This is a genomic window from Dietzia massiliensis, from assembly GCF_018390595.1.
In the GTDB taxonomy this organism is placed as follows: Bacteria; Actinomycetota; Actinomycetes; order Mycobacteriales; family Mycobacteriaceae; genus Dietzia; species Dietzia massiliensis.
This window is the reverse complement of sequence record NZ_JAHBAV010000009.1, coordinates 1-56,357: the sequence shown is the minus strand read 5'-3', so window position 1 is coordinate 56,357 and position 56,357 is coordinate 1. Positions and strand designations below refer to the sequence as shown.

Genomic DNA, 56,357 nt, shown 5'->3' with positions numbered 1-56,357 from the left:
CAGCGGACCCGCTCGTCGGCCGGGACGCCGGCTCGGGCGAGCAGACGTGGTCCTATTCCCACGCCGGGCCGCTCTGCGCGGCGACGTTCTACGCCGACATCCTCGCCGCCGCCTTCGACGGCGCGGCCGGGTGCAGCGACGTCACCGCGCTCGACCCGACCACCCAGCAGTACAGCAGCACCCGCCAGAGCGCCTTCCCCGACACCATGCAGCTCACGTCCACCTGGCGGCACGCCCTCGCGTCCAGCCCCGAACGGCTCGAGATCTGGCGCGACGACCTCGTCCGCACCGTCGAGTACGGGGCCGTCGAGGCCCCCCAGGAGGCGGACATGCAGCCGCGCACCGGCTGCACCCTCGGGACCGCCGACCTCACCGACGAGCGCTTCGCCGTGGCCGAACGCTGCCCCGGCGACGACTCCGCCAGACTGACCCTGTCCGAGACGGTGCCGGAGGACAGCCGCAAGCCCGAGGAGATCGCCTCCGACACCACGGGCGCCGACGGGCTGTGGATCATCGACGTCAGCGACGACGGTGTCCTCGCCCTGACGGATCGGGGCGGCGCCTGGGCGGTCGAGTGGTTCCCCGCCCCCCGCGACTACGCCCCGGTCCTGCCGCTGCCCGCCGAGCCCGCCGTCAAGCCCGACCCGCGGACCGTGGCCGGCGACGACACGCAGGCGCGCTGGTTCGACGGCACCGCCACGCACGCCTTCTCCGCCGTCACCGGCGCGCACTCCTGGACGGCCCCGGCGACCACCGGGCCCGGCCTGACCGGGGGCTGGTCTCCCGACCCCGACGTCGCCACCTCCCGCGACTGGGTGCTGGTGCCCGTCGCAGGTGGCTTCCGCGTCCTCGAGCGCGACACGGGGGCCGGGAACCGACAGGTGCCCATCACGCCCGGTGAGGGCGCGGGCGAGGAGTCCTCCACCGGGGGCGGCCCCACTAGCGGGGGCGGGCCTTCTGTCGGCGGCGGGGAGGGCGTGACCGGCCTGTCCCAGATCGGCGACATCCTCTACGAGCGCCGGGACGGCGCGGTCCACGCCTACAAGATGCTGGCCTGACGCCGGGCGGGTCGCGCCGGGAGGGTCAGACGGCGTACCACTCGACAGCCTCGCGCCGGAAGAGCGACACCAGCGCCGTCGCGCACACCACCGCCAGGACGATGCCGGCGAGGTACTGACCCGACCCCACCCCGACGTACCAGGCGACGAACAGCAGCAGGAGCTCGGCGATCACGACGAGCCCGCGGCCCCATCGCCGGCCGCGGAGCAACCCGACCCCCGCGGCCAACAACCCGCCGCCGAGGATCGCGAACCACACCGCGGTCCCGTAGCCGCTGATGACGACGGTCTCCTCGCGGTGCCCGCCCAACGCCCGGACGAACAGCATCACGGCCACGCCGACACCGATCAGTCCCTGGGCCGATGAGATCCACCCGGCGAGGCGGACCGGCGCGGGGATCGCCGCGCGGGGATCGGCGGGAACACCACGGTCATCTGGTCGTCTCACGTTCACCTCCCCAGACTAAGCGCGCCTCGCCATGCCACCGAAACCACCAGTCGGACCGTGGTCCAGTTAGGCCATTACCGCCTCTGGTGTGCGGTTTTCCGACGATTTGACAAGCCGCGTGACGTTTACCACATAGACGCTCAAACGTATTGACTTGTCATGAAATCGTGGGACGATCATTTGTAACAGCGCAGACACACCGTGTTTGCCTCGCCTTAACCGGGAGCCCCTCCGACAGGAGCGAGCCCGCGGAAAGGGTACAGATCCCCCACCACCCGCCGGGTGCCATCGATCACGCACGTCCGCCAGTGAACTCTACATGTCCACGGGTCGGCGGCGGCTGTTCGTGCTGCCCGGCGCACCCGATCACGGTCTCACATCAAAGGAGTTCCCATGGACTGGCGCCACAAGGCCATCTGCCGCGACGAGGATCCCGAGCTGTTCTTCCCCGTCGGCAATTCCGGACCCGCCCTCGCGCAGATCGCCGAGGCGAAGATCGTCTGCAACCGCTGCCCCGTCACCGCCGAGTGCCTGTCCTGGGCCCTCGAGTCCGGCCAGGACGCCGGCGTCTGGGGCGGCATGAGCGAGGACGAGCGTCGCGCCCTCAAGCGTCGCCGCGCCCGCACCCGCACCGCCGTCTGACACGGACCACATACGCCGAAGGCCGGCCCCCTCCCCCACGGGAACGGGCCGGCCTTCGGCGTGAGGGCATCCGACCCGTCAGTCGATGACCGCGATGAGGTCACCGGCCTGGATGACGTCCCCCGGCTTCACCGCCACCTCGGTCACGGTGCCGGAGGTCTCACACAGCACCGGGATCTCCATCTTCATCGACTCGAGGAGCACGATCGTGTCGCCCTCGGCGACCTCGGTGCCGACCGCCGCGACGACCTCCATGACGTTCGCGACCATCTCGGCACGGACCTGTTCAGCCATACGGATTGTTCCTCTGCTTCCTCGAAGGCGGCCCCCGGACACCTCCAATGCAACCACACGGGCCCGCGCATGGAAGACTTGTACACCGACGAAAGGAGGCGACCATGGGCAAGCGTGGCCGCAAGAGGCGGGATCGCCGCAAGAAGAACGCCAACCACGGCAAGCGTCCGAACAGCTGAGTTCGGGAACGCACGAACGACGAAGGGGCGGGCACCGAACAGGTGCCCGCCCCTTCGTCCGTGTCCGGCGCGGCCGTGACGTCGACCGCCCGGCCGGTCAGGTGAGGTCGCGCCGCTCCACCGTCGTGCGCTGGTGCACGACGGTCGTGCCGTCGACGTCCGTCGTGGTCACCGTCGTACGCCGGATCTCCACCATGAGACGCTCTCGCAGGCCCGACGGCGCCTTCTCGCAACACGAGCTCGAGAGCTTGGCCTTGAGACGACGCTCCGACAGGAACATCTCCCGGCAGTCCGGGCAGCCGGCGAGATGATGCTCGAGGCGCGAACGGCAGGCGTCATCGCACTCGAGGTCCACGAGCAGTGAGAGGTCGCGCATCGCGTCGCGACAGTCGATCTCGTCGAGGCGCGGATCGTGCTCCTTCATCACTTCGCCCCCTCCTCACGGTCACGGCCGAAGCCGCGCTCGGCGGCCACGTCGCGCAGAAGCTCCCGCAACTGCTTGCGGCCGCGGTGCAGACGCGACATCACGGTCCCCAGGGGGGTGTCCATGATCTCGGCGATCTCCTTGTACGGCAGATCCTGCACGTCGGCGTAGTAGACGGCCATCCGGAACTCCTCGGGGAGCTCGGCCAGAGCCGCACGGATCTCGTCGTCCGGCAACAGCTCCATGGCCTCGACCTCGGCCGACCGCAGCCCCGTCGAGGTGTGCTCGGCCGCCGCGGCGAGCTGCCAGTCGGTGATCTCGTCGGTCGGGTACTGCGCGGGCTGCCGCTGCCGCTTGCGGTAGTGGTTGATGTAGGCGTTGGTGAGGATGCGGTGCATCCAGGCCCGGAAGTTCGTCCCCGGCTTGAACGAGTGGAAGCCGGCGAACGCCTTGGCGTAGGCCTCCTGCACCAGGTCCTCGGCATCGGCGGGATTCCTGGTCATCCGCAAGGCGGCGCCGTACAGCTGGTCGAGCAGTGGCATGGCCAGCTCCTCGAACTGCTCGGCGCGCTGGTCGGCCTCGTCGGGCTGCAACTCGGTCGGCAACCGGAACTCCTCACCTGTCGATGTCCCGGAGTCTAACCGCACATCCGGGGCGTCGAGGACCGCGGTCCGCATCGCACCCTCCTTCCCGTCCCCGGACCATCCCGGGGCACTCGCCCAGGAACAACGCGGACCGCCGCACCCGTATTCCAAAGCGTCAGGGCACTACGCTGGTCCACCGTGGGCAGGAAGAGCGGTCGCGGTGCCGCGGCGGGTGGACGCGGCGGTGCCGCGGCGACCCCCGCGATCGCCGCGCTGCGGGCCGCCGGGGTCGCCCACGAGGTCCACACCTACGACGCGAGCGGTGAGACCGCATACGGCGACGAGGCCGCCCGCGTGATGGGCGAGCGCCTGGGGGTGGACGCCGACCGGGTGTTCAAGACCCTCGTCCTGGCGACCGGGCGGCCGCCGGCGGGTTCCCGCCTCGCGCTGGCGGTGGCGGTGCTGCCGGTGACCTCCTCGCTCGACCTCAAGGCCGCGGCCGCCGCCCTCGGGTGCGGTAGAGCCACGCTCGCGCCGGTCGACGTCGCCGAGAAGACCACGGGCTACGTGGTGGGTGGCGTCTCCCCCGTCGGCCAGAAGCGCCCCCTGGCCACGGTGGTCGACGCCTCCGCGCTCGGTCACCGCACGGTCCTGTGCAGCGCCGGACGGCGCGGTTGGGAGATCGAACTCGACCCCGCGGAGCTGGTCCGGGTGACCGCCGCGGTGACCGCCCCGGTCACGACGTCCCGCTAGAACAGCATCCCCTCGGTGGGATCGACGGGCCTGACGAGCTCCGGCCCCTCGTTCCGGACGTTCGACACCGCCCGGGAGACCGGGCGGATCTCCACCGACTCGGCCCACTCCCCGAGATCCCCGCCCGCGCCGTCGACCAGCGCACGCGGGTCACCGATAACGGCGGGATCGAGCCAGTCCGCCACCAGGTCCGGGTGGACGGCCAGCGGCATCCGGTCGTGGACCCGCCGCAGCGGGCCCAGCGCCTCGGTGGTGAGGATCGTGCACGACAACTGGGTGACGGACGGGTCGACCGGGTCGCGCCGCGCCTCCCACAGCCCGGCCATCAGCAGACCGCGGTCGCCCGGCAGGCTCATGAAGTACGGCTGCTTGGGCCCCGCCTTGGCGCCCGGGGCGGCGGGTTCACCGGGTACCCACTCGTACCAGCCGTCCATCGGGACCACGCAGTGCCGGCGGGCGACGGCGGCGCGGAACGCCGGCTTGGACGCCGCGGTCTCCACGCGGGCGTTGAACAGCGTGGGCAGGCGCTGGGACTCCTTGGTCCACGACGGGACCAGCCCCCACCGCATGGCCCGCAGCACCCGCCGCGGGGCGGTGGGGCCGACGGCCTCGTCGAGGCTCTCGCGCGGCGCGTCCAGCGTGAGCACCGGGACGGTGGTGGTGGGCGCGATGTTGAACCGCGGCGTCGGCGGCGCGGTGTCCGGGTGGAGGCCGACGGGCGGCGCGGACGCCTCGTCCACCGCGTCCAGTTCCAGCGCGAGCTGCGCCGGGTCCGAAGAGAGCGAGAAGCGTCCACACATGCCGACATCCTCGCACCCGGATCCGCCGGGAGCGCCCGCGATGGGCGACAATGGCCGGGTGAGCCATTGGAGCGCCCCCGTCGCCGCAGCCCCCGTGGACGCCGACGTCATAGTCCCCGGGTCCAAGTCGCTGACCAACCGCGCCCTCCCCCTCGCCGCCCTGGCCGACGGCCCCTCCCGCCTGACCGGCACCCTGCGCAGCCGGGACACCGACCTCATGATCGGCGCCCTACTGTCCCTGGGCGCTCGCATCGAGGGCCCGTCGGGGGCCCTCGGGCCCGACGACACCGACCTGCTCATCACTCCGGGGCCGCTTCGCGGTGGCGACGTCCAGTGCGGGCTGGCCGGGACGGTCATGCGCTTCGTCCCGCCGATCGCCGCGCTCGCCACCGGCCCCTCGACCTTCGACGGCGACCCCGCCGCCCGGGTGCGCCCGCAGTCCACGGTGCTCGACGCGCTGCGGGCCCTCGGAGCCGAGATCGACGGCGAGCGCCTGCCCTTCACCGTCTCGGGCACGGGGTCCCTGCGCGGCGGCCGCGTCGAGATGGACGCCTCGGCCTCCTCGCAGTTCGTCTCCGGCCTACTGCTCTCGGCCGCCCGCTTCGACGAGGGCGTCGACCTCGTCCACGTGGGGGCCTCGCCCGTCCCGTCCGGACCGCACATCGAGATGACGCTGGCGATGCTCCGCGAGTCCGGCGTCACCGTCGAACAGCCGACCCCGTCGTCATGGCGGGTCGCCCCCGGCCCGATCGCGGCCGTCGACCGTGTCGTCGAGCCCGACCTGTCCAACGCCACCCCGTTCCTGGCCGCCGCGGCGGTCACCGGCGGAACCGTCCGCGTCCCGCACTGGCCCGCCACCACGACCCAGCCCGGCGACGCCATCCGCGACATCCTGCGGGCCATGGGCGCGTCCGTGACCCTCGAGATCGCCGACGGTGCGGACCACGGCACCCTCGTCGTCGTCGGCCCCTCCCGCCTCTCCCCCGTCGACCGGGACCTGTCCGCCGTCGGCGAGCTCACCCCCACCGTCGCCGCGCTGTGCGCCCTGGCCGACGGCCCGTCGCGCCTCACGGGGATCGCGCACCTGCGCGGCCACGAGACCGACCGCCTCGCCGCGCTGGCCGCCGAGCTGGGCGCCGTCGGTTGCGGCGTCACCGAGCTCGACGACGGCCTCGAGATCTCCCCCTCGCCCCTGCGCGGTGCCCCGTGGCGCGCCTACGCCGACCACCGCATGGCCACCGCCGGCGCCATCGTCGGACTGGTCGTGCCGGGTGTCGAGGTCGACGACATCGGGTGCACCTCCAAGACTCTGCCCGGCTTCACCACCCTGTGGGCCGACATGCTCGCCGGACGGGGCTGACGGACCGCCATGCCGAGCGGACGGGGCGCGGGCGGCGCACGCGGGTGGGACGAATCCGACGTCCGGATCAGGCCCGGCAAGGGGTCGCGCCCGCGCACCAAGCGCCGGCCCAGCCACGACGACGCGGCCGCCGCGATGGTCGTCGCCGTCGACCGCGGCCGGTGGGGGTGCGTGCTGCTCGACGACGGACCCGGGCACAGCGCCGGCACCCGCGTCGTCGCCATGCGGGCGCGCGAACTGGGCCGCACGCCCGTGGTGGTGGGTGACCGTGTGGGCGTGGTCGGTGACCTGTCCGGCGCGCGCGACACCCTCACCCGCATCGTGCGCGTCGAGGACCGCTCCACCGTGTTGCGTCGCACCGCCGACGACTCCGACCCCTACGAGCGCGTCGTTGTGGCCAACGCCGAACTGCTGCTCATCGTGGTCGCCGTGGCCGACCCGCCGCCCCGCGCCGGATTCGTCGCCCGCGCGCTCGTGGCCGCCTACACCGGCGGGCTGGAACCGGTCCTGTGCCTGACCAAGGGCGACCTCGACGACCCGTCCGCGTTCGCCGCCGAGTTCGCCGCCCTCGACGTGCCGGTCCTGCGGGTGGGGGTCGACGACGAGCTGGACGATCTCCACGCCGTGATCGACGGCCGGATCTCCGCGATGATCGGGCACTCCGGGGTCGGCAAATCGACGTTGGTCAACCGCCTGGTCCCCGACGCGGACAGGGCGACGGGCGTGGTCTCCGGCGTCGGGAAGGGCCGGCACACGTCCACCCAGTCGGTCGCGCTCGAACTGGCCGCCGGCGGCTGGGTGGTGGACACGCCCGGCATCCGCAGTTTCGGACTGGCACATGTCTCGCCCGACGACGTGGTGGCCGCGTTCTCCGACCTCGACGAGATCGCGGCGGACTGCCCACGCGGGTGCACCCACCAGGGACCGCCGGCCGACCCCGAGTGCGCGTTCGACGCCATCGACGATCCGGCCGTGCACCGACGGGCGATGGCCGTGCGCGAGCTGCTCGGGGCGCTGCAGTCCAACGACCCCTGGGCGCTGGGACTGGACCAGGACTGACGCGCCGCCACGGGCACGCGGGCGCCGGGCGGCGCGGGCCCGCGGCGGGCGCCGGGCGGCGTCAGAGCTTGAGCTCGACGTCCCCCAGCGCGACCGACACGCACGTCTGGATCCGCTCGCCCGGGCCGTGATCGGTGCCGTTGCGCAGGTCCCGCACGTGCCCCTCGTCCAGGCCCACGACGCAGGTCTGGCAGATGCCCATGCGACACCCGAACGGCATCTGCACGCCGACGCTCTCCCCGCCCTCGAGGATCGTCGTGGCCCCGTCGAGTTCGACGGTCTTGCCGGTGGAGCCGTACTTGACCGTCCCGCCCGAGGCGCCCGCGTTGCGGTCCACGGTGAACCTCTCGACGTGCAGGTCGTCGCGCCCCGAGGCCTCGAAGTGCTCGGTCAGTTCGTCGAGCATCGCCGACGGACCGCAGGCCCACGTGGGCCGCTCGGACCAGTCCGGCACCAGCGCCGCCATCTGCTCGGCGTTGATACGGCCCTCCTCGCTGGTCACCCGCAGGTGGAGGGTGTACCCGGGCTGGGTGCGCTCCAACGCGAGCAGCTCGTCGTGGAACAGCGCGTCCTCACGGTCGCGGATGGAGTGGACGTGGACCACGTCGGGGAACCGCTCGTCGGCCGAGCGCCGGTCCAGCGACCGCAGCATGCCCATCACGGGCGTGATGCCCGACCCGGCGGTGACGAACATCAGCTTGTCCGGAGTCGGGGAGGGCAGGTGGAAGTCACCGGCCGGGGCCTGCAACCGGACGATGGTGCCCGGCTCGACGGTGCCGACGATGTGATTGCTCAGCAGGCCCTCCGGCATCGCCTTGACGGTCACCGAGTACTCGCCACGACCGCTCGTGGGCGCCGAGGTCAGCGAGTACGACCGCCACGTCCAACGGCCGTTGAGCAGCACACCGATCCCCAGATACTGGCCCGGGCGGTACTCCGGGGTGGCGCCCCACCCCGGCTTGATGACGAGCGTCACCGCGTCGTCGGCCTCGCGACGCACGGAGACGATCTCGCCGCGCAGCTCCCGCGCGGACCACAGTGGGTAGATGAGCGACGAGTAGTCGTCCATGCGCAGTGGGTGCGTCAGACGGTTGAGGAACCGACGCGCGCCCCGGGGCTCGGGGACCCGCGCGGCCGCCGCCCGCATGATGCGACTGAGCCCGCTCTTCGACTCGGACATTGGTGCCTCCTCGCGTCCGGCCACCCGCGGCCCGGGGATCGGACCGACGCTGCCAGAAGATGAACCTACGGTAGCGTAGGTAAGCCGTCGACGCCCATACCGTCGCCCTCAGAGCAGGGTGAGCAGGAACGGCAGTTCCACGGCGTCGTACCACGCCAGATCCACGTCGAGGGCGTCCCCCACGGTGAGCTCCGCGTCCTCGTCCCCGAGATCGGCCCGATCGACCGCCTCGACGGCGTCTCGCACCAGGTCGACCGCTCCCGCGAGGTCCACGTGCACGGCCGCGATGTCGGCCATCGCGACCGTCCCACCGGTCAGGCGCACGACGGCGGTGTCGAGATCCGGGCGCGGCGTGACCTGCTCATCCGGCACGTCCGCGCTCACCACGACACGCCGGTACGGGTGGGCCTCGTGCGCCGTCCCCGAGTCGAGCTCGCCGCCGAGCAGGCGGAGGGAGGCGCGGGCGGCCTCGAGGAACGCCACGTGCTCGATCTCCTCCATGTCGCCCTCCGCGTACGACTCGATCAGGGCGGGGGTCGCCGCGAACGCGGTCCCGCTCCGCACGGGCATCTCGCCCGCATCCAGCAGGGTCTCGAGCATCGTCAGCGTGGCGGGGATGAACAGTCGCATCGGTGGGCCTTCCTGGGGCGGGTGACGGTTACTGGGGGGCGCCGGTGGATCGGCCGGTTCCGGTCAGCCAGCGGAACCGGCGAGCTCGTCCAGGGCCGACGCGATCAGCTCGCCGATCTCCTCGACGTCCGGGACGGCCTGGCGGTCGGAGGTGAAGCCGCAGTACACGGTGCCGGAGTAACTGCTCATGGACACGGCCAGCGCCTGGCCCTCGAGAAGCGCCGGGACGGGGTAGACCTCGACCAGCTCGCCGTCGCCCCAGAACACCTTGTGCTGCGGACCGGGGGCGTTGGTCACCACCAGGTCGTAGCTCTCCGACGGCAGCATGATCGCCGCCCGGGACGCCAGCGCGTGCAAGGTGGGCGGGGCGAACCCGGAGAGCCGGGCCAGGGACTTGGCGCCGACCGCCTCCCGCGGGTACCGCTGGGTCGCGGCCTCGCGGGCGATCTGCGCCAACCGCATCCGGGGATTCGGCTCCCCCACCGGCATACCGATGAGCGCCGAGGCGATCTCCGCGGACGTGACGTCACCCGGCGCCTCGGCGCCGTCGGCCTCGGCGGTCACGGCCATCGGGACGATCGCGCGCAGGCTGTCCGACGTCGACAGTGGATGACCGCAGGACAGGATCCACGACCGCAGCGCCCCGCACAGGACAGCGAGCACCACGTCGTTGACCTTGCAGGAGTGCGCCCGGGCGATCTCCCTCGCCTCGGACAACGGGAACGACGCGAGCCCGACCCTGCTGCCCCGGGGGCGCGCGGTGCGGAACATCTCCGACAGACCCCCGCCGGGACGCAACACGGAGAGCGTGGCAGCCCCCACGAGACCACGAGTCGCGCGCTCCAGCGCGTTCGCCAGGCGTCCCGAACGCCGGACCAACTCCAGGGGGTCGGTCGCGATGGTCATGAGCGCGTCCAGCACCAGCACCCCGTCTCCGGGTGACGGCACGGGCGTCCAGGTGGCGACCTCGTCGACATCCGCGGAGACGCGCTCGTCGGTCATGAGCACCTGCGCCAGATCGACGGCGTTGGGCCCGCCCAGCAGGACGTGGTGGGTCTTGGTGAGGATCGCCAACCGGCCGTCGGGCAGGCCCTCGATGAGGTACAGCTCCCACAGCGGACGATCCGCCTCGAGGGGCCTGTCGACCAATCTGGCCACCAGGTCGGCCAGCTGCCGCATCCCGCCCGGCGCCGGCAGCGCCGACCGGCGGACGTGGAAGCTCAGGTCGAAGTCGGGGTCGTCGACCCAGACCGCCCTGGCCAGGCCGAACGGGACCTGGCGGATCCGCTGCCGGTAGCGGGGCGCGTCGGCCAGCCGCGTGTCGACGAATTCCATGACACGGTCGATGTCCCACGGCTCGTCGCGGGCGACCAGGGCCAACGAACACGAGTGCCGGCTCCGGGAACGCGCGGGGTCCCCGAGGAGCAGGTCCGCGTCCGCGGTGGCCAGCCTGGTCGCCACGGCGTCAGACCGCCTCGTCCAACCCGAGCAGACCGCGGATCTCCACGGCCGCCCGATCGAACACCTGGTAGAACACGCCGATCATGCCGGTCTGCACCGCGCCGAGGATGTTCTCGATCGCGTCGTCGACCATCACGCACTCCCTCGGCTCGAGCTCGAGGCGGCGGGCGGCCTCGAGGAAGGCCTCCGGCTCGGGCTTCTCGACGCCGATCGCGCCGCTGAGCACCACGTGGTCGATCCCGTACTCACGGGCGTCCTCGCGGACGCGGTCGGCGCCCGACCCCTCGGGTTCGTTGCTCAGCACGGCGAGGCGCACATCGTTGGCCCTCGCACCGGTCAGGATCGACCGCCAGTTCTCACGGTCCTCGTCCGTGCCGTCCAGCACGCCGAAGTAGTCGACTATCAGTCCACGCATGGGGACAGCCTAGGCAACACCCGTCCGGTGTGCAGTAGGCGAGGTGGAACCACGGCCGCGATCCGCGGCGTCAAGAAGGTAGAGGACGCGAGACCACCGAGGGTCGAGCGCGAGAGGAGCCCAGCCAGATGACACCGACACCCGTATCCGCACCGACGTCCGGCCGGCCGCCGCCGGCCGCCGTGATCGCCGCCGGAGGCGCCGCGGAGACGCACACGCCGGACGGCCGGATCCGGCCCCTGCCGCCGACGGAACCCGAACCGGGTTCGCGGGGACGTGAGCGCGAGCGCGTCGTCCAACGCACCCCGGGACCCGCGCCCGCCCCGGACGAGGAGGTACCCGTGCCTGCACGACGGGCCGCCCACGCGCTCGTCGTCATGGCGCTGGAGGTCGTGGATCGTCGGCGCGCGCCGCAGAACACCCGTGGGGCGTTCCCGCCGCATCTCGTGGAGATGCTGCGCTCCCTCGCGCGCACCGGTGTACCCGGACAGCACCTGGGGCCCGCCAGACTCCACCGCCTCCACATCCATGCCGCCGGCGCCGTGGCGACGGACGCGGGGCCGGACGGGAACCCCGGGTCCCGGGACTACGAGGTCTGCGCCACGTACGCGCGCGGGCCGCGACTGTTCGCCGTCGCGGCCCGCATCCGGGTGACACCCACGGGGGCCGGCTGCACGGCCCTGCGGTTGGTGTGAGCGCCCCGGCGCGGTGGCCGGGCGGGACCGATCAGTCCCGGCGACCGCGCGAGGCGGTCCGGGCGGCCCGCTCCCGGCGCTCGGCCCGCTGCTGACGCTCCTGCGAGCGGCGCTCGGCCCGGTTGGCGCTGGCGCCCTCGTCGACCAACTGGGCGTCGCCGCTCTCCGACGGGCCGGAGAACTGCATCTGCTCCTCGCTCACGTCCCGGCCGGTGCCGGCCGCCTGGAAGATGGGATTGCCACCCGCCAGCGCCGCGGCCTGCGCGGCCGACGGGCCGGCCATCGCCGCCTGCTGCTGGTTGGCCTGGACCTTGACGTTGAACAGGAACGCCACGGTCTCCTCGCGCACGCCGTCCATCATCGCCGAGAACATGTCGTAGCCCTCGCGCTGGTACTCGACCAACGGGTCGCGCTGGGCCATCGCCCGCAGACCGATGCCCTCCTTGAGGTAGTCCATCTCGTAGAGGTGCTCGCGCCACTTGCGGTCGAGGACCTGCAACATGACCGACCGCTCGAGCTGGCGCATCGCGCCCTCGCCGCCGATCCCCTCGATCTCGGCCTCGCGCTCGTCGTACCGGGCGAAGACGTCGTCGAGGACGGCGTCCTTGAGGTTTTTGGCGGACAGATCGCCGGGAGAGCCGTACTCGTCCCCGTCGATGATCTCCTGCGCGGTGATCGACACGGGGTACAGCTGCCGCAGCGCGTCCCACAGCTTCTCCAGGTCCCAGTCCTCGACGTACCCCTCGGCGGTGGCGCCGTCGACGTAGGCGCTGACCACCTGGTAGATCATCGACTCGACCTGGTCGGTGATGTCCTCGCCCTCGAGGATGCGCTTGCGCTCGCGGTAGATGACCGTGCGCTGCTGGTTCATCACCTCGTCGTACTTGAGCACGTCCTTGCGGATCTCGAAGTTCTGCGACTCGACCTGCGTCTGGGCGTTCTTCACGGCGCGCGAGACCATGCCGGCCTCGATGGGCACGTCGTCGGGCAGGCTCAGCCTGTTCATGATCGCCTCGACGGCGGCGCCGTTGAAGCGCCTCATGAGCTCGTCACCCAGCGACAGGTAGAAGCGGGACTCCCCCGGGTCGCCCTGGCGGCCGGAACGACCGCGCAGCTGGTTGTCGATGCGGCGCGAGTCGTGGCGCTCGGTGCCCAGGACGTAGAGGCCACCGGCCTCGCGGACCCGCTCGCCCTCCTCCTTGGTGAGCTTGCGCATCCGCTCGATCTCGGCGTCCCACGCGGCCTCGTACTCCTCCGGGGTGGTCACCGGGTCGAGACCGCGCTCGCGGAGGTTGAGGTCTGCGATGATGTCGGGGTTACCGCCCAGCACGATGTCGGTACCGCGGCCGGCCATGTTGGTGGCGACCGTGACCGCGCCGGGCCGGCCGGCCTGGGCGATGATCTGGGCCTCCTGGGCGTGGAACTTCGCGTTGAGCACGTGGTGCTTGATGCCCTTACGGGTGAGCAGCCGGGACAGGTGCTCACTGCGCTCGACGGAAGCGGTGCCCACGAGCACCGGCTGCTTCTTCTCGACCCGCTCGGCGATGTCCTCCACCACGGCGGCGAACTTGGCCTCCTCGGTCTTGTAGATGAGGTCGGGCTGGTCCGCGCGGGCCATGGGGCGGTTGGTCGGGATGGGCATGACCTCGAGCTTGTAGATCTGGTACAGCTCGGCCGCCTCGGTCTCGGCGGTGCCGGTCATGCCGGCCAGCTTCTCGTAGAGCCGGAAGTAGTTCTGGAGCGTGATGGTGGCCAGGGTCTGGTTCTCGGCCTTGATCTCCACGCGCTCCTTGGCCTCGATGGCCTGGTGCATGCCCTCGTTGTAGCGGCGGCCGTCGAGGACTCGCCCGGTGAACTCGTCGACGATGATGACGTCGCCGTCGCGGACGATGTAGTCCTTGTCCTTGATGAACAGCTCCTTGGCTTTGATGGAGTTGTTCAGGTAGCTGACCAGCGGCGAGTTGGCGGCCTCGTAGAGGTTGTCGATGCCCAGCTGGTCCTCGACGAATTCCACGCCCTGCTCGGTGACGCCGATGGTCCGCTTCTTGCGGTCCACCTCGTAGTGGGTGCCCTCCTCCAACAGCGGGGCGATGCGCGCGAACTCGGCGTACCACTTGCTGGAACCGTCGGCGGGGCCGGAGATGATGAGCGGGGTCCGCGCCTCGTCGATGAGGATGGAGTCGACCTCGTCGACGATCGCGTAGTTGTGTCCGCGCTGGACGAGCTGGGCGGTGTCGTGCGCCATGTTGTCACGCAGGTAGTCGAACCCGAACTCGTTGTTCGTGCCGTAGGTGATGTCGGCGTGGTAGGCCTCGCGCCGCTGGTCGGGCGTCATGCCGCTGAGGATGGCGCCCACGGACAGGCCCAGGAAGCGGTGGACGCGGCCCATCCACTCGGCGTCGCGCTTCGCGAGGTAGTCGTTGACCGTCACCACGTGCACACCGTTGTCGGACAGGGCGTTGAGGTAAGCGGGCAGCACACAGGTCAGGGTCTTGCCCTCGCCGGTCTTCATCTCGGCGACGGACCCGGTGTGCAGCACGATGGCGCCGATGATCTGCACCTTGTACGGCTTCTGCCCGAGGACGCGGTACGCGGCCTCGCGCGCCACGGCGAACGCCTCGGGCAGCAGGTCGTCCAGCGTCTCCCCCTCGGCCACCCGACGCTTGAACTCCCCGGTCTTCGCCCGGAGCTCGTCGTCGGTCAACTTCTCCGTGTCGGCGGAGAGCGAGTCCACGTAGTCGGCGAGAGCGGTGTACTTCTTGAGCTTTCGCCCCTCGCCGGCCCGGAGCAGCTTGGAAAGAATGGACACAGTCTCGAACGTCCTCGTGGTCGGGGAAGTGGTCGTGGTATCGGCGACCTGCGTGGTGGCACGCGGGCCCGGGTTCATCCTAGGTGCTTCGGGCCGTCCTGACACGCCGAGGGCGGTCCGGTCGAGTGGGACCGGACCGCCCTCGGCGGGTGCGGGTGGAGGCCGTCAGCCCTCGTCGCTCAGGGTGATGAGCCCGTAGTCGAACGCGTGCCGGCGGTAGACGACGGTGGCGCGTCCGGTCTCCGCGTCGCGGAACAGGTAGAAGTCGTGACCCACGAGTTCCATCTTCTCGAGCGCCTCGTCGACCGACATCGGCGTGCCGTCGTGCTCCTTGCGACGCACGATCTGCCCGGGCATCGAGGCGTCGACCCCGTCGTCGTATTCCACGCCGTCGAGCTGCTGGTCAAGCGCGTCGACCGGGGCGGCGTCGGCGGCGAGCTCGGCGGTCGCCTCGGCGACCGACTGCGGGCGCCGGTGCCCGGAGTGGCTGATCTTGCGACGGGTGCGGGCCTTGCGCATCTGCCGCTCGAGCTTGGCCACGGCCGACTCGAGAGCCGCGTAGAAGGTGTCCTCGGCCGCCTCGGCCCGGGCCACTCCCGGCTTGCCCTTGACGGTGATCTCCACGCGCTGGCTCACCTTGGCCAGCCTCGGGTTGTTCTCGTGCAACAGGATCACGTCGAACCGCTGGATCAACGGCGCCATCTTCTCGACCTTCGCCAGCTTGGAGTTGATCCGGCTCGCGAAATGGTCGGGGACCTCGACGTTCCGGCCGCGGATGGTGACCTGGGCTTCGGGGGTGCCGGGATCGTCGGTCTCGGGACCGTCGAAGGTGGCGGGGTCGAGCAGGACTGCGGGGGTCTTCGCCATCGAAGCTCCTCCTCATCGGGCCTGCGGCGGACCGCTGCGACCGGTCCGGTAACCGCCCGGAATCCCGGCCGAAGGGTCCACCCACATGGCTGAGTGGACACTCTGCGGACACGGCCCACCGGAGCCGACAGGCGGCGAATGTGCTGGTGAACCCGTCCGAAGCCCACCCTACCCGCTCCCGCTGACGCCGCACCCGAGACGGCGAAGCTCACCTCGGTCCGCACGCGACGGCGCTCGTTCAGGCGGCGGTGACGGCCAGGACAGCGGTCACAGGCAGGCCTCCCGCCGCGAGGACCGCCACGCACTCGGCGGCCGTGGCGCCGGTGGTCACCACGTCGTCGACGAACAGGACCGTGGCCGGGGTCGCCAGCAGGGCGGCCACCGTGTCCGGCGCCCCGGTGGAGGCGCGCAGCACCGTCCCGGCGGGGCGTCGGCGGATGCGCCCGGAGAGGTTGTCCGCGCGGGCCCGCGCACCGAGGCCGGAGGCGTCACGCACTCGTCCGCGGACCTCGAGCAGCGGCGCCACGACCACCGGGCCGGTCGGTAGCGAGCCGGCGAGGTCGGCGGCCAGGACGTCCACGATGTCACGGACGTGGTCGAACCCGCGCCGTCGGCGGGCCCGCGCCGACGCCGGGGCCGGCACGAGGACGGTGGGACGCTCCCCCGCCTCGGCGATCTCCCCCGCCTCGCGCAGGCGGTCGATCGCCGCGGCGAGGGCGGTGCCGAACGGGCGCGCGAGGTCGGATCTGCCGCGGTCCTTGTAGGCGGACACGGCGCGTGCGGGCGGGCCGGCGTGCCGGGCCAGCGCCCAGGCGGGGACGCGGAGGTCGGCGCGGGTCCGTACGACGAGCGGTGGGCCGGCCAGGGTCGCGGCGCACCCGGGGCACCACCGGTGGCGGGCGCGTCCGCAGCCGGCGCACTCGAGCGGCACGACGAGGTCGGCCAGGGCGGCGGCCCAGGTGTCGGTGCCGCGCCGGCGAGGCGTGGCGCGTCCGGAGGGCGGCGCGCCCTCGTCCCCGGCGGTCATCGGGTCAGCCCGCGACCACCGGGTCGGCGCGGATCGCGGCCAGTCCGGGGATCTCCCGCCAGTACCTGTCCCCGGTCTGGGCGCCGGTGTCGAGGCGCAGCAGGGAGCGCCGGTCCACCACGTAGATCTCGCGTCCGGCCGCGGCCACGGCGGTCACCGGTCCGGAGATGTTGCGCTGGGACAGCGGCTCCGCGATGGCCCCGTCGACGGAGACGGTCGCGACGGGCGCCTCGGTGGTGTCGCGCGCCACGACGATCGTCGAGCGGTCACGCCACGCCACGGACGTGGCGGTCTCCCCGAGTGCGCGGCCGACCTGCCGGAAGGTGCCGGCGAGCGGCTGCCCCGTCTCGGCGGACAGTGAGCCGATGAACACCTTGCCGTCGGCGACCACGGCCATCTGGGTGCCGGACTGGTCGATGCGCAGGGCGGTGACCCGGCCGCCGAGGGACCGGATCGGGCCGGCCTCCATCTCCCGGACGTCGGGGCCGCCGCGCCCCATCCCGATGCGGACGAGGCGCGTGTCGTCGACCATCACCCACGCCCGGCCGTCGACCGGGTGGAACGTGGGTCCGGCGACGCTCCGCGCGGTGAGGACCTCGGTGGGCTCGCCGTCGATCGGTCCCACGAGGAGCCGGCTGGTCCCCGCCGCCTCGTCGCCGACCACCATCGCGAGGACGCGCCCGTCGTAGGACACCGCGGCGCTGCTGCCCCCGCGGACCTCGGACCACGGCCCGCCGGCCGGGCGGGCGCCGCCCGGTTCGAGCCGGACCAGGCCGTCCGCTGCGGTGAGGGCGTAGCGCATGGGCTCGGCCGGCGGGTAGGGGTCGAAGTCGCGGACGTCCTCGGTGGTCCATCCGTTCGCGTACCGCTCGTCGAGTGGCGCGCCGTCGCGTTCGAGTCGGTACGGCCCGGGGACGTCGGCGCGCGCGAGGGTCCACACGACCTGCGCGGCGAACTGGGTGGTGGCCTGGCTGCTGAGCACCGGCAGTCCGGCGAAGTCGATGGTGGTGCCGGGGACGTCGGCGTTGTCACCCTCGCCCGGGCGGACGGACACGGAGGCGGGGACGCGGGACAGGACGGAGTCGGTGAGGCCGGGGCGCGGCCCGGTGGCGAGGAGGTTGACGAGGGAGTACTCGAGGTCGGTGCGGTCGGCGGCCGTCCACCGGGGGTCCGGGACGAGGGCGTCGCCGGAGCCGGAGAGGAAGAACAGGTCGCGCTGGGCGTAGGTGGAGAAGAACTCGGCCTTCTCGATCACCACGCCCGGGGGGAGTTCGTCGATCCGCCACTGTCCGTCGGTGCGGGTGAGCCCGATGGTGACCTCGAGCTGGCCGACGTCCTCGCGGAAGATGCCGCCGGGGTCGAGGGAGCCGACCTTCTCCGCGCGCAGCGTGTACTCGGCGCGGTCGGCCGAGCGGCCGCCCTCGGCGCTGAGGTCGGCGCGCAGGACGATGATCGTCTCGGCCAGGTCGTCCCAGGTCTCCGCGGCCTCGGGGGTGAGGAACTGGCGCGCTGCGGCGTGTCGCTGGTCGGCGATGGCCGCCGCCTTGAGGAAGTCCCGGACCAGGAGGTCCGGTTCCTGGTCGGGCACCGGTGTGGGGACCGCCGGCTCGTCGCCCTCCGGCGCGAACGTGTCGATGACCTGGGGCGACGACGACGAGGGCAGCGTGGCGCAACCGGTGGCGGCCAGCCCGGTGGCGCAGGCCAGCGTCACGGCGACCGTCAGGAGCCGGGGCCGGGTCACGGTGTGTCCTCCCCCGTTCCGGGGACCCGCTCGAGTGGGGTCGGCGAGCCGGTGGTCACGAGGCGCGCCTCGTCCTCGGGGGTGAGGGGCAGCGGGCTCGAGGTGAGCGTGCCGCCGCGGCAGCGCGGGATGGTGAGCCGGAAGCACGATCCCTCACCCGGGCTCCCCCAGCAGTCCAGGCGGCCGCCGTGCAGTTTGGCGTCCTCGAGGGCGATCGCCAGTCCGAGGCCGGTGCCGCCGGAGCGGCGCACCCGGGAGGGGTCGGCGCGCCAGAACCGGTTGAACACGCGTGTCTCCTCGCCTGGTTTGAGCCCGACGCCGTGGTCGCGGACGGAGACGGCGAGGGCGGCGTCGGAGCCGCGGAGAGTGACGCGCACCGGCTTGGACTCGCAGTGGTCCAGCGCGTTGGCCACGAGGTTGCGCAGGATCCGCTCGACGCGCCTGGAGTCGACCTCGGCCATGACCGGTTCGTCGGGCATGTCGACCTCGACCTCGACGCCGGCGGCCTCGGCGATGTGGGCGACGGTGCCCACGGCGTCGCGGACGGCGTTGCGCACATCCATCTCGGCCGTCGACAGCTCGGCCATGCCGGCGTCGTGGCGCGAGACCTCGAGCAGGTCGGTGAGCAGGCTCTCGAAGCGGTCGAGTTCGGACTCGAGCAGCTCCACGGCGCGCTTGGTGGGGGCGTCGAGGTCCTCGGCCGAGTCCGAGATGATGTCGGCGGCCATCCGCACCGTGGTGAGCGGGGTGCGCAGTTCGTGCGAGACGTCGGAGGTGAACCGCTTCTGGAGATCGCCGAACTCCTCGAGCTGGGTGATCTGGTCGGACAGGCTCTGGGCCATGTCGTTGAAGGCCATCGCCAGCCGGGCCACGTCGTCCTCGCCGCGGATGACCATGCGTTCCTTGAGGTGGCCGTTGGCGAAGCGCTGGGCGATCGAGGCCGCCTGCCGGACGGGCAGCACCACCTGCCGGGCGACGATCCACGCGATCGCCGCGGACAGCACGATGATCGCCAGGCCGGCGGTGGCGACGATCCCCCGCATGATGCCGAGGGTCTGTTCCTCGGCGATGAGCGGGTACACGAGGTAGAGCTCGAGCCCGGGGATGGACGAGTCGGTCGGGGTGCCCAGCATGAGCGCCTTGGCCTGCTCGCCGCGGAAGTCGACGGTGACGTACTGGTAGGCGATGCGGCCCCGCTGGACGAGGGACTGCAGTTCGGGCGGCACCTCCGCCTCGGCGGGACTGACCACCTGACCGCGGCCGGTCTGGTCGGGGACGACGAGGATGGGGTCGAACGTCCCGGCGTGGACGGAATCTCCACCGGAGGCGACGCCGCGGTCACTGATGGCGCTGCGCGCCTGGTCGAGCCGCGACTGTTCGCTGGTGCCCTCGTCGGTCGCGGCGATCTGCGCCTCGACCGTGAGGCGGAGTCGGCCGGCCTGCTCCATGGCGGCGTCGAGTTTGGTCGACAGCAGCTGGGCGGCCATCTGGCTCTGCAGCATGAACGCGATGGTGAGGATCACGCCCATCGACAGTGCGAGGGTCGACGTGACGACCCGTAGCTGCAGGGAGCGTCGCCACATGCGCGCGATCCGAATGCCCAACGCGGCGGGGTCCAGAGAGGACAGCCGTTCGCGCAGGGTCGGGTTCGCGTCGCCGGCGTCCCGGGTGTCGCGCTCGTCCCCGGTGGACGCCGCCGCGTCGTCGGGACGAGCGGTCGTCACGAGACCGGGCCCGCCTTGTAGCCGACGCCACGGACGGTGAGGACGACCTCGGGGTTCTCCGGGTCCTTCTCGATCTTCGCGCGCAGGCGCTGGACGTGGACGTTGACCAGGCGGGTGTCGGCCGAGTGGCGGTAGCCCCACACGTGCTCGAGGAGGACCTCACGGGTGAACACCTGACGGGGCTTGCGGGCCAGCTCCACGAGGAGATCGAACTCGAGCGGGGTCAGCGGGATCGGCGTGCCGTCGCGGGTGACCGTGTGCGCGGGCACGTCGATGGTGACGTCGCCGATGTGCAGGATCTCGCTCGGCTCGTCCTCGCCCCGGCGCAGGCGCGCGCGGATGCGGGCGACGAGCTCCTTGGGCTTGAACGGCTTCATGATGTAGTCGTCCGCACCGGACTCGAGGCCCAGGACCACGTCGACGGTGTCGGTCTTGGCGGTGAGCATGACGATCGGCACCCGCGACTCGGCGCGGATCTCCCGACATACGTCGATCCCGCTCTTGCCGGGCAGCATGAGATCCAGCAGGACCAGGTCGGGCTGGACGGCCCGGAACGTCTCGATGGCCTGTACACCGTCGCCGACGATCTCGGTCTCGAACCCCTCGCCCCGCAGGACGATGGTGAGCATCTCTGCCAGCGCGGCGTCGTCGTCGACGACGAGGATCTTGGGGGTCATGGTCACCACTTGTGTCGGCGTGTCAGGTCGGCATCGTCAGTCGCACGACCGCCGGTACGCACCGGGGGTCGTGTTCCTGCCGCTTCCGACATTACCCGGCCACCCCGCGCGGTCGCGGGTGCGGCGCGGGGTCCGGGGTGGGGTCGACGACGAGGTCGGCCAACTCCGGCACCGCGGGGTCGGTCCCGAGCACGCGCCAGGGCGAGCGCCACGCGGCCGCGGCGAGTCGGCGGTAGACCTCCCCGGTCGCCGCCTGGAGGTCCGCGTCGCGTTCGTAGCGGTCCCGGGCGCGGCCCGGGTCGGCGGCCTCGCGGGTGCCGGCCCGCTCGGCGGCCACCTCGACAGGGGTGTCGAGGAGGAGCTGCAGATGCGGGGCCGGCAGTCCGAGCCGGTCGAACTCGAGCGCGCCGATCCACTCGATGACCTCGTCCTCACGGTCCGGCCCGAGCCGGGCGGCGGTGTACGCGGCGTTGGAGGCCACGTACCGGTCGAGGAGCACGACGTCGTGGGCGGCGGCGAGACCGGCGAGGGCGTCGAGCGCGGCGTGTCGGTCCAACGCGAACAGCAGCGCCATCGCGTGGGACGAGTCCGCCGCCCCGGCCTGGCCGCCGTGCAGGGCATCGGCGGCCAGGTCGGCGTGGAGGGTGCCGTAGCGCGGGAAGGCCAGCCGGCCGACCGAGAGTCCGCGGGCGTCGAGCTCGGCGACGAGGCGGGTCGTCAGCGTGTTCTTACCCGCGCCGTCGAGCCCCTCGACGACCACGAGCCGTGCACTCATAGGCGCTTCGCTCAGTAGCGGTAGTGGTCGGGCTTGAAGGGGCCCTCGACGTCCACGCCGATGTACTCGGCCTGGTCCTTGGCCAGTCGGGTCAGGGTGCCGCCGAGCGCCTCGACGTGGAGGCGGGCGACCTTCTCGTCGAGGATCTTGGGCAGCAGGTGCACCCCGATCGGGTACTGGTCGGCCTTGGTGAACAGCTCGATCTGCGCGATCACCTGGTCGGAGAAGCTGTTGGACATCACGAACGACGGGTGCCCGGTGGCGTTGCCCAGGTTGAGCAGGCGTCCCTCCGAGAGCACGATGATCGAGCGGCCGTCGTCGTCGAAGACGAACTCGTCGACCTGCGGCTTGATGTTGATGCGGGTGACGCCCTCGGCGGACTCGAGCCCGGCCATGTCGATCTCGTTGTCGAAGTGGCCGATGTTGCCCAGAATGGCCTTGTTCTTCATCCGCTTCATGTGCTCGAAGGTGATGATGTCCTTGTTGCCCGTGGCCGTGATGACGATGTCGGCATCGGCGATCGCCTGGTCCACGGTGACCACGTCGAACCCGTCCATCATCGCCTGCAGCGCGTTGATCGGGTCGATCTCGGTGACCTGCACTCGCGCGCCCTGACCGGCCAGCGCCTCCGCGCAGCCCTTACCGACGTCACCGTAGCCGCACACCAGGGCCTTCTTGCCGCCGATCAGGGCGTCGGTGCCGCGGTTGATGCCGTCCAGCAGCGAGTGACGGGTGCCGTACTTGTTGTCGAACTTGCTCTTGGTGACCGCGTCGTTGACGTTCATCGCCGGGAACGGCAGCACGCCCTCGGCATGGAAGTGGTACAGCCGGTGCACGCCGGTGGTGGTCTCCTCCGTCACGCCCTTCACCGACTCGGCGATCGCCGTGTACTTGCCCGGGTTCGCGGGGACCGACTCGCGCAGCAGCGCGTGGAAGACCTTCTCCTCGGCCGACCAGGACGCGTCGTCGGACGGCACGGCGCCGGCCTGCTCGAACTCCTTGCCCTTGATCACGAGCATCGTGGCGTCACCACCGTCGTCCAGGATCATGTTCGGCTCGGTGCCCGGCCACGTCATGATCTGCTCGGTGCACCACCAGTACTCCTCGAGCGTCTCGCCCTTCCACGCGAACACCGGCACGCCGCGGGGCGCCTCCGGGGTGCCCTCGGGCCCCACCACCACGGCGGCGGCGGCCTCGTCCTGGGTCGAGAAGATGTTGCAGGAGGCCCAGCGGACCTCGGCACCGAGCGCGGTGAGCGTCTCGATCAGCACCGCGGTCTGGACCGTCATGTGGATCGACCCCGCGATCCGCGCACCGGCCAGGGGCTGCTCGGCCGCGTACTCCTCACGCAACGCCATCAGGCCGGGCATCTCGTGCTCGGCCAGACGGATCTGCTTGCGCCCCGCCTCCGCCAGCGACAGATCCGCCACCTTGAACTCGACACCGTTGACGGACTGAACCTGCAGATCAGCGGACATGTTCTTCGACCAGCTCCTCGTTGACTCTCGAAAGATCTCCGCCCCACACTAGCGGCAGGGCCTCTGGGTGCGTCGGTCCCTTCACCGGCCGCCGACGCGGGTGCGGAACACGGTCGCCCCGTCGAGACCGTGCAGACACACACGCCGCGCCGAGGCCGGCACCCACACGGCGCGTCCCGGCCGGAGCACCTCCCCCACACCGTCCTCGTCGACCCGCGCCTCGCCCGAGGTGCACAGCAGGACCTCCGGCCCGTCGGGTCGCCAGGTCACGGGCCGATCGGCCGGAAGGTCGATGCGCGAGAGGGCGAAGTCCGGTTCGGGCGTGGGGTAGTCGACCTCGCCGGGGATGCCGCGGTCGGCGGGGACCGCGTCGACGGTGGGGTCGGCGAGCGGGCCGAACTCCAGCACCCGCATCAACTCGGGTACGTCGACGTGTTTGGGGGTCAGCCCGCCACGCAGCACGTTGTCGGAGTTGGCCATGACCTCCACCCCGACACCGCGCAGATAGGCGTGCAGCTGGCCGGGTCCCAGGTACACGGCCTGGCCCGGCTGGAGGACCACCCGGTTGAGCAGCAGGACGCCCAGGACTCCGGGGTCGGTCGGATAGCGTTCGGCGAGCTCCGCGACCGTCGTGGCGACCGCCGACCACGGTCCGTCGACGCCGTTCACCGCCAGGTAGGACACGGCCCGGGTCACGAGGTCGGACACGACGTCGGCCAGCACGACGTGGGGCATCGTGACGAACGTCGTGAACACCGCACGGAGCCCCTCTGCGTCGGGCTGCCCGGCGAGCATGTCCCGGTAGGGCCGCAGCGAGTCCACGTCGAACGCGTCGAGCAGGGCGATCGTCCGCTCGACCGGGCGGAATCCCACCAGTGCGTGGAACTCGGTCAGGGCGACCAGGATCTCGGGCTTGTGGTTGGCGTCGCGGTAGTTCCGGTCGGCGGCGTCGACGGCGATCCCCCGGGCGTCCTCCGCGGCGTAACCCTCGCGCGCCTTCTCCGGTGACGGGTGTGCCTGCAGGGACAGCGCCTGCTCGGCCGAGAGCAGCTTCACGAGGAACGGCAGCCCGCCGCCGTGCTCGGCCAGGACGCGGGCGCCCAGTTCCCTCTCGGGGTCGTCGGCGATGCGTGCGTCGAGCGCCCGCCCGTCAGCACACAGGGAGGATCCCGAGTCGTGGGCACCGAACCAGTGCTCGGCCACGGGGTGGGGTGACGGCGAAGCCGTCCCGCACAGCTCGGGGAGGGCGGTCCGGGAGCCCCAGGCGTAGGCCTGGACCACCGGTTCTAGTGCGACCACGGACCTACAGACCTCCGACGAGGAGGTAGGCGGCGGAGAGCTCCGTGCGTGCCATGTGCGCGGCCACCTTTCCGCTCAACGGGGCCGGGGCGTCGCCGACCGTGTCCCGACCGCGGTCGGTGACCCACTCGACGTCCGCGAGCGGGCCCGCGGCCAGCCGGACGATGTCCTCGTCCGCGTTCAACACCATACCGAGGTATCGGACGCGTACGTCCTCACGCGGCCCGTCGAGCTCCTCGTCGTGGAAGAGGTCCGCCAGCGGATCCGCCGGCGGGCGCCCCTGCGCGCGCTCGGCGCCGGCGCGCACGGCGTCCCCGACGGACGAGGCGGCGGTGATCCGTCCCGCGTCGCAGAAGGCCGCGACCGCGCGGTCACAGCAGGCCGCGGAGACCGCGTCCGCGTGGATCCACACGAGCGGGTCGCGGCCGGCGACCGACGTAGCGAGCAGCTTGGCGGGGTTGACCGGGGTCGCCAGTTCGGGACCGATCCCCTCGAGCTCGACGTCGACCGCGTCGGCGGCGGCGCCCACGTCCAGTCCCCCCGCCCCGAGGGCCGTGAGGACCGCCATGCCGGCCGCGAGGTGCCGCAGCACGCCGCGGTGCGGGGGCAGGTACGGCAGCGGCTCGATCCAGGCGGCCCGACCTCGGCCCGCCTCGGAGACCGGCCCCTCGCGGGGCACGTCAACGACCACGGCGGCCCCGCGGCCGGCGGCGGCGTCGATCGCCGCGGCCAGGTCGGGATCGCCGGCGTCGTCTCCAGAGACCAGGACGACGTCGAGTGCACCCACCCAGGCGGGCAGTTGGCGGACGTGTACCAGCGGCGGAACCGCGGGCCCACCGGCCGCACCGGCGAGGGCGGCCACGACGTCGGCCGCCTGTCGCGCGCGGTCGGACCGGCCCGACACCCACACCACGGCGCGCGGACGGAAGCCGGCGAGACCGTCGAGAGCCCCGCCGTCGACGGCGGTGGCCACAGCGCGGAGCTGCGCGCCGGCCATCGACGCGTGCAGCAGGGCCCCCGTCGCGTCCGCGGCGCGTAGCGCGTCGGGGTCGTCGAGGTCGACCCGTCCGGCCCCGGTGTCGTTCGACAGGTCAGGCACGGACGATCGCGAGGACCTCGTCGACCACGGCGTCGACGTCCTCCCTGGTCGGCGCCTCTGCGTTGAGGCGCAGCAGCGGCTCGGTGTTGGAGGCGCGCAGGTTGAACCACGCGCCGTCGCCGAGATCGACGGTGACGCCGTCCAGGCGGTCGACCGACACCGCACGGTCGGAGAACGCGGTGACCACGGCCTCCATGCGCTCTGTCTGCGCGTCCGCCGAGTCGAGCGTGGAGTTGATCTCCCCGGAAGCCGCGTACCGGGTGTACTCGCCCATGAGCTCGGACAGCGTGCCGTCCTGACCGCCGAGGGCGGCCAACACGTGCATGGCGGCCAGCATGCCCGAGTCGGCACCCCAGAAGTCGCGGAAGTAGTAGTGCGCGGAGTGCTCGCCGCCGAAGACGGCACCCGTGTCGGCCATCTGCGCCTTGATGAAGCTGTGGCCCACCCGCGTGCGGACGGCGACGCCGCCCTTCTCCTCGACGAGCTCCGGTACGGCCCGGGAGGTGATGAGGTTGTAGATGATCGACGCGCCCGGCTCCTTGGCGAGCTCCCGCTCGGCGACGAGGGCGGTGATGGCCGACGGGGCCACCGGCTCGCCGCGCTCGTCGACCACGAAGCAGCGGTCCGCGTCGCCGTCGAAGGCCAGGCCGATGTCGGCTCCGCTCTCCCGGACCAGCGCCTGCAGGTCGACGATGTTGGCGGGCTCGAGCGGGTTGGCCTCGTGGTTGGGGAAGTTCCCGTCGAGTTCGAAGTACAGGGGCACGATCTCGAGCGGCAGCCCGCCCAGGACCGCGGGCACGGTGTGGCCACCCATGCCGTTGCCGGCGTCCACCGCGACCTTGAGGGTGCGGATCCCCGACAGGTCGACCAGCCCGCGCAGGTACTCGCCGTAGCCCTCGAGTACGTCGCGCTCGGAGACGGTGCCGACCTCCCCGTCGTGCGCGGGGACGCCCTCGATGACCTCCTCGGCGATCGTCCGGAGCCCGGACTCCTGCCCCACCGGCTTGGCGCCTGCACGGCACAGCTTGATGCCGTTGTACTTCGCGGGGTTGTGGCTGGCGGTGAACATGGCGCCGGGGCACTCGAGCAGGCCCGAGGCGAAGTACAGCTGATCGGTGGAGGCCAGGCCGATCATCACCACGTCGAGCCCCTGATTGGTCACCCCGTCGGCGAACGCCGCCGACAGGCCCGGGGACGAGTCGCGCATGTCGTGCCCGATCACCACGGTGTCCGCGCCCTCGGAGCGCATGAGCCGAGCGAAGGACGCACCGACCTCGCGGACGAAGTCCGCGTCGATCTGCTCACCGACGACGCCACGGACGTCGTAGGCCTTGATGACTGCTCGGACGGACTCGGCGCTACGTGCCACGTGCTGCTCCAGGGGTGTGAGACGGGGTCGGTCGATGTCTTCCGAGACACTACCCGCGCCGATCCCGCGGCGGACCACCCTGCGGGCGGTGGGTCAGCGGACGGTGGGTCAGCGGGCTGTGGGGCCGGACCCGCCCGTGCCGCCTGCGTGCCGGTCGGCCTTGTCCTCCCGGGCGGCGGGCATGTCGGGGACCACCCGCAGGTGGGGGCGTCCTGAGCCGGTCGACGGCCCGGGGGTCGGGAGCGGGTCGCTGCCGGCCAACGCGCGGTCGAGCGCGGGCTCGGGATCGGAGACCCCGAGTCGGCGCAGGCGATCGGCATCGACCAGTGCCGCGCCCGTCCGCCGCCCTCCGACAGGGCCGCCGGTCACGGCGTCCAGCAGGGCGGTGAGATCGGAGTCCTCGGCCGAGGTGTCGAGATCCGGATGACGGACCAGGTCCCACCCGCGGGGGGCGGTGATGCGCAGTGCGTGCACGGCGCAGAGGTCCCAGGCGTGCGGCTCCTGGACCGCGGGCAGCGGCCCGATGACGGCCGTGGAGTCCGCGTAGACGTAGGTGAGCGTGGCGACCGCACGATTGGGACATCCCGGGCGGCAGCAACGACGGTTCTCACTCACGAGGCCCCAGCGTAGCCCCGCACGCCGCACGGGTGGGCCGCGACCCGCCCACACCGGTGCGAGCCGGCCGACGCCGGCGGGGTTATCATCGCGCCATGACCCCGACCGCCCCGGTACCCGGACGGCCGCCCACCGGGACCGCGATCCCGGGCGCCGGCCAGTCCGACGTCGCCGCGGGCAGCCGTATCTCCGTCCGCGACTTCCCCGGCGATCCCGGGCGTCGCGGTCCCCGCGTGGTCACGTCCCGTCGCGCGGACCGCCGAGGGCACGGGCCCCGCGGGCCGATCCTGCCGCCCGAGGTGCCCCGCTGGCGCAGCCGATCGGCGGAGTTCGACGCCGCCGCACTGGAGGCGTTCGCCGAGATCGACCAGCACTGGCACACCCGCCTCGAGCACCTCGACCTCGCCGTGGACATGGTGCCGCGGATGCGCCTCCGCCCCGGGGAGACGTGGCCCGAGGAGGTCGTGGCCGACGGCGACGTCCCTCTCGCCCGCCTCGTGCCCGCGGGGGTGGACCGGTCGGGGCAGCCGACCCGCGCGCGGCTGGTGCTGTTCCGGAAACCGCTCACCCGGCGCGCGCCCGAGGGCGACGATCTGCGGGATCTCATCTACTCCGTGCTCGTGGAGCTGGTCTCGCAGCACCTGGAGATCTCGCCGGACGAGGTCGAGGCGGGCCCGGAGGAGGACTGAACGCGGCGCGGCCGCGGATCGGCTGACGCGCGGCGCAGCTGCCGGGGGGATGATCGCGCGGCGACCGCGGATCAGATGACGGCGTCGCGCTTGATGCGTCGCCGCTCGCGCTCGGACAGCCCGCCCCAGATGCCGAACCGCTCGTCGTTGGCCAGCGCGTACTCGAGGCACTCCGCCTTGACCTCGCACCCGGTGCAGATCTTCTTGGCCTCGCGGGTCGAGCCGCCCTTCTCGGGGAAGAACGCCTCGGGATCGGTCTGCGCGCACAGAGCCCGGTCCTGCCAGCTCTCCTGCTCGTCCTCGACGAACAGGCCGGGGACACCGAGGTCGACCAGGGCCAGCTCGGGTCCCGCGACGGTGCGTGACTGTCGATCCACGGTCATCCCTTCGTGTTGCGTTGTTCGTCTGCGAAAGATCCGCGATGGAGTGCCCGTCACCGGCGCGATCGCGAGAGGCCTCGATCGTGAGGGCACCGTCGGCCCGACGCGAGGCCGGTGTCCGTAACGTGGTTTACCGTCACCCACCAGGGAATGACACACCTGTGATTACACACATGCAAGCCGCGTAGGTCAAGCGAAATCGACGGGACCTACCATTTTCCCCTCCGGCTATGACCGGTGACACGCCGCCCCGGATATGGCGTGGGACACGTCGCCGCGCCACCCTCCGCCGCTCACCGCGCGGCGGTCTCCGCAGCCCCTCGCGCGTCCGGCCTCAGCAGCCCCTCGCGCGTCCGGCCTCAGCGGCCCGCCGGGGTCGCGCCCCCGGCCCCCGGGCCCGTCACTACTCTCGTCCCCGTGAAGATCTGTGTTCTGGCCGGCGGCGTCGGTGGCGCCCGTTTCCTCCTCGGCGCCCGCCGACTGCTCGGGCTGGACTCCGGGTCCGCCCGCGCCGACTCCCCCCACCGCATCGACGCGGTGGTCAACGTGGGCGACGACGTCTGGATGCACGGCGTCCGCATCTGTCCCGACCTCGACACGTGCATGTACACCCTCGGCGGGGGCATCGATCCCGAGCGCGGCTGGGGCCACGCCGGCGAGACCTGGAACTGCCGCGACGAGCTCGCCGCGTACGGCGTCCAGCCCGACTGGTTCGGTCTCGGCGACAAGGACCTCGCCACCCACCTCGTGCGTACCCAGATGCTGAACGCCGGCTACCGCCTCACCGACGTCACCGAGGCGCTCTGCACCCGCTGGTCCCCTGGCGTGCGCCTGCTGCCCGTGACCGACGACCGCTGCGAGACGCACGTCGTGGTGACCGACCCGCCGGCCGCGGACGGCGGGGCCGGGGCGGGTGAGGCGGGCGGGTCCGCCACCGGCTCGCGGGCGATCCACTTCCAGGAGTGGTGGGTCCGCCACAGGGCGCAGTTGCCCGCCTCCGGCTTCGTCCAGATCGGCGCGGAGTCCGCCTCCCCGACACCCGAGGTGCTGGAGGCCGTCGAGACGGCCGACCTCGTCGTCGTCGCCCCCTCCAACCCCGTGGTCTCCGTCGGCGCGATCCTCGCGGTGCCCGGGATGCGCGCCGCGCTGCGCTCCACCCCGGCCCCCGTCGTGGGCGTCAGCCCGGTGATCGGCGGCGCGGTGCTGCGCGGCATGGGCGACGCGTGCCTCACCGCGATCGGCGTCGAGACCTCCGCCACCGCGGTCGCGCGCCACTACGGCGCCCGCTCGGGCACGGGCCTCATCGACGGCTGGCTCGTGGCCCCCGGCGACGGCCCCACCGACGGCTCCGGCGCGGTCGACGGCGTGGCCGTGCGCGAGGCGCCGCTGCTCATGACCGATCCCGACGCCACGGCGGACATGCTCGCCGCCGCGATCGAGCTGGCCGGGCTCGAGGTCCCCGCACGGGGCGACCGATGACCGACGGCGCCGTCCCCGAGATCCGCCGCTGGAGCGTCGAGCACGCCGCGCCCTCCGACGTGACGATGTGGGCGCCGGACGGCCTGCCCGAGTTCCGTCCGGGCGACGACCTGGCGCGCATCCTCGCCGACGCGCTCACCGCCGACCCGCACGGCCTGACCGACGGCGACGTGGTGGTGCTCACCTCCAAGGTCCTGTCCAAGACCGAGGGCCGGATCGTGCCCGCCCCCACCGACCCCGAGGAGCGCGACGCCCTGCGGCGGCGGCTCGTCGACGCCGAATCCGTGCGCGTCGTGGCACGGGTCAACCGCACGCTCATCACCGAGAACCGGCTGGGGATCGTGCAGGCCGCCGCGGGCGTCGACGGCTCCAACGTCGACGCCCGCGAGCTCGCGCTGCTGCCCGAGGACCCCGACGCCTCCGCCGCCGCCCTCGCCCGCGAGCTGCGCGAGCGGACCGGCGCGCGCGTGGCCGTGGTCGTCACCGACACGATGGGCCGCGCCTGGCGCACCGGCCAGATCGACATGGCGATCGGCGCCGCCGGCCTGCGAGTGTCGGTGGGCTACGACGGCGCGGTCGACCGCCAGGGCAACGAGCTGCTCGTCACCGACGTCGCGGTGGCCGACGAGATCGCGTCCGCCGCCGACCTGGTCAAGGGCAAGCTCGGGGCCCGGCCCGTCGCCGTGGTGCGCGGGGTGGGCCACCTCCTGGTGGACGACGAGGGGGACGACGACGAGGCGGACGTCCCCCGGCGGGCCCGGGACCTGGTCCGCGGCGGGGAGTTCGATCTCTTCCGCCTGGGCACCGCCGAGGCGCTGGCGCAGGGGCGGCGTGAGGCCGTCCCGTCCCGCCGCTCGGTGCGCAGGTTCTCGGACCTCCCGGTCCCCGCCGACGACCTGGCCGACGCCGTCGCCGACGCCCTGACCGCGCCCGCGCCGCACCACAGCACGCCGATCCGGTTCGTGCGCGTCGCCGGCGACGCGCGGACCCGGCTCCTCGACGCCCTGCGCGCGGACTGGGAGCGCGACCTGCGTGCCGACGGGCACACCGGCGACGTCCTGGCCCGCCGCCTCGCGCGCGGCGACCTGCTGCGCACGTCCCCGGAACTGATCGTGCCGTTCGTCGACGACGCCGCCGGCGCCCACGACTACCCGGACGCCCGGCGCGCGGCCTGCGAGGAGACGATGTTCACCGTCGCCGGAGGCGCGGCCGTGCAGTCACTGCTCGTGGCGCTGGCCGCGCGCGGTCTCGGCTCGTGCTGGGTGGGCTCGACGATCTTCGCCGCCGACACCACACGCCGCGAACTGGGCCTGCCGTCCACGTGGCGGCCGCTGGGCGCGGTCGCGGTCGGATACCCGGCCGAGCCGGTCCCGCCGCGGGAACCGCGCCCGGCCGGGGACGCCTACCTCACGGTGGAGTGACCGCGCCCGCGGCGGGCCTGGTGTCGCCGCGGGCGCTCACATGTCCGTGGAGTAGCGGATCCCGCCGTCGGGGATCTCGACGCCCGGCCACACGCGGGCGCCGCGCAGGAGCTCGCAGCGGGCGCCGACCACGGCGCCGTCGCCGATCACGCCGTCGCGGACGAGCGCCCGGTGGCCGATCCTCGCGCCGAAGCCCACGATCGAGCGCTCGACCGTGGCGCCCGCCTCGATCCGGGCGCCGTCGAAGACGACGGCACCGTCCAGCCGGGCGCCCGCGCCGATCTCCGCACCGCGTCCCACGACCGTGCCGCCGACGAGCACGGCGCCCGCGCCGACCCCGGCGCCCTCGTGGACGAGGGCCTCCCCCGCGTGGCCGTCGAGCGCCGGCGAGGGGGCGATGCCGCGGACGAGGTCCGACGAGCCGCGCACGAAGTCCTCCGGGGTGCCCATGTCGCGCCAGTAGGCCGAGTCGACGAACCCGTAGACCCGCCTGCCCTCCCCGAGCAGCTGCGGGAAGGTCTCCCGCTCGACCGAGACGGGCTGCCCCTCCGGGATCTGCTCGATGAGCTCGCGGCGGAAGACGTAACAGCCCGCGTTGATCTGGTCGGTCGGCGGATCCTGCGTCTTCTCCAGGAACTCCTGCACGCGGCCGTCGTCGTCGGTGGTCACGCAGCCGAACGCGCGCGGGTCGGACACGCGCACCAGGTGCATGGTCAGGTCGGCGTCCTTGGCCCGGTGCAGGGCCAGGATCTCCCGCAGGTCGGTCCCGCCGAGCACGTCGCCGTTGAACACCATGACGGTCGACGCGGTGAGCTCGGGCAGCACGTTGCGGATGCCGCCACCCGTGCCCAGCGGCTCGGTCTCCACCACGTACGAGATGTCGAGGTCGAGGTCCGAGCCGTCGCCGAAGTACTCCTCGAACACCTCGGCCTTGAACGACGTGCCCAGCACGACCCGCCGGATGCCGGCCGCGCGGATGCGCGAGAGCAGGTGCGTGAGGAACGGCAGCCCCGCGGTCGGGAGCATGGGCTTGGGCGCGGAGATCGTCAGGGGCCGCAGCCGCGTGCCCTTACCGCCGACCAGCACCACCGCCTCGGTGTCGGCGATCAGGTCGTCGCCGGTCGCGGCGCTCCCGGTGGTCGTCGAGGTCACGATGAAGCTCCTGGGGTCGTCGGGCCCCGCGGTCGCGCTCGCGAGCCGCCGGGGCGGTGGGTGGATGTCGGTCGTGGGTCGGACCGGGCCCCCGCGGGCTCAGCCGTGGCGGCCGCGGGGTGGGCGCGTGGCACGCCGCGCGGACCGGATCGCGAGACGGCACCGCAGTTCCAGGCCCGCTCTGAGCGCCCAGCGTATCGGGGCCTGCCAGGTCCGTGGGTGCCTGTCCGCCTGGAACAGATAGGCGCTGCGGTGGTGGGCCCGGAGGGTGAACTCGGGCACCGCCTTCGCCGCGTGGCCCTGGTCGTGGTGGATGACGGCGTCCGGGACGTAGACGTTCTGCCACCCGGCGCGCCCGAGTCGGTCGCCCAGGTCCACGTCCTCCAGGTACATGAAGTAGCGCTCGTCGAACCCGCCGAGCGCGTCGAAGGCCTCACGGCGCAGCAGCAGGCACGAACCGGACAGCCAGCCCGCGGTCCGCTCGGTCTCCATGTCCGCGCCGTCGAGGTAGTGGGCGGTCCACGGGTTCCCCCGCCACACCTGCCCGAGCAGGGCGTGACCGATCCCGGCCCCGAGCCGCGGCACCGAGCGGGCCGACGGGTACACCGACCCGTCCGTCTCGGAGATGCGCGGGCCGAACGCGGCCGCGCGCGGCCACCGCCGCGCCGCCTCGAGGAGGGCATCCACCGAGCCGGGTTCGAACGTCACGTCCGGGTTGACCACCAGGACGAACTCCTGGTCGAACTCGTCCGGACGCGCGGCGATCTCGGCCACGGCCCGGTTGATCGCGGTGCCGTAGCCGAGGTTGCCGCCGGTCGGGAAGAACTCGGCGAAGTCGTACCGGGCGGCGACGGCCTCGGGCGCCCCGTCTGTCGACCCGTTGTCCGCCATCACCAGCGCCACCGGCCGGGACGTGGCCGCCGGGAGCGTCTCGACGAAGCTGTGGAGGTGGTCGCCCGGCGAGTACGTCACCGTCACGACGGGTAGTCGGGTCGTCACGCGCAACACCCTACGACGCGGCCCGTCGATTCCGACGCCCGGCGCGCGGCGCGGTACCGTGGGATGATCGTCGGCGGCCTCGAGCGGCCCCTAATCGAGGACAAGGACGGTGGATGAGCGCCGAGCTGCCAGTGACTCCCCGTCGCGCCCACAGCCGGGCGCGGGGTAGGCGGCACGCCACCCCGGCCCACCCGATGGCCTCGCGTATAGGCCGCGTCCTCGCCGCTCTCGTCTCCGCGGTCTGCCTCCTGGTCACTGGCGTCGGCTGGACGCTCGTCAACGGCCTCAGCTCGGACCTGTCCTCCGCCGGCGGCCTGGACGTGGGCGACGGCGGCCTCGACGGCGCGGTGGACATCCTTCTGGTCGGCACCGACAACCGGACCGACGCCCAGGGCAACCCCCTCAGCCAGGAGGAGCTCGCCACCATCCGCACCGGTGAGGAGGACGGCGAGAACACCGACACGATCCTGCTCATCCGCATCCCGGAGGACGGCAGCTCCGCCACCGCGATCTCCATCCCGCGTGACGTGTACGTGGAGACCAGCACCGTCGGCGGCAGCAAGATCAACGGTGTGTACGCGGCCAACAAGGAGGCCCACCTCGAGCGGGTCGTGGCCTCGGACCCCGAGGGCGTCATCACCGAGGAGGACCAGCGCGCGGCCGTCAACGCTGGCCGGAACGGGCTCATCGGCGCCGTCGCGGACCTCACCGGCGTCCAGGCCGACCACTACGCGGAGATCGGGCTGCTGGGCTTCGTACTGCTCACCGACGCGGTCGGCGGTGTCCCCGTCTGCCTCAACGAGCCCGTCGACGAGCCGCTGTCGGGCGCGAACTTCGACGCGGGTGTCCAGACGGTCTCCGGCTCGGACGCCCTGAGCTTCGTCCGCCAGCGCCACGACCTGCCCGCCGGCGACCTCGACCGCATCGTCCGCCAGCAGGTGTTCATGTCCCAGCTGGTCAAGAAGATCCTCTCGGCCGGCACCCTCACCGATCCGGGCAAGCTCGGTGCGCTGGTCGACGCCGCCAAACGCTCGTTCGTGATCGACGAGAACTGGGACTTCGTGGACTTCGCCATGAAGCTCAAGGACATCAGCGGCGGCAGCGTCCGCTTCGAGACCATCCCGGTCACCAGCATCGACTCGTACACCGAGTGGGGCGAGTCCATCGTCACCGCCGACCCCGTCCAGGTGTCGGAGTTCGTCGCGGGCTTCGCCAGCACCGAGGATGACGCGGACGCCGCCGAGGGCGGCGACGGCGAGCCCGCCCCCGGCGAGCCCGGCGTCGACCCCTCGACGGTCGCCGTGTCGGTGGTCAACACCACCGCGATCGACGGGCTGGCCGCCCGCGTCTCCGGTGCGCTCACCGAGCTGGGCTACACCACCGGTGATCTGCTCACCGACCCGGCCGCCGCCTACACCTCGCACGTGGCGGCGGGCTCCGCCGACGACGCCGCCGCGTTCGCCGTCTCCGACGCGCTCGGTGGCCTGCCGGTCCAGGTCGACCCCGCGGTCCCGCCCGGCACCGTGCGTGTGGTCCTCGCGGACGACTACAGCGGCCCCACCGGTGAGGCCGCCACGACCGAGTCCTACTCCCCCGCCACCACCACGTACGCGCCGCTCCCGCCGTCGATCGCGCAGCGTCCGACCTTCGACGCCGGCGGCTCCGACGTACCCTGCGTGAACTGACCCCGGAGGCGGACGCGCCGCCCGCCGCACCGGGGGAACCACCCCACGACGCCAGGAGGCCACCCGAGTGAACACCGCCGCAGACACCGTGCTCCAGCCGCTGCTCGCGCTCGACCCCGGGGCGCCGATGGTCACCCACTACGACCAGGCCGCCCCGTCCCGCGTCGAGCTGTCGGTCACCTCGACCGCCAACTGGGCGGCGAAGATCGCGGGCCTGCTCCGCGACGAACTCGGGGTGACGCCCGGTGACGTGATCGTGTGCGACCTGCCCGCCCACTGGCTCACCGCCGGTGTCCTGCTGGGCGCCTGGTGGGCGGGCGCCGAGGTCCGCACAGGGTCCGCGGACGACGCCGTCGTCGTCGTCACCGTCCCCGACCGCCTCGACCGCCACCCCACCGACGTCGAGACCCTCCTCATGACCACCGACCCGATGGGCCGCCCCCTGGCCGCCGCGGGCGTCGAGGTGCCGCCGGGCGTCACCGACCTCGCCGAGGCGTGCCGCATCCACCCCGACGCGTTCGTCCCCTCCGGCGGCGGTGACCTCGCCCTCGACGGCCTGACGCTCGACCAACTGGCCGACCGCGCCCTCTCCGGTCGGGCGCTGGTCGCCGGCCGCGAACGCGACGACGTCGTGGCCACCCTCGCGCGGGTGTTCGCCTCCGGCGGCACGGCCGTGCTCGTCACGGGCGCCGACGCCGACGACCCCGCCGTGGCGGGGATCGCGGACACCGAGCGCACCACGCTCACCGCCTAGAGCGCCGGACACCGAGCGCCGGCGGAGCGTTCCGGCGCCGGCGGGGCGTTCCGGCGCCGGCGGGGCGGGGCGTTCTCCTCCCGCCCCGACTCCACCCGCCGCCTTCCAGGCGCGATCCGGGCCGCAACGCGATCTGCCCCTCCGATTGCGATCCGCCCCCGGGGTTCCGGGGGTCGATCGCGATCGGAGGGGCAGATCGAGGCGGGGTTCAGCCGACCGGTCAGGCCAGGAGCTGGCGGGCCATGACCATGCGGTTGATCTGGTTGGTGCCCTCGTAGATCTGGGTGATCTTGGCGTCGCGCATCATCCGCTCGACGGGGAAGTCACGCGTGTAGCCGGCGCCGCCGAACAGCTGCACCGCGTTGGTGGTGACCTCCATCGCCACGTCCGAGGCGAAGGTCTTGGAGGCGGCGGCCATGAAGCCGAGCTTCTCGCCACCGGGGGCGGAGCCGCGCTCGGCGTTGGCGGCGGCGGTGTAGACCATCAGACGCGCGGCCTGCACCTTCATGGCCATGTCGGCCAGCATGAACTGCGTGTTCTGGAAATCCGAGATCGCCTTGCCGAACTGGCGGCGCTCCTTGGTGTAGGCGATCGCCGCGTCGAGCGCGCCCTGCGCGATGCCCACGGCCTGCGCACCGATCGTCGGACGGGTGTGGTCCAGCGTCTGCAGCGCGGTCTTGAACCCGGTGCCCGGCTCGCCGATGATCCGGTCGCCCGGGATGCGGACGTTCTCGAAGTACAGCTCCGCGGTGGGCGAGCCCTTGATCCCGAGCTTCTTCTCGGTCTTGGACACGCCGAAACCCTCGTCGTCGGCGTGGACCATGAACGCGGAGATCCCGCCGGCACCCTTATCTGGGTCGGTCACGGCCATGACCGTGTACCAGGTGGACTTGCCGCCGTTGGTGATCCACGCCTTGGAGCCGTTGAGGATCCAGTCGTCACCGTCGGCCTTGGCGCGCGTGCGCATCGACGCGGCGTCCGAGCCGGCCTCGCGCTCGGACAGGGCGTAGGAGGCCATCTTCCCCGCGGCGATCTCGGGCAGCACCTTCTGCTTGAGCTCCTCGCCACCGGCCAGGATCAGGCCCATGGTGCCGAGCTTGTTGACCGCCGGGATCAGCGAGGACGAGGCGTCGACGCGGGCGACCTCCTCGATCACGATGCAGGCCGCGACCGAATCCGCGCCCTGACCCTCGTACTCCTCGGGGATGTGGACCGCGTTGAAGCCCGACGCGTTGAGCGCGTCGAGGGCCTCCTGCGGGAACCGCTCGTTCTCGTCGACATCCGCGGCGTGGGGCTCGATCTCCTTCTCCGACAGCGCGCGGATCGCGGCGCGGAGCTCCTCGTGCTCCTCCGCCGGACGGTACAGATCGAAGTCGGGGTTACCGGACATGTGCGGGCCTCCAAAGGGGAATCGTCAGTGCTGGTCACGCGGCGGGCGCCGGTGTCCGGACATCGGTGTGGGCCGGTCGCGCGACGGCGGCGGCTCGCGAGTGGATCCGGGGTGCACCCGGCCACTCACGTTACCAGCGACTAACTGGATTCCTCCCCCATCGGCGACCCCACTTTCCGCATCGCGGAACGCACCTGCGGGATGCCTCCCGCCCGTCAGCCGAGCAGACGCTGCCGGAGCGCGTCGTCCTTGCGCTCGACCATCGCCTCGAGCTCCGCCTGGAAACCCTCCATCCGCTCACGCAGGGCGGGGTCGGAGGCGGCGAGGATCCGGACCGCCAGCAACCCGGCGTTCCGGGCTCCCCCGATCGACACGGTCGCCACCGGGACCCCCGCCGGCATCTGCACGATCGACAGCAACGAGTCCATCCCGTCGAGATGCTTGAGCGGAACCGGCACTCCGATCACGGGCAGCGCGGTGGCGGAGGCGACCATCCCCGGCAGGTGCGCGGCGCCGCCCGCGCCGGCGATCACGACGCGGATGCCGCGACCGGCGGCCGACCGGGCGTAGTCGAGCATCTTCTGCGGGGTGCGGTGCGCGGAGACGACGCCCACCTCGAACGGGATCCCGAACTCGGCGAGCGCCTCGGCCGCCGCCTCCATGGTGGGCCAGTCGGAGTCACTGCCCATGATGAGGCCGACCTGCGGCCCGTCCTGTCGCGCGGTCATCTCGTCGCCTTTCGTCGAGGTGTGTCAGCGGGGGGGCGGCCGGGGCGCCGGCCGCCCGGGGGGGTTGTCCGATGGACGCGGTGTCCGCACAGCATCGGCCGCGCGGACGCGGCGGTGGGCTCAGCGTTCGAACTCGCCGACGGGCGCGCCCGTGTGGGGGTCCCAGCCGTCGGCCCACCGGGCGTGGGACAGCCAGTGGGCGGCCAGCTCGGCCACCGCGCGCACGGCGGCCACCTGGTCCGCGTCGTCCGGGTCGAGGCCCGGGTCGGCGAGCACGTTGACGTGGCCGATCTTCCGGCCGTGTCGCTCGGACTTGCCGTAGAGGTGCACCTTGGCGTGTGGGAACCGCGCCGCGAGGTGGTGGACACGCTCGTCCATGCTCATCACGGGCGTCTCGGGCGCGCCGAGGACGTTGGCCATCACGGTGAGCGGGGCGGTGGGCACGGTCGAGCCGAGCGGGTAGTCGAGCACGGCCCGCAGGTGCTGCTCGAACTGGCTGGTGGTGGCCCCGTCCATGGTCCAGTGCCCGGAGTTGTGGGGCCGCATCGCCAGCTCGTTGACCAGCACTCCGGGGCGACCGTCCGAGCCGACGACCTCGAACAGCTCGACGGCCATGACGCCGGTGACGTCCAGGTGCTCGGCGAGCTTGAGGGCGGTCGCCTGGACGGCCGAGCGCAGGTCGTCGGGAAGCTCGGGAGCGGGAGCGATCGCCACGGCGCAGATCCCGTCGCGCTGCACGGTCTCGACGACCGGCCACACGGCGCCCTGCCCGAACGGGGACCGCGCGACCATCGCCGACAGCTCCCGGGTCCACGGCACCCGCGCCTCGGCCATCATGGGCACCCCGGCGGCGAGCTGCTCGGAGGCGATTCGCTCGGCCTCCTCGAGCGAGTCCGGCATCCAGACGCCGCGCCCGTCGTAGCCGCCGCGGGCCGACTTGAGGACGATCCGCCCGTCCTGCTCGTCGTGGAAGCGCCGGACGTCCTCGACCGAGTCCACGGCGGTGAACGGCGGGATCGGCGCCCCGATCTCGGCGAGGGCACGCCGCATGACGAGCTTGTCCTGGGCGTGGATGAGCGCGGAGGCACGCGGGCGGACGGCGACGCCCGAGGCCTCGAGGTCGAGCAGGATCTGCGGGGGCACGTGCTCGTGGTCGAACGTCATCACGTCGGCGCCCTCGGCGGCGGCCCGGACGGCGTCGGGGTCGTCGTGGGCGCCGATCACGACGTCGGGCGTGACCTGGGCCGCGGGGTCGAGCGGGTCGGCGGCGAGGACCCGGAGGGTCTGGCCCAGGGCGACGGCGGACTGGTGGGTCATGCGGGCGAGCTGCCCGCCGCCGATCATCGCCACGACGGGCGCTGCGAGTGGATTGCGGCGGATGCGCGAGTCGTCGTTCACGCCGCCCATCGTCTCACGCCGCCCGGGTGTCAGCGCCGCCCCGGCAGGCCCCAGCGCGAGCGCGGCGCCGCCGGTATCGGGGCGGGCGGCGGTGGCGGGGGCAGCCGGAGGAGCTCGTCGTAGACGGCGGCGTGGACGCGGGCCACGTCGGGCACGTGGTCGATCTCGATGGGCGGGAAGTGCCCCAGTTCGAGGATGAGGCAGCCCGTGCCCAGGGCGCGGTCGGCGAGGGTGTGGCGGAAGCGGACGGCGCTGATGCGGCGCAGCGGCACGTCCACGCACCGCCGGTTGGAGCCGGCCGGGCGATAGAGCACGCGCTCGTCGGTGACGACGAGGTCCGTGCGCGCCCAGCGGATCAGCGGCCAGAGGGCGAACCGGAGGACGACGAGCGAGAACAGCACCGCGACCATCGCCCAGGTGGCGGTCCGGTCCCCGGCGTGGACGACCTGGACCTCGATGAAGCCGCCGGCGATACCGGCGAGCCCGGCGCCGACGAGGGTGACGAGCGCGGGTCTGATGAGCGCGCGCCAGTGCGGGTGGGTGTGGACGATGAGCGTCTCCCCCGGCGCGAGGACCGATCGGACGAAACCCACGGCTCAGCCGCCCCACCGACCGCCGACGCCGCGAACGTGGGTGACGTCGCCCGCGGCCACGGGGAACTCGCCGTCGGTGTCGACGACGACGAGGCGGCCGTCTCGGTCGACCCGGTCGGCTCGCCCGGTCCGCACGATGTCCCCGGGCAGCTCGACCCTCACGTCGGCGCCGATGGTGGAGCAGGCCTCGGAGTAGGTCGTCATGAGCGTGTCCGAGATGGTCGATCCGCTCCCGCGTTCACACTCGCGCCACTGGCCGTGGCGAAGGGCCAGCGCCTCCAGCACGGATCGCGCGAGGCGGTCGCGGTCGACCGATCCGCCGGCCAACGCGAGCGAGGTGGCGTGCGGTACGGGCAGTTGCGCCTGCGTGAGGGACACGTTGATCCCGACGCCCACCACGATGGCGGGCAGGCGCACGGAGTAGTCGCCCCCGGCGGGGACCGTGGTCACCTCGGCGAGGATCCCGGCGATCTTCCGGCCGTCGACCAGGACGTCGTTGGGCCACTTCAAGGTGGCGTCCACACCGCCGGCCTCGCGGAGCCCGTCGCGGATCGCCAGGCCGGTGACCAGCGGCAGCCACCCGAAGAGCGTCGGCGAGACCGCACCCGGTCGCAGTAGGACGCTGACGGCGACCTGCGTGCGGGGCGGGGCGGTCCACACGCGGCCGAGCCGGCCACGCCCCGACGTCTGGTGCTCGGCCAGCAGGACACTGCGGTCGGGCGCGCCCGCGGCCGCGCGGGCGAGGAGTTCGGCGTTTGTCGAGCCGATGTCCTCGACCACCTCGAGTGAGGAGTAAGGGGCGTACGGTCCCTCCACCAGGGCGCGACGGAGCGCGTCGGCGTCCAGCGCGGGCGGCGTCTCCGTACCGGTGTCTGAGTGCACGACCCCCAGGGTATGTGCCCGCTCCGACACGGGGCGCGCGCCGTCTGGCGGGGGACGTTGGCCGGGTCACGTCGCCACGGGGCGCGGTGACTAGTTAGAGTCTTGCAACATGACGACTGCCTCAGAACCGGACGTGAGCGCCGACGTCCAGACGGACGCCGCGACCCCCGACATCCACACCACCGCCGGGAAGCTGTCCGAGCTGCGTCGGCGCCTCGACGAGGCCCGGGCCCCCATGGGGCAGGCCGCGGTGGACAAGACCCACGAGAAGGGCCTGATGACGGCCCGCGAGCGGATCGAGAACCTCCTCGACCCGGGCTCGTTCGTGGAGATCGACGCCCTGGCCCGCCACCGCGCCACCACCTTCGGCCTCGCGGAGCGTCGCCCGCTCGGCGACGGCGTCATCACCGGCTACGGCACGATCGACGGCCGCAGCGTCTGCGTGTTCTCCCAGGACGCCACCGTCTTCGGCGGGTCGCTCGGTGAGGTCTACGGCGAGAAGATCGTCAAGGTCATGGACCTGGCCCTGAAGACCGGCCGCCCGATGATCGGCATCAACCACGGTGCCGGCGCCCGCATCCAGGAGGGCGTCGTCTCGCTCGGCCTGTACGGCGAGATCTTCCACCGCAACGTCCTGTCCTCCGGCGTCATCCCGCAGGTGTCCCTCATCATGGGCCCGTCCGCCGGCGGCCACGTGTACTCCCCCGCCCTGACCGACTTCACCGTGATGGTCGACAAGACCTCGCAGATGTTCGTCACCGGCCCCGACGTCATCAAGACCGTCACCGGCGAGGAGGTGTCGCAGGAGGAGCTCGGCGGCGCCACCACCCACATGACCAAGTCCGGCGTCTCCCACTACACGGCCAGCGACGAGCAGGACGCCCTCGACTTCGTCAAGGACCTGCTGTCGTACCTGCCGAGCAACAACCGGGCCGAGGCCCCGCGACTGCCCTACCCCGTGGCCGAGGGCGCGATCGAGGACAACCTCACCATCGAGGACCACGAGCTCGACACGATCATCCCCGACTCCTCGAACAGCCCGTACGATATGCACGAGGTCATCTCGCACATCGTCGACGACGGCGAGTTCCTGGAGGTCCAGGGCCAGTACGCGATGAACATCATCGTCGGCTACGGCCGCATCGAGGGCCGCAGCGTCGGCGTCGTGGCCAACCAGCCGACCCAGTTCGCCGGCTGCCTGGACATCAAGGCCTCCGAGAAGGCCGCGCGCTTCGTCCGCACCTGCGACGCGTTCAACATCCCGATCCTCACCCTGGTCGACGTCCCGGGCTTCCTGCCGGGCACCGGCCAGGAGTTCGACGGCATCATCCGCCGCGGCGCCAAGCTCCTCTACGCCTACGGTGAGGCCACCGTCGGCAAGGTCACCGTCATCACCCGCAAGGCCTACGGCGGCGCGTACGACGTCATGGGTTCCAAGCACATGGGCGCGGACATCAACCTGGCGTGGCCGACCGCCGAGATCGCCGTCATGGGCGCCTCGGGCGCGGTCGGGTTCGTCTACCGCAACGAGCTCAAGCAGGCCGCGGCCAACGGCGAGGACGTCGACGCCCTGCGCCTGAAGCTGCAGGCCGAGTACGAGGACACCCTCGTCAACCCGTACGTCGCCGCCGAGCGCGGCTACGTCGACGCGGTGATCCCGCCGTCGCACACCCGCCTGCAGGTCGCCCAGGCCCTGCGTCTGCTCGACCGCAAGGTAGTCGAGGTGCCCGCCAAGAAGCACGGGAACATCCCGCTGTGACCGCCGAGAAGCAACAGGACGGGGCCGACAAGTCCGAGAAGCCGTTCTTCGAGGTCGAAGGGGGTAACCCAACGGCCACCGAGGTGGGCATCCTGGCGGCGGTCTTCGCAACCGCCCAGGGCAACGCCGCCCACGGCGGGCACGACACCGGGATCAAGAACGACTGGGGCGCCTTCGAGGACCGGCTCCGGCCGCCGTTCGGCTACAACCCCAACTCGTTCCTCAACCGCCGCCAGTACTGACCGGTCGGCCCGGCGCGCCACGCGCCGGGTCCGCCCCGTCGCCCCGCACCGCGGGCCCGGCCACCCGCCGCGCCCGCACGCGCCCCGCACCGCCGCCCCCGCTCCTGCACTCCCGCCCGCACCGACGCGCGCGCGGGAGTGCAGCGGCGGGGGCGGCCGTCGTCGGCGACCACGCCGGGAGGCTGGCAGAAGGCGCCGCCCGGCCGGGGGGCGTGCCGGTGCGCGAGGAGGGGGTCGCATGTCCGAGGACCGCGAGCACGGCAGGCGCGCGGGCACCGACGAGGGCACCGCCACCCATCACACGGGGATCATCGGACGCGCCGAACCGTCGGCGGACCGTCCCGGCGCCACCGTCATCCACCAGGACGAGACGACCAAGGTCGTGGCGTTCGAGTTCGCCGAGGGTCAGGAACTAGCGGATCACGCCGCCTTCCACCCGATCCTCGTGCAGCTGCTGCGCGGCCACGTCGAGTTCGGGTTGCCGGACCGCACCCTCGACCTGCGCCCCGGCGAGATCGTGCACCTCACCGCCAAGCTCCGACACAGGGTCCGCGCCCTCGAGCCCACCACGTTGACCGTCACCATGCTGCTGCCGCGCTCGTGAGCACGTGGCTACGCTCTAGCCCATGATCGCGTTCGTCCTCGCCTCCGCCTCCCCGTCCCGTCTCCACATCCTCGAGCAGGCCGGTGTCGACCCGCTCGTCCGGCACCCGGAGGTCGACGAGGACGCGCTCCAGGCTGCACTGCCCACGGGGACACCGCACGTGCGGGTCGTCGAGGAGCTGGCCCGCGCGAAGGCGGAGGATGTCCTGCACCGCGAGGGCGCGCAGCTCGCAGAGGAGGCGCGGTCGGCGGGGGCGGACACCCTGATCGTCGTGGGGTGCGACTCCATGCTGCTGGTCGACGGTCGCCTCGAGGGCAAACCGCACACCTACGAGCGCGCGCTCGAGCGGTGGCACAAGATGCGCGGTCGCCACGGCGTCCTGCTCACCGGGCACGCGCTCATCGTCGCCGACCTCGCCGGCGACGCCCCTTACGCCGTGACCTTCTCCGACTCGGACACCTCCGACACCACGGTGCACTTCGGCGCCCCGTCCGACGCCGACCTCGACGTGTACCTGCGCACCGGCGAGCCCCTGGAATGCGCGGGCGCGTTCACGATCGAGTCGCTCGGCGGCTGGTTCATCGACCGGATCGAGGGCGACCCGTCGAGCGTGATCGGCCTCAGCCTGCCGCTGCTGCGCCGCCTGCTGGAGGCCGCGGGGATCAACGCGCACCGCGTCTGGCGCCCCGAGCTGCGCGGCTGACCCCGCCACCCCCGTTCGGAACCTGCAGGTCACCCCGGCCACGGGCCATCGGGGTCCGCCCCCGGCGGTCGGACCGCCGACCCCAACACCACACATGAGGGAGGCCTCTCATTAGACTGCGGAAGAACTCGGTGGGCCTCCCGGCCGACCGCCAGTAAAGACGTCCATCACCAGGAGGCCCTGAGTGCCCAGTCATGCCAGCTCTCACATCACCAAGGTCCTCGTCGCCAACCGCGGCGAGATCGCCGTCCGTGTGATCCGCGCGGCGAAGGACGCCGGCCTGGCCAGCGTGGCGGTGTACGCCGAGCCCGACGCCGACGCCCTGTTCGTCAAGCTGGCCGACGAGGCCTTCGCCCTGGGGGGCACCACTTCCGCGGAGTCCTACCTGGTCTTCGACAAGATCCTCGACGCCGCCGCCAAGTCCGGCGCCGACGCGATCCACCCGGGATACGGCTTCCTGTCCGAGAACGCCGACTTCGCGCAGGCCGTCATCGACGCCGGCCTCATCTGGATCGGGCCCCCGCCGCAGGCCATCCGCGACCTCGGCGACAAGGTCACCGCCCGCCACATCGCAGAGCGGGCCAACGCCCCCATGGCCGCCGGCACCAAGGACCCGGTCGCGAACGCTGACGAGGTCGTCAAGTTCGCCGAGCAGTACGGCCTGCCCATCGCCATCAAGGCCGCCTTCGGTGGCGGCGGACGCGGCATGAAGGTCGCCCACAAGATGGAGGAGGTCGCCGAGCTCTTCGAGTCGGCCACCCGTGAGGCCACCGCCGCCTTCGGTCGTGGCGAGTGCTTCGTCGAGCAGTACCTCGACAAGGCCCGCCACGTCGAGGCGCAGGTCCTCGCCGACCAGCACGGCAACGTCATCGTCGCCGGTACCCGCGACTGCACCCTGCAGCGTCGCTTCCAGAAGCTCGTCGAGGAGGCCCCGGCGCCGTTCCTCACCGACGAGCAGCGCAAGCGCATCCACGACTCCGCCAAGGCCATCTGCAAGGAGGCCGGCTACTACGGTGCCGGCACTGTCGAGTACATGGTCCAGGGCGACACGATCTCCTTCCTCGAGGTCAACACCCGCCTGCAGGTCGAGCACCCGGTCACCGAGGAGACCGCGGGCATCGACCTGGTCCTGCAGCAGTTTAAGATCGCCGAGGGCGAGGTGCTCGAGTTCACCGAGGACCCCGAGCCCCGCGGCGTGGCGTTCGAGTTCCGTATCAACGGCGAGGACGCGGGCCGCAACTTCCTGCCCGCCCCCGGCACCATCACCGCCTACCACGAGCCCACCGGCCCGGGCGTGCGCATGGACTCCGGCGTCGAGCAGGGCGACACCATCGGCGGCCAGTTCGACTCGATGCTCGCCAAGCTCATCGTGTGGGGCGAGGACCGCGACCAGGCGCTCGCCCGCTCGGCCCGCGCCCTGGCCGAGTACAAGATCGAGGGCATGGCCACCGTCCTGCCGTTCCACCAGCACATCGTCACCCACCCCGCGTTCGTCGGCGACGGCAAGAAGTTCGACGTCTACACCAAGTGGATCGAGGAGGAGTGGGAGAACCCGATCGAGCCGTGGACGCCCACCGGTGCCCCGGCCGACGATGACGAGCCCGTCGAGCGCAAGAAGGTCGTCGTCGAGGTGGACGGTCGTCGCGTCGAGGTCTCGCTGCCCGGCGACCTCGCGTTCGGTGGTTCGCACGCCGGCGGCACCGTCCGCCGCAGGGCCAAGTCCCGGACCCGCGGCGGCGCCGCCGGTGCGGCCGCGTCCGGTGACGCCGTGTCGGCGCCCATGCAGGGCACCGTCGTCAAGGTCGCCGTCTCCGAGGGCCAGGAGGTCAAGGCCGGCGAGCTCGTGGCCGTGCTCGAGGCCATGAAGATGGAGAACCCCGTCACCGCCCACAAGGACGGCGTCGTCACCGACCTGTCCGTGGACGCCGGTGCCCCCGTCACCCAGGGCACGGTTCTCTGCGAGATCAAGTGATCCGCTGACGGCGCGGGCGGGACCCGTCCGCGCCGTCGACGACCCACCCCCGGAATCCGCTACTCCCCCTACGGATCCGCTACCCCTGCAGGCGTAGCGGATCCCGGGCCGGAGTAGCGGATTTCGCGGTTGTGGGGCCTACCGCCCGGCGTCGGCGGGTCTCAGACCCCAGGGCCGGCCGAGTGCTCGACCACGGGCTCCGCGCTGGCGGGATCGAACGCCGCGTCCACCAGGAACTCCCGGACCTCGGGCACACCCCTGAGAAAGTTGTCCGCCTCGTCGTCGGACTCCACCACCTGGCTCGCCCGCTCGGCGACGACCCGCCGCTCGAAGAGCTCCACCTCGCGAGCGACGCGGTCGGAGCCCCATCCGAGCACCCCGGCCATGAGGTCGGCGACCTCGCGCGCGCAGTCGACACCACCGTGCTGGTACTCCATCGAGATCCGCGTGCGGCGGACCAGGACGTCCTCGAGGTGCAGCGCGGCCTCGGCCTGCGCGGCGTGCACGATCTCCACGCGCAGGTAGCGCTCGGCCCCGCCAACGGGATCGAGCAGGTCGGGCTGATCCGCCGCGAGGTCGAGGACGTCCTCGACCAGCGTGCCGTAGCGGCCGAGCAGGTGCTGCATCTGATCCTCGCGAATCTCGTAATGATCGGCGATCCGGTCGGCGCGGTTGACCATCGCCGGATACCCGTCGGCGCCCAGGAGCGGGATCCGCTCGGTGGTCGACGGAGGCACCGCCGCGACCCGCTCCCCCAGCTCGGCCACCGCCGCGTCGACCGCGTCAGCGGCCATCACGCGGTAGGTCGTGTACTTGCCGCCCGCGACCACCACGGCCCCGGGGGCGACGGTCATCACCGCGTGCTCGCGCGAGAGCTTGGCGGTGGAGTCCGCGCCGCCCGACAGCAGCGGTCGCAGCCCCGCGTAGACGCCACGCACGTCCTCGCGGCGAATGGGCGTGGTGAGCACGGAGTTGACGTGGCCGAGGATGTACTCGATGTCCGCTCCGGTGGCCGCCGGGTGGGCCAGGTCGAGCTGCCAGTCGGTGTCGGTGGTGCCGATGATCCAGTACTCGCCCCACGGGATGACGAACAGCACGGACTTCTCGGTGCGCAGGATCAGCGCCGCCTCCGAGTCGACCCTGTCGCGGTCCACGACGATGTGCACGCCCTTGGACGCCCGGACGGTGAAACCGCCCTCCTCCCCGAGCATCCGCTGCAGCTGATCGGTCCACACGCCGGCCGCGTTGAGCACGACCCCGGCACGCACGTCGGTCTCGCGCCCGGTCTCCGCGTCGCGGACGCGCACGCCGGTGACCCGGTCGCCGTCGCGGAGGTACCCGATCACCTGTGTCGAGTTGGCCACGACCGCCCCGTGATGGGCGGCGGTGCGGGCGAGGGTGAGGGTGTGCCTCGCGTCGTCGACGAGGGTGTCCCAGTAGCGGATCCCGCCGACCACGGCGTCCTCGCGCAGTCCGGGGGCCACGCGGCGGGCGCCGGCCCGGCTGTAGTGCTTCTGCGGCGGGACGCTCTTCGCGCCGCCCATCACGTCGTAGAGCACGAACCCGGCGGCCATGTACGGGCGCTCCCAGAAGCGGCGGGTCAGGGGGAAGAGGAACTTCAGCGGGGTGACGAGGTGCGGCGCCAGGCGGGTCATGCTGAGCTCCCGCTCGTGCAGCGCCTCGGCCACCAGGCCGAAGTCGAGCTGCTCGAGGTAGCGCAGCCCGCCGTGGAACATCTTGGAGCTGCGGGAGGAGGTCCCCGCCGCGAAGTCGCGGGCCTCGACGAGCGCCACGTTCAGCCCGCGCGTGGCGGCGTCCAGCGCACTGCCCGTGCCGACCACACCCCCGCCGACGACCACGACGTCGAAGGTGTCCTCCTCCAGCCTGCGCCACGCCTCCGCGCGGCGATCGGGTCCGAGAACGGATCGGGACCTGGTCGTGGGCATTGACGCTCCCTCCACGGCCGGGCGTGGGGTTCCGGCCAGTCGGCCCCGACTCTACGCGCGGGCGGACGTAGTCTTGGGCCCGTGACTCGCAACACCTACATTCTGGCGATCGATCAGGGCACCACGTCGACGCGGGCGATACTCTTCGACAACCAGGGCATGCCGGTCCCCGCGGCGACGGTCCAGGTGGAGCACCGCCAGGTCCTCCCGCGCGCGGGGTGGGTGGAGCACGATCCGATGGAGATCTGGGCGAACGTTCGCACCGCGATGGGCCAGGTGGCGGGCCGGGTGGACCTCGAGCCGGCGGCGGTCACCGCGATCGGCATCACCAACCAGCGCGAGACGACCGTGGTGTGGGATCGGGTCACCGGCGAGCCCGTCTACAACGCGATCGTCTGGCAGGACACGCGCACGTCGGGGCTCTGTGCGCGCCTCGCCGACGGACACCCCGACGGAGACGACCGCTTCCGAGATGTCACCGGGCTGCCCCTGTCGACCTACTTCGCCGGGCCCAAGATCCGGTGGATCCTCGATCACCTCGATTCCCGGGGAGAGCGCGGCACCGAGCGCGCGGAGGCCGGGGAACTGCTGGCGGGGACCATCGACTCGTGGCTGGTGTGGAACCTGACCGGTGGGAGGCGTGGGGGTGACGACGGCGAGGCGGCCCTCCACGTCACGGATGTCACCAACGCGTCGCGCACTCTGCTCATGGACCTGCGGACCCTGCAGTGGAGCGAGGAACTCTGTCGCGAGATCGGTGTGCCCCGCGCGATGCTCCCGGAGATCGTCCCCTCCTCCGGGGTGCTGGGTCACGTGGCCCGGCGCAGAATGTTCGGCGGTACGCCCATAGCGGGGATCCTCGGCGATCAGCAGGCCGCGATGTTCGGCCAGACCTGCTTCGAGCCCGGCGAGGCCAAGAACACCTACGGAACGGGCGCGTTCCTCTTGCTCAACACGGGAACGACGCCTCAGTTCAGCGACAACGGCCTGCTCACCACCGTGGCCTACAAGCTCGCGGACGACGACCCGGTCTACGCGCTGGAGGGCTCGGTGGCCGTGGCCGGGTCGTTGGTGCAGTGGCTGCGTGACAACCTCGGGGTGATCTCCACCGCGGGCGAGACGGAGGATTTGGCCAAGTCGCTCGAGGACAACGGGGACTGTTATCTGGTGCCCGCGTTCTCGGGGCTGCTGGCCCCGCGCTGGCGGCCGGACGCCCGTGGCGCGATGGTGGGGCTCACCCGCTTCCACACGCGCGCGCACCTGGCCCGAGCGGCCCTGGAGGCGACCGCGTTCCAGACCCGCGAGATGACCGACGCGATGGTGGCCGACGCCGGTGAGTCCGCGGATTCGCTGCGCGTCGACGGCGGGATGGTGGTCAACGACTACCTCATGCAGTTCCAGGCCGACATCCTCGGCGTGGACGTGATCCGGCCCCAGGTCACCGAGACCACCGCGCTCGGGGCCGCGTTCGCGGCCGGGTTGGCGGTGGGTCAGTGGGATTCGCCCGACCGCCTACGCGAGTTGTGGCGGGAGGACTGCCGCTGGTCGCCGCAGATGCCCGGGCAGGAGCGCGAACGGCTGCTCGCGCGGTGGAACGACGCGGTCGAGCGCACGCTCTGCTGGGCGGACGCCGAGGGCTGAGCCCGGCGGGCGCGATCAGTCCAGGTCGTCGTGGCGCATGAGCTGGCGGGCCGACTCGGTGATCGTGCCCGTCATGGACGGGTACACCGAGAACGACCCCGCGAGGTCGCCCACCGTCAGCTGATTCCGGACCGCCACCGAGATCGGCAGGATCAGCTCGGACGCCGTGGGGGCCACGACCACGCCGCCGATCACCACGCCGGAGGCCGGGCGACAGAAGAGCTTGACGAAGCCGCGCCGCAGGCTGCGCATCTTGGCCCGCGGGTTGCCGGCCAGCGGCATGACCTCGACGCGGGCGGGGACCTCGCCGCTCTCGATCTGCGCGTGCGAGATGCCGACCGTGGCGATCTCGGGCCGCGTGAACACCGCGGAGGCGACGGTCCGCAGCTTGATGGGGTTCACGCCCTCACCGAGCGCGTGGTACATCGCGATGCGGCCCTGCATGGCGGCCACCGAGGCCAGCGGGAACAGGTCCGTGCAGTCGCCACCGGCGTAGATGCCCGGGGCGGTGGTGCGGGAGACGCGGTCGACCTTGATGTGGCCACTGGGCTGCAGCTCGACGCCCGCGTTCTCCAGGCCGAGGCCCTGGGTGTTGGGCACCGAACCGACGCAGATGAGGGCGTGCGTGCCCTTGACCGTGCGCCCGTCGCCGAGGCGGACGATGATGCCGTCCTCGAAGTGCTCGACCGCGTCGGCGCGCGCGTGCTTGACCAGCGACACGCCACGCTCGCTCAGGGCCTCTTCCAGCACCAGGGCGGCGTCGGCGTCCTCGTGCGGCAGCACCCGGTCGCGGCTGGAGACCATGGTGACCTTAACGCCCATCTCGGTGAACGCCGAGACGAACTCGGCACCGGTGACGCCCGAGCCGATGACGACCAGGTGGGTGGGCAGCTCGGTGAGGTCATAGAGCTGACGCCAGTTGAGGATCCGCTCGCCGTCGGGTTCGGCGCCCCGTAGCACGCGGGGGCTGGACCCGGTGGCCATGAGGACCACGTCGGCGTCGAAGATCTTCTCCTGCCCGTTCTCGAAGGTCACGGCCACCCGGTGCGAGGCCATGCCCGGCTGGGAGTCGTGCAGACGCGCCCAGCCGGAGATCAGCCGCACGCCCTCACGCTGCAGCTGCGCCCGGATGTCGGCGGACTGCGCACGGGCGAGCGACTTCACACGCCCGTTGACCTGCCCGAGTTTGTACGCGGTGGGGTCGAAGTGCGCCTGGACGCCCATCTCCTCGGCGCGACGCATGTCCGTGCGCACGCCCGTGGTGGCGATGAACGTCTTGGACGGCACGCAGTCGCTGAGCACACAGTTGCCGCCGATGCCGTCCGAGTCGACGATCGTGACGTCCGCACCGTACTGGGCGGCGACCAGCGCCGCCTCGTAGCCGGCGGGTCCGCCGCCGATGATGATGATGCGTTGCGTCACATGTCCTCCACGGCTCACAGGGGTAAGGGCCGAGCGCCGCGCCCCGCTGTGGCGGACCGCGTCACGTCCGCCGTACACGGTAGTCGAACGACCCGACCGGGGCCGAGGACGTCGGGCCCGGTGCCGCCCCCAGGGACTAGGGTTGTGGCCGTGCCTCTCTACGCCGCGTACGGGACGAACATGCATCCCGATCAGATGAACACCCGCGCGCCGCACTCCCCCTTCGCCGGGACCGGGTGGGTGGACGGCTGGCGCCTCACCTTCGCCGGGGACGATCCCACCTGGGAGGGCGCTGTCGCCACGGTCGTGCCGGACCAGGGGTCGAGGGTCTTCGTGGTGCTCTACGACGTCCCCGAGGAGGACGTCCGGGCCCTCGACCGCTGGGAGGGCACCGACGAGATGCCCGCGCGGAAGATCCGCGTCCGCGTCACCCGCCAGCCGACCGTGCCCGACGGCCCCCCGGTCGACGCCCAGGAATCCGAGTTCGCCGTGGACACCACCCCCACCGGCACCGACGACACCGTGCTCGCGTGGCTGTACGTCATGGACGCCTTCGAGGGCGGGCTGCCGTCGGCGAGGTACCTCGGTCTGCTCGCTGACGCCGCCGAGTGCGCGGGTGCCCCCGACCAGTACGTGCACGAGCTGCGCACGCGGGAATCACGCAACGTCGGCCCGGGCGCCTGAGCAGCCGATGGCGCCCCTGCTCTCCCCCACCGACGACGCCCGCGACGCGGCCGCACAGATCGCGCGACTGAGCGGTCGCGACCGCCACGACATCGCCCTCGTGTTGGGCTCGGGATGGTCCGAGGTCGTCGCCGGGCTCGCCGACCCGGGCACGGCCGTGACCGTCGCGGCCGCCGACCTGCCCGGGTTCGTCACCCCCACGGCCGCCGGTCACCGCGGCACCGTGACCAGCTGCCTCGTCGACGGCGTGCCGCTGCTGTCGGTGGCCGGCCGCACCCACCTCTACGAGGGCGCGGGTACCGGGCCCGTCGTCCACCCCGCCCACGTCGCGGCCGCCGTCGGAGCCCGCACGCTGGTGCTCACCAACGCCGCCGGTGGCCTGCGGGACGACATGACCGTCGGGGATCTCGTGCTCATCCGCGACCACCTCAACCTCACCGGGCGCTCGCCGCTGACCGGGCCGCGGTTCGTCGACATGGTGGACGCCTACTCCCCGCGCCTGCGCGCCGCGTCCGCCGACGCCATCGCGGCCGCCGGGGCGGGGGAGGTCGCCGGCGCTGATCCGGGTGCCGACCCCGCCCACACGGACGCGCGTCCCGCCGAGGGCGTCTACGCCGCCATGCCCGGCCCGCAGTACGAGACCCCGGCCGAGATCACGATGCTGCGAACCCTCGGCGCGGACCTCGTGGGCATGTCGACCGTGCCCGAGACCATCACCGCCCGCGCGTTGGGTCTGGACGTGGTCGCCGTGTCGCTGGTGACCAACCTCGCCGCCGGCGTCACCGGTCAGCCCCTCGACCACGCGGAGGTCCTGGCCGCCGGCGCCGCCGGATCCGCCCGCCTCACCGGAGCGCTGCGCGCGCTCGTCCCGGTCGTCGCCCGGGCCTGACCGCCTATGCTCACCGCGAGGAACCGACGGAGCAGCCCGTGCCCCTGACCTTCGGCACCGCCGGCGTCCGCGCTCCCCTCGGGCCCGGGCCGGACGAGATGAACGACCGGACCGTCGCCCTGGTCGCCACCGCCGTCACCCGGCACCTGCGCGAACATGAACCCTCCGGTTCGACGGTCATCGTGGGCGGGGACGCCCGGCACGGGTCCGCCCGATTCGTCGACGTCGCGGCTGCGGTGTTGGCGGCGCGCGACCTCGTCGTCGTCGTCCCCGGATCCCCGGTGGCCACCCCGGTCGTCGCCGCGGCGGTCCGCGCGCGCGGCGCCGCCGCCGGGCTCATGGTGACCGCGTCTCACAACCCGCCCGGCGACAACGGCGTCAAGGTCTACGGGCGCGGGGGCGCGCAGATCATCCCGCCCACGGACGCCCACATCGAGCGGCACCTGCGCGCCGCGGCGCGCGAGGGGGTCACGGTCCCCACGGCCGCGCCCGGATCGGCGCGCACCGGCCCCGCCCCCGGGTCGGTGCGGGTGGACCCCACGCTGGTCGACGACTACGTGGCCTCCGTCGTCGCGGCCCTGCCCCGGCCGGCTCGGCCACCCCGCGTGGCCCTGACCCCCGTCCACGGGGTGGGGGGCGATCTCTGCGTCCGCGTCCTGGCCGGCATCGGTGTGGACGATGTGACGATGGTGCGCGAGCAGGCCGACCCCGACCCGGACTTCCCCACCGTCGCCTCGCCGAATCCCGAGGCGCCCGACACGACGGCGCGGCTGCTGGCGCTCGCGGCGCGGATCGACGCCGACGTGGCGATCGCGCTCGACCCCGACGCCGATCGCTGCGCTGTCGGGCTGGCCGGCCAGGACGGGCGGTGGCGGATGCTCGACGGCGACGAGACCGGGGCGGTCCTGGCCGATCATCTGCTGCGCCAGCCGCTCCCGGGCGCGGGCGGCGGTCCGGGGGCGGACGCGGAGGCCGATGCGAGGGTGCCGGTCGTGGCGTCGACGATCGTGTCCTCGCGGCTGCCGTCCCTGCTGGTCCCGGCGCGCGGGGGGCGGCACGTGGAGACGCTGACCGGGTTCAAGTGGCTCGTGCGCGCCGGTGAGCCGCTCCGCTACGCCTATGAGGAGGCCATCGGGCACTGCGTGCTGCCGGACCTCGTGGCCGACAAGGACGGCATCGCGGCGGCCGCGGCGTGGTGCGCGATGGTCGGCTCCGGCGGCCCGTCGGTCGCCGCGCGGCTCGACGCGCTCGCCGGGGAGTTCGGGGCGCACGTGCGGCGCAACGTCCCGCTGCCGCTGGCCGCCGGGACCGACGCGGGGGCCGTGCTGGACCGGGTGGGCGCGCTGCTCGTCGCCGTCGGCACGGTGCGCGCGCTCGACGGCACGGCGGGCCTGCGGGTGGACGTCGACGGTGCACGTGCGGTGGTGCGCCCCTCGGGCACGGAGCCCCTGCTCAAGACGTACGTGGAGGCGTGGACCCCGCCCGGGCCGTCGCCCGCGGACCGGGACGATGCCGAGCGGCGGCTGGCGGTGCTGGGCGAGGCGGTGGCCGGTGCCGTCGCCGAGGCCGTGGCCCGCGGCGACGTGGACTGAGCTGCGGGCGTCCGACGGGACCGCCCGTCGGAGGCGTCAGCCGCCCCGAGCCGTCAGCGGGGGCCGAAGAGGCGGTCGCCCGCGTCGCCCAGGCCGGGGACGATGAAGGCGTTCTCGTCGAGACGCTCGTCGATCGTCGCGGTGACCAGCGTCGCCGCCAGACCCGACTCGCGCACGGCCTCGATCCCCTCCGGCGCGCACAGGACGCACACCACCGTCAGGCCGGTCGCGCCCCGCGCCGCGAGCGTCTCCAGCGTCGTGACCAGTGAGCCGCCGGTCGCGAGCATCGGGTCGAGCACGACCACGTGGCGACCGGTGAGGTCCTCGGGCAGCGAGCACAGATACGACACCGGCTCGTGGCTCTCCTCGTCGCGGGCCAGGCCGATGAACCCGACCTGCGCCCCGGGCAGCAACCGGGTGGCCGGATCCAGCAGGCCCAGGCCCGCGCGCAGGACCGGGACGACCAGCGGCACGCCGTCCACGGCCACCCCCGTCGTCTCGACGATGGGGGTGGTCACCGGGACCTGCTTCGTCGGGATCGAGCGGAACGCCTCGTAACAGAGCATGGTCCCGAGCGCGTCCATCGCGGCCCGGAACCCGGCGGTGTCGGTGGCGGAATCGCGCAGGGTTCGGAGCCGGTCCCCGACCAGCGGGTGGTCCACGACGATGATGTCCATGCCCGTCAGGATTCCACACCGGACAAATCGTGGATCGGGTGGAACCGGATCGCCTCCCCTGCGCGTCGAACCCTGTGACGGACGAGAAGACGGCGTTGAGGGGACGAGGCCATGGCGGACGGGGCGATCGATGTCGATGTCGACGGTTTACGGGAACTGGGCACGGGACTGACCACCCTGGCCGACACGCTGGGGAGCGCGCTCGAGGCGGTCGACGCGGTGCCGATCGACGCGGTCGCACCGGTTGTGGGGCCGGTCGGGGCCGACTTCATGTCCGCTCTACTGGCCGCCACCGCACGGCATCGCGAGGTGCTGGCCGGCCTCACGCGCGTCACGGACGCCGCCGGTGACCTGGTGCTGCAGACCGGCCGGCTGTTCGAGGAGTCCGACGCCGCGGGCGCGGCCGCCATCGGGGCGGCGGGCACCGGCACAGCGGGAGCGGCGGGCGCCGGCGGCGCAGGAGCGGCGAGTGCCGCGGGATCGGCGGGTGCGGGCTCGGCGGGGCCCGACATGACCGAGAGGCGGGTGTGATCCGGTGATCGCCGACGCGTTGGCCTACGCGGGCCCCATCAGGCAGATCCTCGACCTGCTGTCCGCAGAGGAGTTCGTCCCCGACGAGGCCCGCGACATCATGCGGCCGGTCAGCGAGGGCTTGGAGCTGGCCCAGCAGATGGGGCCGTCCCTCGAGCGGCTGCTGTCCGAGTCGTGGAACTCGCTAGCCTCCCTCGGCGCGGCCCACTCGATCGCCGAGGTCGGGCGGACCATGGGCGCGCTCGGCGAGTCCGCGGCGGAGATCGCGCGCGTCACGGCGGTCGCGGCGGAGATCGTGGTCCGCGGCACCGTCGAGGTGATCGGCATCGTCCAGCAGTTCCTCGCCCGCGCCGCCGCCCTCGGGCCCGCGCTCGTGACCCCGGCCGGCCAGGGGGCGTTGCTCGGACTGGCCGCCGAGCACCTGGCGCGAGGCATACAGGTGGCCGAGCGCGTACAGAACGAACTCCGGATCCCCACGGCGGAGATGCGGGCGATCGCCGCGGGCATCCCGCCGGCGCCGCGCATGCCGGGCGCGCTCGCCGCGGACAGCAGCACCGGCGGCGCGATCAACGCCACGACGGTCGCCTACTCGGGGTCGGGACCGGGCGCGATCACCGCCGGTGGCGGCGGCGGGGGCCACGCAACCGGCGGTGATCGCGCCCGGTCCCGACCCCGAGTAGGCG

55 protein-coding genes and 1 pseudogene (2 of these 56 only partly in view) are annotated in these 56,357 nt (G+C 72.6%); 23 read left to right on the top strand and 33 right to left on the bottom strand.

The window, feature by feature from the left end:
* Positions 1–62: the 5' portion of a hypothetical protein gene (locus tag KHA85_RS04130; protein WP_308936847.1), read on the bottom strand. 244 nt of this gene lie to the left of the window's left edge; only the first 62 of its 306 coding nucleotides appear in the window; its start codon is at positions 60–62; the stop codon falls past the left edge of the window.
* Between KHA85_RS04130 and KHA85_RS04125 the strand changes: the two genes are divergently transcribed.
* On the top strand, positions 1–1,058 hold the 3' portion of the coding sequence (locus KHA85_RS04125; protein WP_438802041.1) for an Rv3212 family protein. Its footprint begins 52 nt before the window's first position; the window shows 1,058 of its 1,110 coding nt (coding positions 53–1,110); the start codon falls outside the window, past its left edge; the stop codon is at positions 1,056–1,058. The two genes, KHA85_RS04130 and KHA85_RS04125, sit on opposite strands and share 114 nt — an antisense overlap.
* Positions 1,059–1,083: 25 nt before the next feature.
* On the opposite strand, the gene KHA85_RS04120 is transcribed toward KHA85_RS04125, so the two are convergent.
* The gene (locus KHA85_RS04120) at positions 1,084–1,506 is read right to left on the bottom strand and encodes a hypothetical protein (RefSeq protein ID WP_231889129.1); all 423 of its coding nucleotides are present in this window, start codon (positions 1,504–1,506) and stop codon (positions 1,084–1,086) included.
* Between the two features lie 393 nt (positions 1,507–1,899).
* Here KHA85_RS04120 and KHA85_RS04115 point away from each other — a divergent pair, with 393 nt between their 5' ends.
* Complete coding sequence (locus KHA85_RS04115) at positions 1,900–2,148, top strand: WhiB family transcriptional regulator (RefSeq protein ID WP_007630625.1); 249 nt, start codon at positions 1,900–1,902, stop codon at positions 2,146–2,148.
* A gap of 78 nt (positions 2,149–2,226) precedes the next feature.
* Here KHA85_RS04115 and KHA85_RS04110 read toward each other — a convergent pair whose 3' ends face one another.
* Positions 2,227–2,442, bottom strand: a complete 216-nt coding sequence (locus KHA85_RS04110; RefSeq protein WP_061228033.1) for a biotin/lipoyl-binding carrier protein — start codon at positions 2,440–2,442, stop codon at positions 2,227–2,229.
* 104 nt (positions 2,443–2,546) lie between these two features.
* Between KHA85_RS04110 and KHA85_RS19430 the strand changes: the two genes are divergently transcribed.
* Positions 2,547–2,621 carry a 50S ribosomal protein bL37 gene (locus KHA85_RS19430; RefSeq protein ID WP_370650909.1) on the top strand — a complete coding sequence of 25 codons (75 nt, stop codon included), beginning with the start codon at positions 2,547–2,549 and terminating at the stop codon, positions 2,619–2,621.
* Positions 2,622–2,718: 97 nt separating this feature from the next.
* Here KHA85_RS19430 and rsrA read toward each other — a convergent pair whose 3' ends face one another.
* Complete coding sequence (rsrA, locus tag KHA85_RS04105; protein ID WP_007630620.1) at positions 2,719–3,045, bottom strand: mycothiol system anti-sigma-R factor; 327 nt, start codon at positions 3,043–3,045, stop codon at positions 2,719–2,721.
* Positions 3,045–3,722, bottom strand: coding sequence for a sigma-70 family RNA polymerase sigma factor (locus KHA85_RS04100; RefSeq protein ID WP_007630618.1), 678 nt, complete (start codon positions 3,720–3,722; stop codon positions 3,045–3,047). The genes rsrA and KHA85_RS04100 overlap by 1 nt, the downstream gene beginning before the upstream one ends.
* A gap of 105 nt (positions 3,723–3,827) precedes the next feature.
* Here KHA85_RS04100 and KHA85_RS04095 point away from each other — a divergent pair, with 105 nt between their 5' ends.
* Entirely contained in the window at positions 3,828–4,382 is a 555-nt protein-coding gene (locus KHA85_RS04095) for an aminoacyl-tRNA deacylase (RefSeq protein WP_213184878.1), read from the top strand.
* On the opposite strand, the gene KHA85_RS04090 is transcribed toward KHA85_RS04095, so the two are convergent.
* Positions 4,379–5,182, bottom strand: a complete 804-nt coding sequence (locus tag KHA85_RS04090) for an SOS response-associated peptidase (RefSeq protein ID WP_007630614.1) — start codon at positions 5,180–5,182, stop codon at positions 4,379–4,381. The two genes, KHA85_RS04095 and KHA85_RS04090, sit on opposite strands and share 4 nt — an antisense overlap.
* 40 nt (positions 5,183–5,222) lie before the next feature.
* Here KHA85_RS04090 and aroA point away from each other — a divergent pair, with 40 nt between their 5' ends.
* Positions 5,223–6,542, top strand: a complete 1,320-nt coding sequence (gene aroA / locus KHA85_RS04085) for a 3-phosphoshikimate 1-carboxyvinyltransferase (protein ID WP_213184893.1) — start codon at positions 5,223–5,225, stop codon at positions 6,540–6,542.
* 9 nt (positions 6,543–6,551) lie between these two features.
* On the top strand, positions 6,552–7,601 hold the full coding sequence (rsgA, locus tag KHA85_RS04080; protein ID WP_061915257.1) for a ribosome small subunit-dependent GTPase A: 1,050 nt from the start codon (positions 6,552–6,554) through the stop codon (positions 7,599–7,601).
* A gap of 61 nt (positions 7,602–7,662) precedes the next feature.
* On the opposite strand, the gene KHA85_RS04075 is transcribed toward rsgA, so the two are convergent.
* The 4 genes from KHA85_RS04075 to KHA85_RS04060 all read right to left on the bottom strand — a co-directional run bounded on the left by KHA85_RS04075 (position 7,663) and on the right by KHA85_RS04060 (position 11,287).
* Positions 7,663–8,781 (bottom strand): ferredoxin reductase, encoded by a 1,119-nt coding sequence (locus KHA85_RS04075; protein WP_007630253.1) that lies wholly within the window; start codon positions 8,779–8,781, stop codon positions 7,663–7,665.
* A 108-nt stretch (positions 8,782–8,889) separates the two neighbouring features.
* The gene (locus KHA85_RS04070; RefSeq protein WP_007630255.1) at positions 8,890–9,411 is read right to left on the bottom strand and encodes a DUF6912 family protein; all 522 of its coding nucleotides are present in this window, start codon (positions 9,409–9,411) and stop codon (positions 8,890–8,892) included.
* A 63-nt stretch (positions 9,412–9,474) separates the two neighbouring features.
* Positions 9,475–10,872, bottom strand: coding sequence for a wax ester/triacylglycerol synthase family O-acyltransferase (locus KHA85_RS04065; RefSeq protein WP_063974199.1), 1,398 nt, complete (start codon positions 10,870–10,872; stop codon positions 9,475–9,477).
* A gap of 4 nt (positions 10,873–10,876) precedes the next feature.
* Entirely contained in the window at positions 10,877–11,287 is a 411-nt protein-coding gene (locus tag KHA85_RS04060) for an HAD family hydrolase (protein WP_061228039.1), read from the bottom strand.
* A gap of 128 nt (positions 11,288–11,415) precedes the next feature.
* Here KHA85_RS04060 and KHA85_RS04055 point away from each other — a divergent pair, with 128 nt between their 5' ends.
* Positions 11,416–11,982 carry an Rv3235 family protein gene (locus KHA85_RS04055; protein ID WP_231889128.1) on the top strand — a complete coding sequence of 189 codons (567 nt, stop codon included), beginning with the start codon at positions 11,416–11,418 and terminating at the stop codon, positions 11,980–11,982.
* A 31-nt stretch (positions 11,983–12,013) separates the two neighbouring features.
* On the opposite strand, the gene secA is transcribed toward KHA85_RS04055, so the two are convergent.
* From secA to KHA85_RS03995, 12 genes are all read right to left on the bottom strand, one after another.
* A complete protein-coding gene (gene secA, locus KHA85_RS04050) occupies positions 12,014–14,791 on the bottom strand; it encodes a preprotein translocase subunit SecA (RefSeq protein WP_213184877.1) in 2,778 nt (925 codons plus the stop codon).
* A 165-nt stretch (positions 14,792–14,956) separates the two neighbouring features.
* The gene (gene hpf, locus KHA85_RS04045) at positions 14,957–15,658 is read right to left on the bottom strand and encodes a ribosome hibernation-promoting factor, HPF/YfiA family (protein ID WP_213184876.1); all 702 of its coding nucleotides are present in this window, start codon (positions 15,656–15,658) and stop codon (positions 14,957–14,959) included.
* A 238-nt stretch (positions 15,659–15,896) separates the two neighbouring features.
* Complete coding sequence (locus tag KHA85_RS04040; protein ID WP_236885140.1) at positions 15,897–16,685, bottom strand: ComF family protein; 789 nt, start codon at positions 16,683–16,685, stop codon at positions 15,897–15,899.
* A 4-nt stretch (positions 16,686–16,689) separates the two neighbouring features.
* Complete coding sequence (locus tag KHA85_RS04035) at positions 16,690–18,426, bottom strand: LpqB family beta-propeller domain-containing protein (protein WP_063974197.1); 1,737 nt, start codon at positions 18,424–18,426, stop codon at positions 16,690–16,692.
* Positions 18,423–20,150: an MtrAB system histidine kinase MtrB gene (mtrB, locus tag KHA85_RS04030; protein WP_213184875.1), complete on the bottom strand. Its 1,728-nt coding sequence runs from the start codon at positions 20,148–20,150 to the stop codon at positions 18,423–18,425. Before mtrB ends, KHA85_RS04035 begins: the two co-directional genes overlap by 4 nt.
* On the bottom strand, positions 20,147–20,827 hold the full coding sequence (mtrA, locus tag KHA85_RS04025; protein ID WP_063974228.1) for an MtrAB system response regulator MtrA: 681 nt from the start codon (positions 20,825–20,827) through the stop codon (positions 20,147–20,149). Before mtrA ends, mtrB begins: the two co-directional genes overlap by 4 nt.
* 91 nt (positions 20,828–20,918) lie before the next feature.
* Positions 20,919–21,602, bottom strand: a complete 684-nt coding sequence (locus KHA85_RS04020; RefSeq protein ID WP_213184874.1) for a dTMP kinase — start codon at positions 21,600–21,602, stop codon at positions 20,919–20,921.
* An 11-nt stretch (positions 21,603–21,613) separates the two neighbouring features.
* Entirely contained in the window at positions 21,614–23,080 is a 1,467-nt protein-coding gene (gene ahcY, locus KHA85_RS04015; protein ID WP_061228044.1) for an adenosylhomocysteinase, read from the bottom strand.
* 81 nt (positions 23,081–23,161) lie between these two features.
* Positions 23,162–24,379, bottom strand: a complete 1,218-nt coding sequence (manA, locus tag KHA85_RS04010; protein ID WP_213184873.1) for a mannose-6-phosphate isomerase, class I — start codon at positions 24,377–24,379, stop codon at positions 23,162–23,164.
* Between the two features lie 4 nt (positions 24,380–24,383).
* Positions 24,384–25,478 carry a hypothetical protein gene (locus tag KHA85_RS04005; protein WP_213184872.1) on the bottom strand — a complete coding sequence of 365 codons (1,095 nt, stop codon included), beginning with the start codon at positions 25,476–25,478 and terminating at the stop codon, positions 24,384–24,386.
* Entirely contained in the window at positions 25,471–26,847 is a 1,377-nt protein-coding gene (locus KHA85_RS04000) for a phosphomannomutase/phosphoglucomutase (RefSeq protein ID WP_213184871.1), read from the bottom strand. Before KHA85_RS04000 ends, KHA85_RS04005 begins: the two co-directional genes overlap by 8 nt.
* Positions 26,848–26,955: 108 nt before the next feature.
* Complete coding sequence (locus KHA85_RS03995) at positions 26,956–27,462, bottom strand: DUF3499 domain-containing protein (RefSeq protein WP_213184870.1); 507 nt, start codon at positions 27,460–27,462, stop codon at positions 26,956–26,958.
* Positions 27,463–27,647: 185 nt separating this feature from the next.
* On the opposite strand from KHA85_RS03995, the gene KHA85_RS03990 reads away from it, so the two are divergent.
* Complete coding sequence (locus KHA85_RS03990) at positions 27,648–28,151, top strand: metallopeptidase family protein (protein WP_063974227.1); 504 nt, start codon at positions 27,648–27,650, stop codon at positions 28,149–28,151.
* A gap of 71 nt (positions 28,152–28,222) precedes the next feature.
* Here the strand turns inward: KHA85_RS03990 and KHA85_RS03985 are convergent, their stop codons facing one another.
* Complete coding sequence (locus KHA85_RS03985; RefSeq protein WP_007627711.1) at positions 28,223–28,534, bottom strand: WhiB family transcriptional regulator; 312 nt, start codon at positions 28,532–28,534, stop codon at positions 28,223–28,225.
* Positions 28,535–28,948: 414 nt separating this feature from the next.
* On the opposite strand from KHA85_RS03985, the gene cofD reads away from it, so the two are divergent.
* The gene (cofD, locus tag KHA85_RS03980) at positions 28,949–30,010 is read left to right on the top strand and encodes a 2-phospho-L-lactate transferase (RefSeq protein ID WP_213184869.1); all 1,062 of its coding nucleotides are present in this window, start codon (positions 28,949–28,951) and stop codon (positions 30,008–30,010) included.
* The gene (locus KHA85_RS03975; protein ID WP_213184868.1) at positions 30,007–31,431 is read left to right on the top strand and encodes a coenzyme F420-0:L-glutamate ligase; all 1,425 of its coding nucleotides are present in this window, start codon (positions 30,007–30,009) and stop codon (positions 31,429–31,431) included. The genes cofD and KHA85_RS03975 overlap by 4 nt, the downstream gene beginning before the upstream one ends.
* A gap of 36 nt (positions 31,432–31,467) precedes the next feature.
* Here KHA85_RS03975 and manB read toward each other — a convergent pair whose 3' ends face one another.
* On the bottom strand, positions 31,468–32,583 hold the full coding sequence (gene manB / locus KHA85_RS03970; protein ID WP_375545302.1) for a mannose-1-phosphate guanylyltransferase: 1,116 nt from the start codon (positions 32,581–32,583) through the stop codon (positions 31,468–31,470).
* 99 nt (positions 32,584–32,682) lie between these two features.
* Positions 32,683–33,582, bottom strand: a complete 900-nt coding sequence (locus KHA85_RS03965) for a glycosyltransferase family 2 protein (RefSeq protein ID WP_061914039.1) — start codon at positions 33,580–33,582, stop codon at positions 32,683–32,685.
* A 194-nt stretch (positions 33,583–33,776) separates the two neighbouring features.
* On the opposite strand from KHA85_RS03965, the gene KHA85_RS03960 reads away from it, so the two are divergent.
* Positions 33,777–35,267, top strand: coding sequence for an LCP family protein (locus tag KHA85_RS03960; protein WP_213184891.1), 1,491 nt, complete (start codon positions 33,777–33,779; stop codon positions 35,265–35,267).
* A 67-nt stretch (positions 35,268–35,334) separates the two neighbouring features.
* Positions 35,335–36,021 carry a TIGR03089 family protein gene (locus tag KHA85_RS03955; RefSeq protein WP_213184867.1) on the top strand — a complete coding sequence of 229 codons (687 nt, stop codon included), beginning with the start codon at positions 35,335–35,337 and terminating at the stop codon, positions 36,019–36,021.
* Between the two features lie 220 nt (positions 36,022–36,241).
* Here KHA85_RS03955 and KHA85_RS03950 read toward each other — a convergent pair whose 3' ends face one another.
* From KHA85_RS03950 to KHA85_RS03930, 5 genes are all read right to left on the bottom strand, one after another.
* Complete coding sequence (locus KHA85_RS03950) at positions 36,242–37,411, bottom strand: acyl-CoA dehydrogenase family protein (RefSeq protein ID WP_007628917.1); 1,170 nt, start codon at positions 37,409–37,411, stop codon at positions 36,242–36,244.
* A gap of 215 nt (positions 37,412–37,626) precedes the next feature.
* Entirely contained in the window at positions 37,627–38,139 is a 513-nt protein-coding gene (gene purE / locus KHA85_RS03945) for a 5-(carboxyamino)imidazole ribonucleotide mutase (RefSeq protein ID WP_007628915.1), read from the bottom strand.
* A gap of 120 nt (positions 38,140–38,259) precedes the next feature.
* Positions 38,260–39,546, bottom strand: a complete 1,287-nt coding sequence (locus tag KHA85_RS03940; protein ID WP_213184866.1) for a 5-(carboxyamino)imidazole ribonucleotide synthase — start codon at positions 39,544–39,546, stop codon at positions 38,260–38,262.
* Positions 39,547–39,566: 20 nt separating this feature from the next.
* Positions 39,567–40,130: a PH domain-containing protein gene (locus KHA85_RS03935; protein ID WP_213184865.1), complete on the bottom strand. Its 564-nt coding sequence runs from the start codon at positions 40,128–40,130 to the stop codon at positions 39,567–39,569.
* Positions 40,131–40,133: 3 nt separating this feature from the next.
* Positions 40,134–41,012: a biotin--[acetyl-CoA-carboxylase] ligase gene (locus KHA85_RS03930; RefSeq protein ID WP_213184864.1), complete on the bottom strand. Its 879-nt coding sequence runs from the start codon at positions 41,010–41,012 to the stop codon at positions 40,134–40,136.
* A gap of 109 nt (positions 41,013–41,121) precedes the next feature.
* Between KHA85_RS03930 and KHA85_RS03925 the strand changes: the two genes are divergently transcribed.
* The 5 genes from KHA85_RS03925 (at position 41,122) to KHA85_RS03905 (ending at position 46,292) form a co-directional block, all read left to right on the top strand.
* Positions 41,122–42,771: an acyl-CoA carboxylase subunit beta gene (locus tag KHA85_RS03925; RefSeq protein ID WP_131884987.1), complete on the top strand. Its 1,650-nt coding sequence runs from the start codon at positions 41,122–41,124 to the stop codon at positions 42,769–42,771.
* On the top strand, positions 42,768–43,013 hold the full coding sequence (locus KHA85_RS17825; RefSeq protein WP_213184863.1) for an acyl-CoA carboxylase subunit epsilon: 246 nt from the start codon (positions 42,768–42,770) through the stop codon (positions 43,011–43,013). Before KHA85_RS03925 ends, KHA85_RS17825 begins: the two co-directional genes overlap by 4 nt.
* Before the next feature lie 238 nt (positions 43,014–43,251).
* Positions 43,252–43,617: a cupin domain-containing protein gene (locus tag KHA85_RS03915; RefSeq protein ID WP_213184862.1), complete on the top strand. Its 366-nt coding sequence runs from the start codon at positions 43,252–43,254 to the stop codon at positions 43,615–43,617.
* Positions 43,618–43,639: 22 nt separating this feature from the next.
* Positions 43,640–44,320, top strand: a complete 681-nt coding sequence (locus KHA85_RS03910) for a Maf family protein (RefSeq protein WP_007628903.1) — start codon at positions 43,640–43,642, stop codon at positions 44,318–44,320.
* 184 nt (positions 44,321–44,504) lie between these two features.
* Positions 44,505–46,292, top strand: coding sequence for an acetyl/propionyl/methylcrotonyl-CoA carboxylase subunit alpha (locus tag KHA85_RS03905; RefSeq protein WP_061228059.1), 1,788 nt, complete (start codon positions 44,505–44,507; stop codon positions 46,290–46,292).
* A gap of 161 nt (positions 46,293–46,453) precedes the next feature.
* Here KHA85_RS03905 and KHA85_RS03900 read toward each other — a convergent pair whose 3' ends face one another.
* Complete coding sequence (locus KHA85_RS03900) at positions 46,454–48,238, bottom strand: glycerol-3-phosphate dehydrogenase/oxidase (RefSeq protein ID WP_213184861.1); 1,785 nt, start codon at positions 48,236–48,238, stop codon at positions 46,454–46,456.
* Positions 48,239–48,319: 81 nt separating this feature from the next.
* On the opposite strand from KHA85_RS03900, the gene glpK reads away from it, so the two are divergent.
* On the top strand, positions 48,320–49,879 hold the full coding sequence (gene glpK, locus KHA85_RS03895) for a glycerol kinase GlpK (protein WP_213184860.1): 1,560 nt from the start codon (positions 48,320–48,322) through the stop codon (positions 49,877–49,879).
* Between the two features lie 15 nt (positions 49,880–49,894).
* Here glpK and KHA85_RS03890 read toward each other — a convergent pair whose 3' ends face one another.
* Entirely contained in the window at positions 49,895–51,301 is a 1,407-nt protein-coding gene (locus KHA85_RS03890) for an NAD(P)H-quinone dehydrogenase (RefSeq protein WP_213184859.1), read from the bottom strand.
* A 150-nt stretch (positions 51,302–51,451) separates the two neighbouring features.
* On the opposite strand from KHA85_RS03890, the gene KHA85_RS03885 reads away from it, so the two are divergent.
* From KHA85_RS03885 to KHA85_RS03875, 3 genes are read left to right on the top strand one after another with little or no spacing between them, the layout of a single operon-like run.
* Positions 51,452–51,985, top strand: coding sequence for a gamma-glutamylcyclotransferase family protein (locus KHA85_RS03885; RefSeq protein ID WP_063974224.1), 534 nt, complete (start codon positions 51,452–51,454; stop codon positions 51,983–51,985).
* Between the two features lie 7 nt (positions 51,986–51,992).
* Complete coding sequence (locus KHA85_RS03880) at positions 51,993–52,874, top strand: purine-nucleoside phosphorylase (RefSeq protein ID WP_213184858.1); 882 nt, start codon at positions 51,993–51,995, stop codon at positions 52,872–52,874.
* 38 nt (positions 52,875–52,912) lie between these two features.
* A complete protein-coding gene (locus KHA85_RS03875) occupies positions 52,913–54,466 on the top strand; it encodes a phosphohexomutase domain-containing protein (RefSeq protein ID WP_213184857.1) in 1,554 nt (517 codons plus the stop codon).
* 53 nt (positions 54,467–54,519) lie between these two features.
* Here KHA85_RS03875 and upp read toward each other — a convergent pair whose 3' ends face one another.
* The gene (gene upp, locus KHA85_RS03870) at positions 54,520–55,143 is read right to left on the bottom strand and encodes a uracil phosphoribosyltransferase (RefSeq protein ID WP_182643701.1); all 624 of its coding nucleotides are present in this window, start codon (positions 55,141–55,143) and stop codon (positions 54,520–54,522) included.
* Positions 55,144–55,254: 111 nt separating this feature from the next.
* Between upp and KHA85_RS03865 the strand changes: the two genes are divergently transcribed.
* Both KHA85_RS03865 and KHA85_RS03860 read left to right on the top strand, forming a co-directional pair.
* Positions 55,255–55,674, top strand: a complete 420-nt coding sequence (locus KHA85_RS03865; protein ID WP_213184856.1) for a type VII secretion target — start codon at positions 55,255–55,257, stop codon at positions 55,672–55,674.
* A 4-nt stretch (positions 55,675–55,678) separates the two neighbouring features.
* A pseudogene (locus KHA85_RS03860) lies at positions 55,679–56,357 on the top strand (C40 family peptidase); the annotation flags it as partial.

What these genes read in the sequence shown, in the direction of transcription:
- KHA85_RS04115 (WP_007630625.1), top strand. Translation starts at nt 1,900, where the DNA reads ATGGACTGGCGCCACAAGGCCATCTGCCGCGACGAGGATCCCGAGCTG.
- KHA85_RS04110 (WP_061228033.1), bottom strand. Translation starts at nt 2,442, where the DNA reads ATGGCTGAACAGGTCCGTGCCGAGATGGTCGCGAACGTCATGGAGGTC.
- rsrA (WP_007630620.1), bottom strand. Translation starts at nt 3,045, where the DNA reads ATGAAGGAGCACGATCCGCGCCTCGACGAGATCGACTGTCGCGACGCG.
- KHA85_RS04100 (WP_007630618.1), bottom strand. Translation starts at nt 3,722, where the DNA reads ATGCGGACCGCGGTCCTCGACGCCCCGGATGTGCGGTTAGACTCCGGG.
- KHA85_RS04090 (WP_007630614.1), bottom strand. Translation starts at nt 5,182, where the DNA reads ATGTGTGGACGCTTCTCGCTCTCTTCGGACCCGGCGCAGCTCGCGCTG.
- aroA (WP_213184893.1), top strand. Translation starts at nt 5,223, where the DNA reads ATGGGCGACAATGGCCGGGTGAGCCATTGGAGCGCCCCCGTCGCCGCA.
- rsgA (WP_061915257.1), top strand. Translation starts at nt 6,552, where the DNA reads ATGCCGAGCGGACGGGGCGCGGGCGGCGCACGCGGGTGGGACGAATCC.
- KHA85_RS04075 (WP_007630253.1), bottom strand. Translation starts at nt 8,781, where the DNA reads ATGTCCGAGTCGAAGAGCGGGCTCAGTCGCATCATGCGGGCGGCGGCC.
- KHA85_RS04070 (WP_007630255.1), bottom strand. Translation starts at nt 9,411, where the DNA reads ATGCGACTGTTCATCCCCGCCACGCTGACGATGCTCGAGACCCTGCTG.
- KHA85_RS04060 (WP_061228039.1), bottom strand. Translation starts at nt 11,287, where the DNA reads ATGCGTGGACTGATAGTCGACTACTTCGGCGTGCTGGACGGCACGGAC.
- KHA85_RS04055 (WP_231889128.1), top strand. Translation starts at nt 11,416, where the DNA reads ATGACACCGACACCCGTATCCGCACCGACGTCCGGCCGGCCGCCGCCG.
- hpf (WP_213184876.1), bottom strand. Translation starts at nt 15,658, where the DNA reads ATGGCGAAGACCCCCGCAGTCCTGCTCGACCCCGCCACCTTCGACGGT.
- KHA85_RS04040 (WP_236885140.1), bottom strand. Translation starts at nt 16,685, where the DNA reads ATGACCGCCGGGGACGAGGGCGCGCCGCCCTCCGGACGCGCCACGCCT.
- mtrA (WP_063974228.1), bottom strand. Translation starts at nt 20,827, where the DNA reads ATGACCCCCAAGATCCTCGTCGTCGACGACGACGCCGCGCTGGCAGAG.
- KHA85_RS04020 (WP_213184874.1), bottom strand. Translation starts at nt 21,602, where the DNA reads ATGAGTGCACGGCTCGTGGTCGTCGAGGGGCTCGACGGCGCGGGTAAG.
- ahcY (WP_061228044.1), bottom strand. Translation starts at nt 23,080, where the DNA reads ATGTCCGCTGATCTGCAGGTTCAGTCCGTCAACGGTGTCGAGTTCAAG.
- KHA85_RS03985 (WP_007627711.1), bottom strand. Translation starts at nt 28,534, where the DNA reads ATGACCGTGGATCGACAGTCACGCACCGTCGCGGGACCCGAGCTGGCC.
- KHA85_RS03975 (WP_213184868.1), top strand. Translation starts at nt 30,007, where the DNA reads ATGACCGACGGCGCCGTCCCCGAGATCCGCCGCTGGAGCGTCGAGCAC.
- KHA85_RS03960 (WP_213184891.1), top strand. Translation starts at nt 33,777, where the DNA reads ATGGCCTCGCGTATAGGCCGCGTCCTCGCCGCTCTCGTCTCCGCGGTC.
- KHA85_RS03950 (WP_007628917.1), bottom strand. Translation starts at nt 37,411, where the DNA reads ATGTCCGGTAACCCCGACTTCGATCTGTACCGTCCGGCGGAGGAGCAC.
- purE (WP_007628915.1), bottom strand. Translation starts at nt 38,139, where the DNA reads ATGACCGCGCGACAGGACGGGCCGCAGGTCGGCCTCATCATGGGCAGT.
- KHA85_RS03940 (WP_213184866.1), bottom strand. Translation starts at nt 39,546, where the DNA reads ATGGGCGGCGTGAACGACGACTCGCGCATCCGCCGCAATCCACTCGCA.
- KHA85_RS03925 (WP_131884987.1), top strand. Translation starts at nt 41,122, where the DNA reads ATGACGACTGCCTCAGAACCGGACGTGAGCGCCGACGTCCAGACGGAC.
- KHA85_RS03915 (WP_213184862.1), top strand. Translation starts at nt 43,252, where the DNA reads ATGTCCGAGGACCGCGAGCACGGCAGGCGCGCGGGCACCGACGAGGGC.
- KHA85_RS03910 (WP_007628903.1), top strand. Translation starts at nt 43,640, where the DNA reads ATGATCGCGTTCGTCCTCGCCTCCGCCTCCCCGTCCCGTCTCCACATC.
- KHA85_RS03900 (WP_213184861.1), bottom strand. Translation starts at nt 48,238, where the DNA reads ATGCCCACGACCAGGTCCCGATCCGTTCTCGGACCCGATCGCCGCGCG.
- KHA85_RS03880 (WP_213184858.1), top strand. Translation starts at nt 51,993, where the DNA reads ATGGCGCCCCTGCTCTCCCCCACCGACGACGCCCGCGACGCGGCCGCA.
- upp (WP_182643701.1), bottom strand. Translation starts at nt 55,143, where the DNA reads ATGGACATCATCGTCGTGGACCACCCGCTGGTCGGGGACCGGCTCCGA.
- KHA85_RS03865 (WP_213184856.1), top strand. Translation starts at nt 55,255, where the DNA reads ATGGCGGACGGGGCGATCGATGTCGATGTCGACGGTTTACGGGAACTG.